Genomic DNA, 57,671 nt, shown 5'->3' on the forward strand with positions numbered 1-57,671 from the left:
AGGGAGTATTTAGCCTTGGGAGATGGTCCTCCCGGATTCCGACGGAATTTCTCGTGTTCCGCCGTACTCAGGATCCTCCTTGGGGAGAAACGACTTTCACCTACGGGACTTTCACCCTCTTTGGTGGATGTTTCCACATCCTTCGATTAGTCGTTTCTGCTCCCGTTCTGGAGTCCTACAACCCCAACAAGCATGCTCGTTGGTTTGGGCTCTTCCCGTTTCGCTCGCCGCTACTCAGGGAATCGATTTTTCTTTCTCTTCCTGCAGGTACTTAGATGTTTCAGTTCTCTGCGTCTTCCTCGAATAGCTTATGTATTCCACTATTCGTAACATCCTATAACAGATGTTGGGTTCCCCCATTCGGAAATCTCCGGCTCATTGCTTACTTACAGCTCCCCGAAGCATATCGGTGTTTGTCCCGTCCTTCATCGGCTCCTAGTGCCAAGGCATCCACCGTGCGCCCTTGTTCACTTAACCTCTTTGACCTTTCGGTCTTGGGTGACCTCTTCTAGCGATAGAAGCGTCCTTCCCTTTTTCATTCAGCACATTCCTGTGCTCAACGCGGTGTCTCGGTTTTTGATTGTTTCTTCAATATCCAGTTTTCAATGAACAACCGATGATCTCTTTCAATCATCTATGGAGCCTAGCGGGATCGAACCGCTGACCTCCTGCGTGCAAAGCAGGCGCTCTCCCATCTGAGCTAAGGCCCCACATACCACATAGTAAACTTCTCAAAACTAAACAAAGCAAACTGACCTCTGTGTTTCCGTTATTCGTCCTTAGAAAGGAGGTGATCCAGCCGCACCTTCCGATACGGCTACCTTGTTACGACTTCACCCCAATCATCTGTCCCACCTTAGGCGGCTGGCTCCCTAAGGTTACCTCACCGACTTCGGGTGTTACAAACTCTCGTGGTGTGACGGGCGGTGTGTACAAGGCCCGGGAACGTATTCACCGCGGCGTGCTGATCCGCGATTACTAGCGATTCCGGCTTCATGTAGGCGAGTTGCAGCCTACAATCCGAACTGAGAGAAGCTTTATGAGATTTGCTTAACCTCGCGGTCTTGCGTCTCTCTGTACTTCCCATTGTAGCACGTGTGTAGCCCAGGTCATAAGGGGCATGCTGACTTGACGTCATCCCCACCTTCCTCCGGTTTGTCACCGGCAGTCTCGCTAGAGTGCCCAACTAAATGATGGCAATTAACAATAAGGGTTGCGCTCGTTGCGGGACTTAACCCAACATCTCACGACACGAGCTGACGACAGCCATGCACCACCTGTCTCTTTGCTCCCGAAGGAGAAACCTTATCTCTAAGGCGTTCAAAGGATGTCAAGACCTGGTAAGGTTCTTCGCGTTGCTTCGAATTAAACCACATGCTCCACCGCTTGTGCGGGCCCCCGTCAATTCCTTTGAGTTTCAACCTTGCGGTCGTACTCCCCAGGCGGAGTGCTTAATGCGTTTGCTGCAGCACTGAAGGGCGGAAACCCTCCAACACTTAGCACTCATCGTTTACGGCGTGGACTACCAGGGTATCTAATCCTGTTTGCTCCCCACGCTTTCGAGCCTCAGCGTCAGTTACAGACCAGAGAGCCGCCTTCGCCACTGGTGTTCCTCCATATATCTACGCATTTCACCGCTACACATGGAATTCCACTCTCCTCTTCTGCACTCAAGTCTTCCAGTTTCCAATGACCCTCCCCGGTTGAGCCGGGGGCTTTCACATCAGACTTAAAAAACCGCCTGCGCTCGCTTTACGCCCAATAAATCCGGACAACGCTTGCCACCTACGTATTACCGCGGCTGCTGGCACGTAGTTAGCCGTGGCTTTCTGGTTAGATACCGTCACGAGGAAAACAGTTACTCTTTCCCCTATTCTTCTCTAACAACAGAGTTTTACGATCCGAAAACCTTCTTCACTCACGCGGCGTTGCTCGGTCAGACTTTCGTCCATTGCCGAAGATTCCCTACTGCTGCCTCCCGTAGGAGTCTGGGCCGTGTCTCAGTCCCAGTGTGGCCGATCACCCTCTCAGGTCGGCTATGCATCGTTGCCTTGGTGAGCCTTTACCCCACCAACTAGCTAATGCACCGCGGGCCCATCCATCAGTGACACCCGAAAGCGCCTTTTAACTCCTCTTCATGCGAAAAAAAGTCTTATACGGTATTAGCACCTGTTTCCAAATGTTATCCCCTTCTGATGGGCAGGTTGCCCACGTGTTACTCACCCGTCCGCCACTCTTCTTTCCTCTTAAGCAAGCTTAATCAGAAGAAGCGTTCGACTTGCATGTATTAGGCACGCCGCCAGCGTTCGTCCTGAGCCAGGATCAAACTCTCGTATTATCCTTTGCCTTTCGGCTTTCTTGCTCATTTGTTTGCTAGCTTTCGCTTTGCTTGTTGTTTTGTCTCTTATTTCTCATAAGAGGCCCTTACACATTGGTTCGTTTGCTTTGTTCAGTTTTCAAAGGTCTACCATTACCTTACAGCAACTCTTATATCTTATCACGTTTTCGCTCGGTTGTCAACTCTTTTTTAAAAGTTTTTTCAACCTCGCTTACCGTCTTGTTTGACAGCAACTTCATCATCTTACCAGCTTTCTTGTTATTTGTCAACAACTTTTTTCGTTGTTTTTTTAACTTTAACTTTTTGTAAGATTTGTCATATTGACGACTTTGTCATATTATCATATTTATTACTCATTCGTCAAGAAAACTTTTTTATTTTCTTAATTTTTTTGTTCAAATTGTTTTTTATTAAGATTTCTTAGAACAGATAATAATATACCAACTATTTGATAAAATTGCAATAAAAAACTGACTAAAATTTTACTTTTTAATCAGTTTTTTGTTAATTTTTTTGTTATTTATTCATTTTATTTCAATTTAATCCTATTTTTATAGGAAAGACTGCATAATTCATAATAAATTTCTCATTGATTTTTTTTGGATTCATCATTGTTCTCTTCTTTTATAAAAATTGGAATAAAGATATGAAAAACCGTTCCTTGATTTATTACGCTCTCTACTTCAATTCTACCTTTATAGTTTTCTACTATTTTTTTTGCAATTGATAAGCCTAGGCCATTTCCTCCCTTATTTCTTGCTCTTGCTTTATCTACTCGATAAAATCGATTAAATATTTTTTCCAGATCTACTTTCGGTATGCCTTCACCAAAGTCCTGAATAGCGACTTCAAAGTTATCTCTAGTTCTTGAGATAGAAATATGGACTTCTTTGCGGGTAGTAGAGTATTTTACAGCATTGTCCAAAAGAACAATTAATAACTGCTCTAAATGGTTTCTATAAATATTTAGCATAACTTCTTCTGCTAGATCATCATCTAATGTAATCGTAAATTCCGGATAAATTAATTTAAAGTTATTAAAAACTTGATAGATGACTTGTTTAGCATTTATAGTATTAGAAGCATATTGAATATCTACCTGTTCAACTCGAGATAGATCTAGCATTTCCTGAACCAGACTTTTCATTCGTGTAATCTCTTGTAGACTAGCTGTTAGTGATTCATCTAATATTTTTGGATCTTCTTTTCCCCAACGATTCAATAGACTTAAGTGTCCTTCAATAATAGCAACTGGCGTTCTCAACTCATGCGAAACATCTTCTACAAACTGCTCTTGTTGTTCAATATAACGACGCATTCTATCCAACATTTCATTAAAGATTTCTGCCAAATCTGAGAGTTCATCATTTGATTGTAATTTTGGTACATGAACATCCGATTGAGGATCTTTTCTAATAGTATCCATTGTATTTTTTAATAATTTTAATGGTTTCAAAAAATAGAAAGGTAAGATAAATCCTAGAATACTACTTAGTATCAATGAAATAACTTCCAATATCAGCAAGGTAACTAATAAACGACTTCTCATATCGTAAAAAGAAGATAGTTCATAGAAAGCTTGAACATAACCAATTCGCTTATTTTTATTTTTAGAATAAATTGGATGAGTAATCAAAAATCCTGTTTTTTGGTCAATCGTTTGGATTTTTGGTTTTGTATTTTTAGTGTTTAACAATGTCGTATAGCCGGGTTGAGTTTTAAATAAAAGTTTTTTTTCGTTACTATAGATGGTTAGGAATAAAGGCTTTGCGCCTAGTTCTGCAATAAAACTATCTAATTCATCAAGTGAACCTTCTATTTCAATTTTCTTATTATCTAGATCATTTATCGTAGACATCGGTGTTTTTAGTTGGTTCATTGTTGTTGTGACGGTTAAATCTTCCGTTATATTAGATAAACGATCGGTAACTCCCTTAATAATATATTCTAAATTTGTGCGTTCTTTTTTTACTATTAAGTTTACAGAAGTTTTATATGTAATAAAGGCAAAAGAGGTAAAAACAATGAATATAAAGAAAGAACTTGCAAGTGCCCACTTGATTGCCAAAGATGAGCCTTGTAGTTCTTTTTTTATTTTTTTTCTTAATTGATTAGCACTCAAGAGCGCATCACATAACCTGTTCCACGCACTGTTTGAATATAACTTTCTTCTCTAGGAAGATCAATTTTATTTCTTAAATAACGGATATAAACATCAACAACATTTGTTTCGACCTCTGTTTCATATCCCCATACTTTATTTAACAAAACATCACGTGCTAAAACAACGTTGACATTTTTCATTAATGCTAGTAATAATTCATATTCACGTTTTGTTAATTCAATTATTTCAGATTCCCTACGAACAATTCGATTTTCTTTTTCAATTGTTAAATCACGGTAAGTGATTGTCGTTTGTTTGGTAATATTCTTATTGCCTTCAATATCAATTCGACGTAATAAAGCTCTAAGACGTGCCAGTAACTCTTCAATAGCAAAGGGTTTTACAATATAGTCATCTGCTCCATGATCCAGTCCAGAAACACGATCGATAACCGAATCTCTTGCTGTCATCATAATAATCGGTGTATTTTTTACTTGGCGAATTCGACGACAGACTTCCAGTCCATTCAACTCTGGTAACATTAAATCTAGAAGAATCGCATTCCAGTTATTATTCAAAGCTGCTTCTAGCCCTGTACGTCCGTTATAATGAACTTCAGCAGTATATCCTTCGTGTTCCAATTCTAATTCAACAAAGCGAGCTAAATTTTTTTCATCCTCAATAATTAGAATATTACTCATTAGTTTTGTTGTTCCTTCCTTTCAATCAATCAATTTAACCATAGATTAAAATTCAATTTTCAACCTATTTTCCCTATGGTTATTAAAAATCTGCTATTTTATTCTTCATGGTACCAACTATAATGATAGATACCTTCTCTGTCTATCCGTTCATACGTATGTGCACCAAAATAATCTCTTTGTGCCTGAATTAAATTAGCAGGTAATCGTTCTGAACGATAAGAATCATAGTAAGCAATCGCTGAAGAAAAAGTTGGAGTAGGTATGCCTGCTTGAACAGCAATAGACACAACATCACGTAAAGCTGCTTGATATTTTTGTGTAATAGATAGAAAATAGTCATCGAGCAATAGATTATCAATTTTTGGATTTTTATCATAAGCTCCAGTAATTTTTTGTAAAAATTGTGCACGAATAATACAACCCGCACGCCAAATTTTTGCAATATCACCAAATGGTAATTGCCAATTATATTCATCAGAAGCGGCTTTTAATTGAGAAAAACCTTGAGCATAACTCATAATCTTACAGAAATATAACGCTTGACGAATCTTTTCAATTAACTCTTCTTTATTTCCTTGATAAGTGAATTGAGAAGTATTTAACAATAATTTACTTGCTTTAACACGTTCCTCTTTGTAGGCAGAAATGAAGCGCGCAAAAACAGATTCTGTAATTAAAGATAACGGTACACCTAAATCTAAAGCACTTTGACTTGTCCATTTTCCGGTTCCTTTATTACCAGCTGCATCTAAAATTTCATCGACAATTGGTGCACCGCTACCTAGATCATCTTTACGTGTCAAAATATCTGCAGTAATCTCAATTAAATAACTATTCAACTCGCCTTCATTCCATTTGCTGAAAATCTCAGCCATCTCATCAACAGTTAAGCCCAATAGATGTTTCATTAAATCATAGGCCTCTGCAATCAATTGCATATCTCCATATTCAATGCCATTATGTACCATTTTTACATAATGACCAGCACCATTTGGACCAATATATGTAACACATGGTTGTCCATCTTCTGCCTTTGCAGCTATTTTTTCTAAAATAGGAGCAACCAATTCATAGGCATCTTTTTGTCCGCCCGGCATAATGGAAGGTCCTTTCAGAGCACCCTTTTCACCACCAGAAATTCCTGTTCCAATAAAATTAATGCCTGAGTTCGCCAATTCTTCATTACGACGCATGGTATCTTTAAAGAAAGTATTTCCACCATCGATTAAAATATCTCCCTTATCCAAATAAGGAAGTAAGGCTTGAATTGTTTCATCTGTTGCTTTTCCTGCTTGAACCATCAATAAAATACGACGTGGACGTTCAATTGTTTCTGTGAATTCTTGAATGGTATAAGTTGCCTTAAAGTTTTTACCAGGATGTTCTTCAACAACTCTTGTTGTTTTTGCACTTGTTCGATTATAAAGGGCTACAGAATAGCCTCGACTTTCAATATTTAATGCTAGATTTTTTCCCATGACGGCCATGCCAATTACACCAAATTGCTGTTTTGTCATTTTTATATCCTCCTAGTAGATTCAACCAAAAATTTATTAAAATTTACACAATCTATTTCATTATAACGTAGAATTAAGTAGATGGAAACTAAATAGTTTGACAATTGTGTTAATTTCTATTTGTTTCTATTTGACAAATAAAAAAATCCTTTAGGCTCCATGGTTAGCCTAAAGGATTTTAACATACAAAATGATTTCTATGCTTCTTTTGCAGTTACATTTTTACCATCATAGTAACCACATGAGGGGCATACATGATGACTTTTTTTCAATTCACCACAATTTGAACATGCATTCAATCCATTAATTGTTAATTTGTAATGTGTACGACGTTTAGCTTTTTTAGCTTTTGATGTTCTTCTAGCTGGTACGGCCATTATATTCCACCTCCTTGTAAAATTCTGTGTAAAATTTACACGATATATTCTAATCTTAATTTTTGTTCTCTTCATCTGTAGTAGATGTACTAAAAAATTCAGATAACTTATTAAGACGAGGATCTACTTTATTTGTTTCTTGCTTATTTTGCCAGTATTGTTCTTCTGAAATGACTTCCCAGTCTTCTCCTTTTGGCATTTCCTGTTTTTCTTTTTCTTCCTTTGTTAAAACTTGTACAGGAATAGCGAGTAAGAGATTATCCTCAACAGATTCATTTAAGTTAATCATTGACTTTTCCAAACTCAAAACTTCTGCTTTAATAGTTTGGTCTTCTTCTTTAATAAACTGTTCCTCTGTCATAAAAATTTCATTAACATTTAGAGTAACTGGTAATTCAACTGGTTTTAACGATCTTGATGAAGGAAGCGTAATAGTCACTTCAGCAGTATAATTTAAAATATATTCTGTTGGATTGACAGTTAACATCCCAGAAACCTTTGCTGGACAGACATCTAAAATAGAAGAATCACGTGTCATTAATGATTGTTTTAAGTCCAAAACTTCTTCAAAACAAAGTGGTTGTCCTCTATGTTTTTCCAATTCTAATAAAGACCATTTCACAGATATCTCACCCCTAAGTTAAACAACAAGAATTATTATACAAAGGATTAAATATTTTGTCAATTGTATTTTCTGATAGATGTATTTTATTTCAAAATAAAAGTATTGATTTTTAGACATTTGTTAGAATAAAAAGGTAGCATACATGAAAATATGCTACCTTTTTCTGTTAAGGATCAATAACTATTAAACAATTCAATTCATTAAATAGCAGTTGTTGCTCCCTTATAAACAATACCACGTCTTGGATCAATGGTAATTAATTCATTATCCTTGATTAAGGTTGCTGCATCTTTTGCTCCAACAATGACAGGAATATCTTTTGCAATAGCTACGACTGCCGCATGAGAAGTTAATCCACCCTCTTCAACAACTAATGCTGCAGCTTTATCAATTGCAGGCATATAATCTTTATCTGTTGTCTTAACAACTAAAACAGAACCATCTGTCATTTTAGTTGTTGCTTCCTCAGCAGTATTTGCTATAACGGCTTTAGCAATTGTTGTTTCTTCACCGATACCTTGTCCTTGTACTAATTTTGAACCGATCATTTGAATCTTCATTAAATTTGTTGTTCCTTTTTCACCAACTGGAACACCGGCAGTAATAATAATTAAATCTCCTTCAGAAGCATAATTTTCTTCTACAGCAATCTTAGAAGCTAAGTTAAACATTTCATCTGTATTACCAGGTTTTTCAGCCACAGTTGCATAAACTCCCCAAGATAAGGCTAAGCTCCTTGCTTTTTGCTCAGAGAATGTAATTGCTACAATATAGGCTTTTGGTCGATACTTAGAAATCATACGTGCTGTATGACCAGATTCAGTTGCAGCAACAATTGTTTGTATGCCCAAATTACGTGCTGTATGGCCAACAGATTGTCCGATAGCTTCTGTCATATCTGTTTTACTATATAGTTTTAACACAAAAGCGTCTTGGTCAATTAGCGCTTCTTCCGTGCGTTCAGCAATTTTTGTCATTGTTTGAACCGCTTCTAATGGATAATCTCCAGCAGCAGTTTCACCAGAAAGCATTACTGCATCTGTCCCATCATAAATAGCATTAGCAACATCAGTCGCCTCAGCACGTGTTGGACGTGGATTTCTTTGCATTGAATCCAACATTTGTGTAGCTGTAATAACTGGTTTTCCTAATGCGTTACATTTTTTGATTAATTCTTTTTGGACAATTGGTACATTTTCTGTTGGAATTTCGACACCCATATCGCCACGAGCAACCATTAAACCATCAGAAACTTTCAAAATTTCATCGATATTATCAATACCTTCTTGATTTTCAATCTTTGGAATTATTTGAATATGTGTTGCATTTTCTTCTTCCAAAATTTTAGTAATTTCTAAAACATCTTGAGCACGACGAACGAAACTTGCAGCAATAAAGTCAATGCCTTGTTGAATACCAAAACGGATATCTGCAGAATCTTTTTCAGTAATGCCAGGAAGTTTTACAGAGACGCCAGGTACATTTACACCCTTTTTATTTTTCAGAACGCCTTCGTTTTTTACTTCTGTCACAATTTCGTTTGCTTGCTTGTCAATATCTGTTACTTCTAAATCAATTAAGCCATCATCTAGTAAAATATGTGAACCTACATGAACATCTTCAATTAATCCTGGATAGGTAACAGAGAATTTTTCTGTTGTTCCTAAAACTTCTTTCATTGCAATGCGAACGATATTGCCAGTTTTAAGCGTAATTGCTCCATCCTTCATATCGTTCGTACGAATTTCTGGTCCTTTAGTATCTAAAAGTAGCGCGACACGTTTACCAGTAATTTTAATTGCTTCACGGATATTTTTAATACGATTTCCATGTTCTTCGAAATCTCCATGTGAAAAGTTTAAACGACAAACATTCATTCCCGCATTGATAAGATTCACCAACATGTCTACAGATTCACTAGCTGGTCCAATGGTACATACAATTTTTGTTTTTTTCATTACTAAGATACCCCGATTCTATTTTTATTTATAAAAGTTAAATTGTAATCCTAGTTAAGTGATTAAAAAGATATTTGCTGATTTAATCCATATAAGGACATATCTGGATCATGGTGCTTGTTTTTAAGTGTATCAATAATGTCTGATGAAACCATCTTATTGTCGACAACACCAACACATAGACCGCCTCTTCCTTGTTCAAGAAGCTCAACCGCATATGCGCCAAATTTGCTGGCTAGAACACGATCGCGAGCACTTGGAGAACCACCACGAACCATATGACCTAAAATGGAAACTCTTGTGTGAAAATCACCAAAGTCAGAAAGTTTTTCTGCAAATTCATGTCCGCCCATTACGCCTTCTGCTAGGATAATTAAACAATGCTTCTTACCACGATCTCGTCCTTCTTGAATACGTTTTGCTACAGAAGCCATATCAAAGTTATGTTCAGGAATAACAATTTCGTCTGCACCGCCAGCAACACCAGACCATAAAGCAATGTCTCCTGCATTCCTTCCCATCACCTCAATAACAAATGTGCGTACATGAGAAGTTGCAGTATCGCGAATTCTATCAATCGATTCAAGAACCGTATTAATAGCTGTATCAAACCCAATTGTAAAATCTGTACCTGGAATATCGTTATCGATTGTTCCTGGAATCCCAATTGCTGGAAACCCGCGTTTTGTCAAAGCAAGTGCTCCCTGATAGGAACCATCACCGCCTACAACGACCAATCCTTCAATACCAAATTTTTTTAATTGCTCAATTCCCTTTAATTGCCCTTCTTCAGTTGCAAATTCTGGGTAACGAGCAGAGTATAAAAAGGTGCCTCCTCGTTGAATCTTGTCACCAACATCAGAAACATCTAAACGACGAATATCACCAGCAACTAATCCTGCATACCCATAATTGATTCCGTAAACTTCTATTTTGTCATAGATTCCTTTTCGGACAACTGCCCGAATTGCAGCATTCATTCCTGGTGCATCGCCACCGCTGGTTAAAATACCAATGCGTTTCATCGTCTTTTCACCTCAAATTGTATACTAAATTGTGAAAATAATTACTTGTTTGTATTTATTTTCACTTGTTATTTGCTACGGAATATATTTTACCATTAAAATAAGAAAATGTCTTGATTTGTGAAAAAAAATGAAAAAATTAAGATCAAGTTTAAAAAAATCATTTAAAAATAACATTATTTACACCGAGTAATGAAAAGAGGGCTTTCTTTGTTTCTGGAGATTCATCAATTTGATTTTCTTTATTCATCATAATCGTCTGGCCATTAGCTTCAAAATAAATGATAATAGGTATTTGACCAGAATGTTGTTGAATAATTGTTTGAATCTGCCTAAAGGTTTCTTCTGTATCTTGTTCATTTGTTATTTTCAGAAAACAAGTAGTCAATGCAGCAAATTGTTTTTCAAGTTTTGCTGCTTCTTCTAATTTATTCACAATGATTTGCAATTCTTGATTGTAAGAACTTCTTTCCACTTTTCCTTCTATATAATAAACTTTTCCTTTTTCAATATTTTGTCTTAATTGCCTATAAATTTTTGGAAAGAGTGTGAGAGAGATTTCGCCTGTCATATCACTTCCTTCAATAAAAGCCATTTGCTCCCCTCTTTTTGTTCGAATATTTCTTACATCTTTTATATAAATAAGCAATTGCGTTTTTTGGTTTTCTAAAATATCATTAATAAATTGAATGGATTTTCTTAAATAGAGTTGGGAAAATTGTTCTGTAGGATGTCCAGATAGATAGATGCCTAAATAAGATTCTTCTAATTCTAAACGTTCTTCCAGCGTATAGTCTTCTATTTCTTCCTCTTTTATTTTTAAAGTATGAAATAATTCTATATTGCCATCACTGAACAAGACACTCTGAATTCTTTCAGCCAAATCATTTGCTATTTTTTTTCTATTTGATGCTATTTCATCAAAAACACCTGTGACGACTAATGGCCGCAATACCTCTGCTTTTAACCATTTCCTGTCAATTCGAAATAAAAATTCATCAAAAGAAGTGAAGACACCATTTTTTTGACGTTCTTCTACTATATTTTGAATCAACTCTCTTCGGATGCCTTTAATAGCATTTAATCCGAATACGATTTCCTTTTGATTCTGTAAAGAAAAATTTGCATAGCTTTTATTGATAGAAGGAGGTAAAATCTTCACCTTATTTTTTTTGGCCTCACCAATATATTCTTTCATTTTAATTGGATTATGACTGACTGAGTACAATAGAGCTGTAAAAAACGCATCTGGAAAATGTACTTTTAAATATGCCATTTGAACTCCAATAAAAGAATAAGCAAATGCATGTGAACGATTAAAGCCATAATTAGCAAATTGTTCTATATAATTATAAACATCATTTGCCAATTGCTTTGTATATCCTTGTCTGATAGATCCCTGAACAAAGTGTTCACGTTCCTTATCAAGCATTTCTTTTTTCTTTTTACTAATCGCTCGTCTTAAAATATCTGCTTGTCCTAAGCTAAACCCAGCCATCGTTGAAGCAATCTGGATAATTTGTTCTTGATAAACGATAATCCCGTAAGTATTTTTTAGAATTAGCTCTAATGATGGATCTAAATAATGAATAGGTTCCTGTCCTTTCTTTCGTCGAACAAATAATTCAATATTTTGCATGGGTCCTGGTCTATATAAGGCGTTGATCGCTGCAATCTCTTCAATACTTGATGGTTGTATTTTTTTAAGGACATTCCGAATTCCAGCCGATTCAAACTGAAAAATGCCACTTGTTTCTCCCTCTTGAAAAAGTTTCAATGTTTTTCTATCATCAAGTGGAATTTGATTTAATTGAATTGTTTTGTGATAAACACGTTTTATAATGGTTATTATGTTACTTATAATTGAAAGATTTTTTAAACCTAAGAAGTCCATCTTTAATAAACCAATTTTTTCCACATCCGTCATTGTATATTGTGTCAGTAAGACTCCATTTGATCCCATTTGAAGTGGGATCAATTTTAGTAGGTTTTGATCACTAATAATGATTCCAGCTGCATGCGTCGAAACATGTCTAGGCAATCCTTCTAGCTGTTTAGCAGTTTGAAATAATAGTTGATTTATTTTATTTTTATGTATCAGTGTCGTTAATTTCTCAGATTCCTTATAAGCACGGTCTAATGTCATTTTTAAAGTATTTGGAACGGCAGCTGTCCAATAGGCTGCTTCCTTTGGTGAAAAGCCAAAAACACGGGCAACGTCTTTTAATACCATTTTGGCTGCCATTGTACCAAATGTAGCAATTTGAACCATATGGTGACGGCCATATTTTTTATTGATATATTGAAGTACTTCTTCACGTTGATTGTCAGGAAGGTCTATGTCAATATCTGGCATTGAATACCTTTCTGGATTTAAAAAACGTTCAAATAACAAGTGGTACTTGATTGGATCCACCTCTGTAATTGAAAGCACATAGGCAACGAGAGAGCCGGCGGCTGAGCCTCGTCCAGCACCTGTAATAATTCCCCTTTTATGTGCAAAAGAGAGAACATCCCAAATAATTAAAAAGTAATCATCAAAATTTAGCTGGTGAATAATTGATAATTCTTTTTTTAAGCGCTCTTTATATTCTTCTGTTACCAGATCGATCCGCTGAGAAATTTTTTCCCAACAAATTTCTTCAAGCAACATTTTAGCATTTTTATCAGTAGAAATTGGATAATGCGGCAATAATTGTTGATGTAAAGGTAGTTCTACCGAACACGTCCGAGCTATTTTTTCAGCATTTAGAATTGCTTCTTCAGCTTGTAAGATAAGAAATTCTTCTCTTGCAACATCTTCTTTTCTTAAATAGTCATCCCCATTTTTTGGATATTGATAATTTTTAAGATCTAACTGCTTATTTGTCTTTATACAAGTTAGCGTTTCAAGAGCAAAGGCATCTTCTGCATGCAAGTAACTTACTTTTTGAATGGCCGCTAGTGACAATTTGTGTTGTTGATAAAAACCAAAAAGTTCTCTGTGTGTGTTCACATTATGACTAAGTGAAATACCCATAAATAAAGAAGCTGGCTCAAACAAACTGACTAATAATTGAAGAGATTGTTCGGCCTTTTGCTCATTAAATTGATCAAGCATTAATTTGATCTCTCCATTTTCAACCGGAACAATGCCAAACAAATTCGAAAAAAGAGCTTTATTTTTTTCTATAGATTGAAAAGATTCTTCCTCTGTCATTTTTATACTAGAAAGCTGCATTAAATTCTGATATCCTATGTAATCTTTAGCAAACAATAAAATTTCTGCCGTTTGGTTTAATGCAGGTATATTGTATTCAAGTGTTAATCCGAAAATTGGTTTTATCTTTGCTTGTTGACACTGTTCAAAAAATTCAATAGAGCCATGAAGAACATTTTTATCTGTAATCGCTAAAGCTTGATAGTTTAGTTTTTTTGCTCTTTGAACAAGTTCAGGAATTCGAATAGTACTTGATAACAATGAATAAGAAGTAATTGTTTGTAATTGTGGAAAAAACATTATATTCTCCTTTATAATCAGTAAATAAATGTGATTTTTTCTGCCTCAATTCTTTACATTTATAAAAAATGTGCTACACTTAATAGCTAGAAAAGAGGTGCTAATATGCGATATATTATTGTTCTTTTTTGGTCATTTATATTAGGACAAGTAGCCTGTTACATTGGTGGTGCACTTAGTAAACAAAGCTATGATTTTATGTGGTCAACAATTATTTCCTTAACAGCAGGCATTATTATTATATTGATTGGACACTTTGCCTTACCCAAGAAAAAAGCTGATTTGCCATCTATCTAAAAAAAAGACCCGTTACTCTTTTATATTGTAACTGGGTTTTTTTCTTTTTCAACGATTAAAATCGTTTGTTTAAAACTTTTCTAAAATTAAACAGAGAAAGACAGATATTGCTAAAGGTAAAACAAGCTGTAACAATAAATACCATGCGATAACCAAAGCTATGTGCAACGGTTGAACCTACGAGTGGCCCGAGTACTTGACCAAAATTACTACACATTTGATTATAACTATATATCCTACTTATTCCTTCTGTAGGTGTTATTTTATTAATGAGTGTATTGATTGAAGGCATAAGCGCTCCAGTTGCAAACCCTAAGAGAAAACGTAAAATTCCAAGCTGAAGTGGTGATTGAGCAAACGACATTGGTATATAACAAATAATAGATAGCAACAGTCCGACTAATAGAATTTTTTGGTTTCCAATCTTATCTCCAAGTCTTCCCAAAATTGGCGAAGAAATAACAGCGGAAATTCCAGCTGATGATACAATCAATCCACTGATAAATAAAATATTTGAATGATCATGACTTAAAGAACGAATATATAATGTTAAAATTGGATTTATACTATTTACATCCATTTGTAAAATCAAAGTCGTTAAAAACAACCCAATAAGTATTGAAAAATATTGCATTTTTGAAAAAATTTCTTTTGTAGAAATGATATCTTCTTTTTCCACTGGTTGAAATTGTTCTTGAACAAATAAAATCGTCAATAAAGCTGTTACTAATAAAATTCCTCCGGTAATAAGAAAAACATTCTTCATTCCAAACCACTGAGCTAATGCTCCACCAATAGATGGTCCAATTAAAGTACCAGCGATTGCTCCAGTAGAAAGTGTTCCAAGCGCCCAACCACTTCTTTCCTTTGGTGCTTGTGATGCAATCATAGCTGTTGCATTTGGAATATACCCAGCTAATACACCATTGAAAAAGCGCAAAATCAATAACCAATAGACATTGGGAACAAATGCCAAGGCGCCCATTGTGATAGTCATTCCAGATGCTGCACGAATCATCATGATTTTTCTGCCTTTTCGATCTGCTAAATTTCCCCAAATAGGAGCAACAATTGCTGAAGCAAAAGCAGTTATTGAAATTGCTAGGCCTGAAAATAGCTCAACCTGATTTTTTGATGTACCTAATTGTTCAATATAAACCGGGATAAACGGCATCACTAAATTCATACTTGCTCCTGTAAAAAAGCAGCCTATCCAAGTAATAATTAAATTTCTTTTCCAATTAATCTTCATTTATGCACCTCACTACGACTTTTTCATTATATAACTATACTCTAAAAATAGTCTTCTTACAAAGCATAATTAAATAAGTAATCATTTTTTTGTTAGCCACCTTATTCTAGCTGGTTGACATGTATGATAGATCAATTTATCAAATATAAAAATTAAATGAATAAACATACAGTATTAGGAGTATATTGATATATTTGAATGTTTTAGAGACCAATGAGTGATTCAATAATCTTTAATCTATTTCCTGTATTTTTTGATAAATATAACTTTTCATTACACCAGTTAAAAAGTTTTATTCCTTATTTCTAATTTATATTAACAACATAATTGAATAGATAACTATATAATTACCTATTCAATAAACGATCTACACAAATATAAATTTAACTTTTTTATTAACGAATGAATCACTAACTGTAATAAAATTAACCAATTTATTTAAAAAATTATTTTTGTTATAGTTGATATGTATTTATCTATGCTAACTAAAAAATACATCTATCTAAAATAAATTCAAATGAAAAGATTAATTAACAAATTATATACATTTATCTTAAGCTATTGTTATGTAGACATTAAAATAATAGAGTACAAGGAAACATCCCAGTACTCTATTATATTGATTTAACTCATAATATTTAGTAACCAAAAACTTAAATTTACTCAATTTATTGATTATATGATTGCCAAAACAATAAAGTTCAGTATAAATAAAGCATCGATAATCCATAAAATGGGTGAAATTTCTTTTGCTTTTCTTTTTACGATTTTGACAATGGCATAGAAGATAAAACCAGCGGCAATACCATAAGAGATACTATAACATAATCCCATAAAAATGGATGCAAAAAAGGCTGGTACTGCTTCTTCTAGATTTGTCCATTCAATATTCGTAAATGCAGAAAGCATCATTACACCCACTAAAATTAAGGCTGGTGAAGTTGCCTGAGGTGGAACAATAGCAATTAGTGGTGAAAATAAACTGCTTAAAGCAAATAAAATAGCGACCACTACTGATATTAAGCCTGTTCGTCCACCTGCCCCAATACCAGCTGCACTTTCTACATAGGTCGTTACATTTGATGTTCCAAAAATGGCACCAATTACTGTTGCTATTGCATCTGAAAATAAAGCTCGGTGCATTTTTGGTGGGAAATTATCGCCATCTTCTAACGCCTGTTTATCTTTTGATGAAAAAATACCTGTTTGACGACTAGTTCCAATAAATGTTCCAATGGTATCAAACGTATCAGATAAGCTAAATGCAATAATCGTCATCAAAACTTGAGGAATTTTGATAGCATTATTAAATAAAGACTGCATACCATTTGGACCAAATGCTGCACCAAAGGTGGTTTTTAATTCATGAAAAGAGCTATTTAAAGAATTTGCTTGCCAATCAATATGCGATAAATCGACAACGCCTAGGGGAATAGCGATAATTGTTGTCACAACAATACCAATTAAAATTGCTCCCTGAACATTTGAAATAACTAAAACGGTTGTTAAGACTAGTCCAATAATCGCCAAAATAATTGCCGGATTATTAAAATTTCCTAGTGCGGGAACAATACTATCACTATTTACCATTCCACTTGAAGATGGTTTCGCCTGAACGGTAAATTCCAATAATTTGGCATTTTTAATTCCCGCATAAGCAACAAATATCCCAATCCCTCCACCAATAGCATGCTGCATACTTTCAGGTATGGCTTGTATAATTAATTTTCGAATTTTAGTCGCTGTAATCAAAATATTGAGCAACCCACAAATAAATACCATGGCCAATGCTTGTTCCCAGCGATAGCCCATTCCAAATACGACTGTAAATGTAAAGAAAGCATTCAATCCCATGCCGGGTGCTTGTGCATAAGGAACATTTGCAAATAAACCCATAACCAATGTTCCAACAATTGAAGCAATAATCGTAGCTAAAAAGACGGCTTGAAATGGCATGCCTGTTTTAGATAAAACAGAAGGATTTACAAACAAAATATAACTCATAGCAAAAAAAGTGGTAACACCGGCCATTAACTCGGTTGAAATTGTTGTATTATTTTCTTTTAGTTTGAAAAACTTCTGTAGCAAATTATTTCTCTCCTTTAATTTGTTTTCTTAAATCATCTTATATAATAAATAGATGATTAACGGTAATTTATGAAGAATACTTTTAAAGTATAAGAAAAAACAGAAGAAAAGGCAATAAAAAAATTAACTTTTAAGATAAAAGCAAGGTCAATGTTCGTGTTTTTATTTTTAATTTCTTTAGTTGTTGAAGAAAAATGACATCAAAAATAAATCTATTCATAAAAATTGAAATAAGTAAGCCTAAAAAAACTGTCATAACAGCTTTTTTGGCGATAAGCTAGGTATATAGACAGTTTTTTTCTTTTATTTTTTTCATGTGAATTTTTTTTACTAATAATCTATCGGCAGACGTTGAATGGGTGCTCTGCTTACCAATAATTTCTGCACAGATAATATGTTGTTTTTGTTTTTGCTTTAATTGATAGATAACTTTTCCCTTGTTATTCAGTTCGTTAAGAATTGGTGTATATTCATAAGTACTTTCTGTTGATTTCTTGGATAAAAACCCTAAAGTCGTTAACTGATCATCAAGTTTTTTTGCTGGAATGATTGTACCTAGTTGAATAATCTGACAAATCTGGTTATGGAGATCTTCTAATTGTTCATATTCACCATACTCTGTTGTATGTTGTTTCTCCCTATCAAGCAAATTTTCATATTGTTCTACAGCTAACATGACTCCAGAAATAGTACCTTGATGATTATAAATATAAACACCGCTTTCCTTCTTTTGTGATAAAGTAAAAATTTCGGTTGGTGTTTTTCTTACGCGATCAATTGAGGATCTTAATTTTTTTTGCTCGTTCATTATTTTCTTCCTTTCAGGAATGATTATAGCATAAATCTTTCTAAATCAACGAGCAATTTTTTATCCTGAGGATTTTTTTACTTTAATAAAACCGATTCAGTAGCTAGTATTCCTTTTTCACCAATATCTTTTCTGTAAAACATGTTATCTTCGTCTAATCTTAATGCATTTAAGCAACCATATACATTTTCACTAGCTTCTTTTAATGTATCCCCTGATGATTCAATTAAAAATAATCGCCCACCCGCAGTTACCAATGTTCCGTCAGTTTCATCAACACCTGCATAATAAATCTGTTGATTTTCTTTTAACCGAATTTCTGATATTGTTTCTTCTTTTTTATATTCACCTGGATAGTCTTTTGCTGCTACTACAACACCTAAATTATAACCAGTCGTTTGCCATTGAATAATGGGTTGTTTATTTTTTAACAAATCATCAATATTTTGTGCCAAATCACTTTGTAAGCGTGGAAGAAGTACTTGAGTCTCTGGATCACCAAAGCGAGCATTAAATTCAATGACCTTTATATCCTTTTTACCAATTAATAAACCAGCATAAAGAATACCGACAAAAGGACATTTTTCTTCAGCCATTGCTTTCGCCGTTGGTATTAATATTGTTTTAACTGCTTCATCAATTTGTTTGGAAGAAAACTGCTGAACGGGTGAATAAGCACCCATTCCACCTGTATTTGGACCCTTGTCTTTATCAAATGCCCGCTTATGATCTTGGACAATTGGCATTGGAAAGACTTCCGTTCCTCTGATAAAAGTGAGTAGTGATACCTCCTCACCTTGTAAAAATTCCTCAATAATTATTCTTTTCATTGCTTGCTTTTCTTTTTCATTTTTTGCTAGCATGGCTTTGATGTTTTGTTCAGCCTGCTGATAAGTTTCAGCAATAATAACGCCTTTCCATGCAGCTAAGCCCTCTTTTTTAATAACAATGGGTAGAGATTGTTTTTTCGTATACTCTAGTGCTGGTTCAACTTCTGTAAATATTTGATAATCAGCCGTTGGAATATTGTATTTATTCATTAGCTGCTTCGCATATATTTTTGAACCTTCAATCATTGCCGCTTGTTTTCTAGGACCAAAAATTAATAGCCCAGCTTGCTCAAATGCATCAACAATACCAGCTAATAGCGGTACTTCAGGTCCAACAATTGTCCAACTAATCATTTCTTCTTTTGCAAAAGCGATTAAACTTGCAAAATCTGTTTCTTCTATATTTACTAATTGGATGCCCTCTTTTTTCATTCCAACATTTCCTTTTGCACAAAATACTTGTTCTACCAATGGACTTGCAAGAAGTTTTAGAGCAATTGCATGTTCACGTTCCCCGCTGCCTATCACTAATAATTTCAATGTTAAACTCCCTTATTTTTTATTAATGTTTAAAATGTCTAGTACCTGTAAAGACCATGGCAATATTATACTGATTAGCCATTTCGATTGAAGCTTGGTCTTTAATACTGCCACCCGGCTGAATAACCGCTTTTATTTTTTGTTCTCCAGCATATTGAACGCTATCAGCCATTGGGAAAAAAGCATCACTTGCTAAAACGATGTCTTCTGCTCTTTCTGCCTGTTCAATGGCTAGTTTTACCGAACAAATTCGATTCATCTGTCCTGCACCAATGCCTAATGTTTGCTTCGTATTGCCAACGACAATTGCATTACTTTTTACATGCTTAACTACTTTCCAGTTGAATTGTAATGCATACCATTCTTCCTTGGTCGGTTGTCGATTAGTGACAACTTGCCACTGATCGATAGTATCAATTAATTGATCCCTCTCTTGAATAAGAAGTCCACCTAAAACGGATACAATCTCTTTTTCTTTTTTTATCGTTTTTTGAAAATTAATCGTTAACAAACGAAGATTTTTTTCTTGCTTAATAGTTGATAGGCCTCTTCTGAGAATGCAGGTGCAATAATAATTTCTAAAAACAATTGATGCATTTTTTTAGCTAATTCAATTTCAATAGGTCGATTACAAGCAACAATGCCACCAAAAATTGACACTGGATCTGCTTCATAAGCATAATCATAAGCTTCCTGAATGGTGTCTCCAATGCCAATACCACATGGATTCATGTGTTTAATCACAGCCACTGTTGGTTCATCGAATTCTTGTAGTACTCGCAAGGCAGCATCTGCATCTTTAATATTATTATAGGATAATTTTTTCCCATGTAGTTGTTTAGCATGAGCAATTGAATAAGGTACTGGTAAACTGGATTGATAAAAGTTTGCGCTTTGATGATTATTTTCACCGTAACGTAAATTTTCTTTTAGTTCATAAGAAAGAAGTGGACTAGCATTTTCTTTCATGTCAAATTGCTCTGTTAAATAGGTAGCGATTAAGGTATCATAAGTAGCTGTATGCTGGAAGGCTTTTGCCGCTAATTGTTGTCTAGTAGTCAGCTTGGTTTGACCCGCCTCTTTTATTTCTTCCAAAATTTTAGGATAATCTGATGGGTCGACAATAACTGTGACGTCTTGATAATTTTTTGCTGCGCTTCGTAGCATACTTGGACCACCAATATCAATATTTTCAATGGCTTCTGCCAAGTCTGCTTGTTTTAAAATAGTTTCCTTGAAAGGATAAAGATTGACACAAACAAAATCGATGGGATGAATCTGGTAGTCATCTAACGAAGCGAGATGTTCTGGAAGATCTCTTCGCGCTAACAGAGCACCATGGATCTTAGGATGTAAGGTTTTTAAACGACCATATAATATTTCAGGAAAATTTGTAACTTCTTCAATCGCTATGGTTTGTATTTTTGCTGCATCTAATTGTTTCTTTGTTCCTCCTGTTGCAATGATTTCAATTCCTTGATAGCTTAATTCCTTGGCAAATGGAATAATAGCTTCTTTATTCGAAACACTTATTAACGCTCGCTTTTTTCGCATCTTTTGTTTTTTTCCTTTCTGCCTTTGTGAATATATCAGCCAAAACTTTTGGGTATAATTGATGCTCTAATTGATGAATCTTTTTCTCTAAACTTTCTAAAGTATCCTCTTTTGAAATAGGCATTATTTCTTGAGCAATAATTGTCCCAGTATCCATTCCTTGATCAACATAATGAATAGTGATTCCTGTTTGAGCAACACCCGCTTGATAGGCCTCTTCAATGGCGTGCATTCCCTTAAAATTTGGTAATAATGATGGATGAATATTAATAATTCTTTCTGTATAGTATTTTAAAAGGGTTGTGCCAATTAAACGCATATATCCAGCTAAAATGATCCATTCTACCTGATGTTTTTTTAATAATTTTAATAGTTCCATTTCATATTCTTCCTTAGTAGTAAATGATTTTTGAGAAAAACAATAAGCAAGAATTGACTGTTTCAGTGCTCTTTTTATCACAAAAGCTTGAGGTTGATCACAAAATAAAAATTCGATAGAAATAGGTAGCTTTTTTTCTTTTATCACGTCTAAAATTGCTTGAAAATTACTCCCATTTCCAGAAGCAAATATAGCTATTTTCATTTAGTTGCTCCTTGAATAAGAATTGACTGCTGCTTTTTATTTTTAATAACCACTTCTCCAATTAGATAATTCGGTTCATGTAACATTTTTAATAATGATTGAACTTCGGTTAAATCATTTGGTTAAATAGCAAATACCATACCAATTCCCATGTTAAAAATTTCATAGCACTCTTTTTCTGAAAGTGAACCAACTTGCTTTAAACATTGAAAAATAGGCAGTAAAGGCCAACTTTGTGTGTGGATGACTGCCATGACTTCCTTTGGCAGCATTCTAGGAATATTTTCAATGAATCCACCACCAGTAATATGTGCAGCTCCCTTTATTAATTCTTTTTGAATTAATGGCATTAACGCTTTTACATAGATTTTTGTAGGTGTCAGCAATATTTTTTCCAACGATTGATCGGTATATTCTGATAAAGACTGGTGCAAGGAAAACTGCTGTGAGTTTACTATTTTGCGGACAAGTGAATATCCATTTGAGTGAATACCTGTTGATGGTAATCCGATAAGAAGATCACCGGATTTTATGTTTTCGCCTGTAATTAATTGTTTTTTCTCAGCAATTCCTACAGCAAAACCAGCTAGATCATAATCATTTTCACTGTACATTCCTGGCATTTCTGCTGTTTCTCCACCAATTAATGCCATTTCAGATTGCAAGCAGCCTTCAGCAATTCCTGAAACAATTTTTTCAATTTTGGCTGGATTATTTTTTCCAATTGCAATGTAATCCAAAAAATATAGCGGTTTTGCTCCTTGCACCAAGATATCATTTACACACATGGCTACGCAATCAATGCCAATGGTCTGGTGTTGATTCATCTGATTTGCTATCATTAATTTAGTACCCACACAATCAGTTCCAGAAACTAAAACAGGTTCTTTGAAGTTATATTGACTTAAATCAAAACATCCACCAAATTCTCCTAACGTTTGGAGAATATTAGGTTGCTTTGTTTTTTCCATATATTTTTTGATTCGATCGACAGCTTCATATCCTGCATGGACATCTACACCTGCCTCTGTATAAGCATTTTTCATTTTACTTTTCCTTTCAGCTATTCTTAATTTCATTATAAAGAAATAGAAAGAGCAGTTAAAAATTCATTTTCATAATCATAAAGTGGCGTTGGATAATCCCCATTAAAGTAAGCCATACATAGTCCATTATAAGGTTCATTTTTATAAGGAAGATCAATTGCCTGAATTAAGCCTGTTTCACTGAGAAAAGCTAATGAATCAGCATTAATCAACTGACGGATTTCCTCAACCGAATGGTTGGAAGCAATTAATTCTTCTTTAGTTTGAATATCAATACCATAAAAACAGAGATATTTTATTGGTGGTGAAGCAATTCGAACATGGACTTCCTTGGCACCCGCTTCTTTTAAAAGACGAACAATTCGGCGACTTGTCGTTCCTCTAACAATTGAATCGTCTACAATAATAACTCTTTTTTCACTAACAACACTACAAACTGCTGACAGTTTCATTTTGACACCTTGTTCTCTTAATTTTTGGGTAGGTTGGATAAAGGTACGAGCAATATATTGATTTTTAACTAGACCTAATTCATAAGGAATTCCGCTTGTTTCAGCATACCCACTAGCAGCCGATAATGACGAATTTGGAACACCAATGACCATGTCAGCTTCTACTGGTGCTTCAATCGCTAAACGTCTACCCGTATTTTTTCTAGCGGTATGAACATTTACACCAGCAATGGTTGAGTCAGGACGTGCAAAATAGATAAACTCCATTGAACAGATTGAATGCTTGGTATTTTTTGTAAAAAAATCGGAATAGCAACCATTATCATCAATGATAATAATTTCTCCGGGTTGAACGTCTCGAACAAAGGTAGCTCCTACTCCTTCTAAGGCACAAGTTTCACTAGAAATAATATAGGCACCATTTTTCATTTGTCCGACTACTAAAGGACGAAAGGCATTGGCATCTAAGGCGGCAATCATATTCTTTTCTGTAATCATTAGATAAGCAAAACCACCTTTGACTTGATTTAAACTCGCTTTCAAGCGTTCAATAAAGGTTGGCTGTTTATTCTTTCTAATGAGATGCATTAATATTTCAGTATCTGAAGTGGATTGAAAAATAGTTCCAGAACGCTCTAACTGCTTTTTCAATGTAGTTGCATTTGTCAGATTACCATTATGAGCTAGACCAAATGAACCATCACAAAAGTTAAATAAAAAGGGTTGAATATTTTCAATGGTTCTATTTCCAGCAGTTGCATAGCGAACATGCCCGATAGCACTTGTTCCTGTTAGTTTTTTTAATGCATCCTCTTCTTTAAATACATCAGCAAGCAATCCAAGATCACGATGTCCCAATAATTTTCCTTGATCATTTGAAATAATGCCAGCGCCTTCCTGTCCACGATGTTGTAGACAATGCAAACCGAAGTAAACGATTTGACTGGCTTGTTCATGACCCCATATACCAAATATCCCACATTCTTCGTTTAAACTTCTTACTTCAGCAGACATGGTAAGGCATCCTCCCAGCTTTTTTTAGCAATCTGAAGATCTAAACAGATTTGATGATCAACTGTATTAAGTACTAAATTCTTTGTTTGAGTAACTGAACCAATACATATACCATGCTCTTTTATCAATTGTTCAAATACTTGTTGTTTTTCAGGTGAGATAGAGAGGATAAAACGAGATTGTGTTTCAGAAAATAGCCAGCTAGAAGGAAAATCAAGAGTCACATTAATGCCTAAGTCATTTTCAAAACAGGCTTCAGCTAAAGCCACTCCAACACCTCCCTCTGAACAATCATGCGCACTAACAACCATCCCAGCTTGAATAGCCGCTAAAACTAATTCTTGATGCTGTTTTTCGGTAGCTAAATCAAAATCCATCAATCTTCCTTCGGCTATTTGATTTAATTGCATTTTTTGCAATTCACTTCCATTAAAATCTGGTTTCGTCTCACCAATTAAATAAATAAGATCATCAGCCTTCTTGAAAAATTGTGTAGTAACATCTGCCATTTTTTCAACTTGTCCTACCATACCAATAATTGAAGTCGGATAAATTGCCTGCTCATTTGTTTCGTTATATAAAGAAACATTACCGGATACAGCTGGAATACCTAATTGATTACAAGCTTTAGCAATGCCAGCTACAGATTCATTTAATTCCCAAAGAACCTCTTCTTTCTCTGGTGAACCATAATTTAAACAATCTGTAATTGCCAATGGTCGTCCCCCACTTGCAACAATATTTCGAGCGGCTTCTGCTACAGCTATTTGCCCACCAATTTTAGGATTCAAATAAAGATAACGACTATTACAATCGGTCGTCAAAGCTAATGCCTTTTCTGTGCCACGAATCCGCAAAACAGCTGCATCACTACCTGGTAGGATGACTGTATTTGTTAAGACTTGTGAATCATACGTTTCATAAACACAGCGTTTTGAAGCAATTGTTGGTTGTTGAAGTAAATGAAGCAGTGTGGTTGCTGGGTCTTTTATCATAGGTTGAAAGTCTTTTCCTAAAGAAAAATGTTGTATTCGATCAAACTTAATGTGTGTTTTATGATGGATCGGTGGCTGGGTCAGTGCAGTTACTGGAACATTAGCAACTTCCTTCCCTTGATGATTGATTCGATAACGTCGGTCATCTGTTACTATGCCAATTGCTACAGCATCAAGATTGTATTTTTTGAATATATTTTCAACCTTTTGTTCATGCCCTTTTTTAATACAAAGTAACATGCGTTCTTGGGATTCTGATAACATCATCTCGTAAGGTGTCATGCCATCTTCTCTTTGAGGAAGATGGTCTAAGTGAATCAGCATGCCCATATCAGCTTTATCTGCCATTTCACTACTTGATGAGATTAAACCAGCTGCACTCATATCTTGTATGCCAATTAAACTATCCGCATGTTTTGAAGTTAATTCTAAGCAGGCATCTAGCAAAAGTTTTTCCATAAATGGATCGCCCACTTGAACAGCTGAACGCTGTTGATTTTCTTCTTGAACAAATTCTTCAGAAGCAAAGGTGGCTCCATGGATACCATCACGTCCAGTCTTGGCACCAACATACATAATAATATTACCAACTCCTTTTGCTTGACCCGTTTGAATATCTTTATGATGAATTAATCCCACACACATGGCATTAACTAATGGATTATCTTCATAGCAAGTATCAAATGCAATTTCGCCTCCAACCGTAGGAATGCCAACACAATTTCCATAATTGCTAATTCCTGAAACAATTTCCGTCATTAAATATTTTGTCTTTGAATGATCTAATTCACCAAATCGTAAAGAATCCAATAAAGCAATGGGTTTAGCTTCCATACTAAAAATATCACGAATAATCCCACCAACGCCTGTTGCAGCTCCTTCAAAAGGTTCAATTGCAGACGGATGATTATGGCTCTCTATTTTAAATACTACTGCCAAATTATCACCAATATCTACAATACCTGCTCCCTCGCCAGACCCTTGTAATACACGTTGTCCACTTGTCGGTAATTGTTTTAAAATAGATTTGGAATGCCTATATGAGCAGTGCTCGCTCCACATCACCGAAAAAAGTCCAAGTTCAGTGTAATTTGGTAATCGATTGAGAATTTGATCACAAATTATTTTATACTCTATTTCTGTTAATCCTAAATTTAAATATATTTTTTGCTCTTTAATTTTCATTGGTGTTGGTTCTTTTTCAACCATTAACATAGATTCATCACTGCCTTTTGATGAGATTGAATAAGCGAATAAAATAACTTACAGCCATCCTTAGAACCAAGACACATTTCCATCGCTCTTTCTGGATGAGGCATCATACCTAAAACGTTTCCGTATTTATTTGTTATTCCTGCAATATTTCCAAGACTACCATTAGGATTTTCTCCCTCATAGGAAAAAACAATTTGATTATTTTCATGCAATTGTTCTAGTGTCAATGGATCACAATAATAATTTCCTTCGCCATGGGCAATCGGTAAATGAATGATTTCATTTTTTTGGTAGTTTTTAGTAAATATTGTTTGATTATTTTCTATCTTGATTGATGAAACTTTACAAACAAACTGCAATGAATTATTTTTAATCAAAACTCCTGGTAATAGCCCAATCTCTGTCAATATTTGAAATCCGTTACAAATACCAATAACAGGCTTTCCTTCATTTGCAAAACGAACAACTTTAGTCATAACTGATGAAAAATGAGCAATAGCACCACAACGTAGATAATCGCCGTAAGAAAATCCTCCAGGTAACAATACTGCATAAAAATCAGCTAAACAATGTGTATCATGATGAACAAAGGCTGCCTCTTGCCCTAAAACATTTTTAATCGCCCAAAATAGATCTTCATTACAATTAGAACCAGGAAATACAATGATAGCAAATCGCATTAGTAGACTTCCTCCATTATTTTGTATTGATAGGTTTCTATCTGAATGTTTGCTAATAATCGATCACAAATTTCTTCAATCACCGTTTCAATTGGTTGATTATCTTCCTCAATTGTTAACTCAAAATATTTTCCTATACGCACTTCCTTGACTGTTTCGTAGTCCATACGATACAGTGCATTTTTCACAGCTTCTCCTTGTGGATCAAATACAGATGGTTTATAGGTAACATAGATTTCGACCTGTTTTGCCATAAATTTTTTCTCCTTTATTGATAAATTTTCTGTAAACGCTGTAAAACTTGTTGATAAACAGGAAGGACATTGCCCTTATCTTTACGATAAAGATCCTTATCCAAACGTTCATTTGTTTGTTTATCCAATAGACGACAAGTATCTGGTGAAATTTCGTCCGCTAAAAGAATCTTGCCATCCTTATCTCTTCCGAATTCTAATTTAAAATCAATCAGCCGAATAGATAACTGATCAAAAAGTTTAAGCAGTAGTTGATTGATAGTTAAAGCCATTTGCTTGATCTGATTTATTTCATTTTTTTGTTGCAATATTAAGTAATTGAATATGATTGTCATTAATCATAGAATCTCCTAATTTATCTTTTTTATAATAAAATTCTAAAACTGGGAAAGTGAGTTCACTTCCTTCTTCTATGCCTAAACGTTCTGATAGACTTCCAGCTGCATAATTTCGCACAACGACCTCTAATAAAATGATTTCTACTTTTTTCACCAATTGTTCCTGCCTATTGATTTGTTTAATAAAATGATTAGGTACTTCAAATTGATTTAAATAATTAAAAATTAATGAAGATATTTGATTGTTTAATTGTCCTTTTCCGATCATTTTATCTTTTTTCAATCCATTCAATGCAGTGATTTGATCTAAATAAACCACTCTCAATATATCCGTATCGTTCGTATAATATATCTTTTTAGCTTTTCCAATATAGATTAATTCATTTTTTTTTATTTAAATCGCCTCTATTATGTACATTTTTTATTAAAAATAATATATAATTCGTGTTTATCTATTTACAGTTTAGCAATTTTTATTTTATCAGTCAACAAAAAAGTTAATTATATTTATTGATATACACAATAAAGTTCGTGTTTTATCAAATAATTCATACAGTTGTCTCTTTTTTAAAATGTATAAATATTTACAAATATTACAGTACATGGTATTCTATTAGTGTATATTTATTGAAATTTATTTAGGAGGAACAAATAAATGCATCTTGATTATCTCACCGACGCTAAAAATTTTTTAGCTGGTTTAACAAAAGATGAACAAGCTGTACTTTACAACGACCTACTCGCCTTACAAGAAGTTCATCAAACAAATGAGCATCGTTGTTATTATACATTGAGGAATGTGAAAGGGATTGCAAAAAAATATTCAAAACGACGTACGCGTTCTTTTTCTTATCAAAATGCCCATAGTGATGAATTATTAATCTATCAAACACACGAACAGCATTTCTTAAAGAATACTTACCATATTCAAATATTTTTCAATAAGCAGAAATATCCTTACGATTTCATTGTTCAACTATTAGTTTTACTAAAACAAACAATTACAGAATCTATGGTTTCTTATCCATCACCAACCTCAATATAAAAAATACTGTAAAATTCTTCCATGCGAATTTTACAGTATTTTTTTATTTATTTATAATCCAACACGTTTAAAGATTTTATCTACATTTTTTAAGTGATACTGATAATCAAAGGCGTCATCGATCGCTTCTTTTGATAAAATTGCCGTGATTTTCTCATCTTCTTGAAGAAGTGATTTAAAGTCAGTTTGATGATCCCAAGCATAAGCTGTCTTTGGTTGAACTAAATCATAAGCTTCTTCTCTTGATAGACCCTTATCAATCAGTTTTAACAATACACGCTGACTATAAATCAAGCCAAATGTGGCTTCCATGTTTCTTTTCATATTCTCAGGAAAGACAGTTAAATTTTCTACAATTGTACCGAAACGTTGCAACATATAATCAAGTAAAATGGTTGTGTCAGGAATAATAATTCGCTCAGCCGATGAATGTGAAATATCACGTTCATGCCATAAAGCAACATTTTCGTAGGCCGTTACCATATGTCCGCGAATAACACGTGCCAATCCAGCCATATTTTCAGAACCGATAGGATTTCTTTTATGAGGCATAGCAGAAGAACCTTTTTGGCCTTTAGCAAAAAACTCTTCTACTTCTCTTGTTTCTGATTTTTGCAATCCACGAATTTCTGTAGCAAATTTTTCAATACTCATGGCAACCAATGCCATTGAAGCAAAGTATTCGGCGTGTAAATCCCTTGGCAGAACTTGTGTAGAAATTTCTTGAGGTCGAATTCCCAGTTGATTACATATATATTCCTCAACAAACAAAGGAATATTAGCAAAAGTACCCACAGCTCCACTAATTTTACCAGCTTCAACACCCTTAGCAGCATGTTCAAAACGTTCAATATTTCGATTCATTTCTGAATACCACATAGCAAGTTTTAATCCAAAGGTAGTCGGTTCTGCATGAACACCATGGGTTCTTCCCATCATCACTGTATATTTATATTTTTCAGCCTTTTCACCAATAATTGCGGTTAGTCGTTTTAAATCTTCACGTAAGATGTCATTTGCTTGTTTTAATAGATAACCATATGCTGTATCTACAACATCTGTACTTGTCAATCCATAATGAATCCATTTGCGCTCTTCCCCTAAGCTTTCAGAAACTGCTCGGGTAAATGCGACTACATCATGATGGGTTATTTGCTCAATTTCTGAAATTCTTTCACTAGTAAATGAAGCATTTTTTCGAATTTTTTTAACATCTTCTTTGGATATCTCTCCCAACTCTGCCCATGCCTCATTCGCCAAAATTTCTACTTCAAGCCAAGCTTTATAACGATTGGTATCTGTCCAAATATTTCCCATTTCTGCTCTTGTATAGCGATCAATCATTTAAAAACTCCTTTAATTCCAAATAGTTGTATTAGAAATCTCTTCTAAGGTGGTTTCAATGGAATCTGTTAATATGGTAATATGTCCCATTTTTCTCTTTGGTTTTGTTTCTTTTTTGCCATAGTAATGGAATTGCCATTGAGGTTTTTCTTTAATCAGATTTAGTGTACCATAAATTTCATCACCCAAAATATTTACCATAACTGCCTTAGAAAGAAGATCAACTTTTGGCATTGCCCAAGAACATATGCCACGTACATGGGTGTCAAACTGACTAAAAGAACAAGCCTCAATCGTATAATGACCTGAATTATGTGGACGTGGTGCTAATTCATTAACATAAATTCCGCCACTTTTCATTAAAAACATCTCGATAGCCAAAGTGCCTGCTAAGTTTACTGCTTCTGCAATGACCCTAGCAATGCGCTCTGCTTCTTCAATCACCTCATCTGCAATCCTAGCAGGAGCAATTGTTTCGTATAAAATATTATTTTTATGAATATTTTCAACGACTGGGAAGGTTGTATAATTTTTCTGTCCATCACCAGATATTAAAATTGAAATTTCTTTTTCATAGGGAATCAAAGCTTCTAACACACAAGCCCCCTGCCTTAACAATTCCATTGCTGGCACAAGATCGCTAGGATTGTGTAAAATATACTGACCATGACCGTCATATCCGCCATGTGTTGTTTTCAATATACAAGGATAACCAATACCATCAATCGCATCCTGAATATCTGTTGGACTAACAATCGTAGCATAAGGAGCAATAATAATATTATTATCTTCTAAAAATGATTTTTCGAGTAAACGATCTTGTGTAATGGCTAGTAGGTCGGTTCCTTGAGGAATACTTACTAAATCCTCAATTTCAGTGAGTGCTTCCACGCTGACATTTTCAAATTCATAGGTCACAATTTGTGTATATTGTGCCAGTTCTTTTAATGCATCAATATCATTGTAATCTGCTAATAATTGCCAATCAGCTACCTGTGAGGCTGGGCAATCTGCTGCTGGATCTAAAACTCCTACATAAAAACCTAATTTTTTTGCACTTAAGGCAATCATCTTACCAAGTTGACCGCCACCGACAATTCCAATTACCTGACCAGGTAACAGTGGTTTATTCAAGATTATCACTACTTTCCATTACAGTTTCTCTAAGAAGTTGACGTTCATCAATTAACTTCTTAGCTAATTTTACATCATTTATAGAAAGTATTTCAACTGCTAGCAATCCAGCATTTAAAGCACCAGACTTACCAATGGCAGTAGTAGCTACGGGAACACCGCCAGGCATTTGAACAATGGATAGTAATGAATCTATACCATTTAAACTTTCCGATTGAATAGGCACACCGATAACCGGCAATGTTGTCTTAGCTGCCACCATTCCAGGCAGGTGTGCTGCCCCACCAGCTCCAGCAACAATGACTTTTATACCTTGTTCTTGTGCTTTTTCTGCAAATTCAAACATTTCATCTGGCATTCTATGAGCAGAAATGACTTGTTTCTCATAAGAAACTGCAAATTTTTCTAAGACTTCACATGTATATTTCATAGTTTCCCAATCAGAAGTACTTCCCATAATAACAGAAACAACTGGCAACATTTTCATTTCCTTTCTTTTCCATTTCTTTCATTCTATCAAGTAAAGAAAATACTGTCAAAACAAAATTCGAATAATAATAAATCATATAAGATAATCGTTCGTATTATTTTAAAAGGATACAAGCAGTTTTTCTATAAATAAACGTATTACTACATAGCAAGGCTCTCTCTATTAAATAATAAATTCATTGTAAAAACAATGGTAATTCCAATATTTAAATAAAAGTATAACTGTTTAAAAATGATGAAAACTTTATAAAAATTCTTTTATAAAGTTTTCATCAAAATAATTTTATTTTATTTTTTATTAATTGTTCTTTCATTGTAGTCAGATTTTAAAGATAAAGGTATTTATTTAATGAAATTTTTAAAATTATTTATCATTAGTTTTCAAATTCAGCTTAGTTTATATTTTTACTCACTGGTAATTCTTGATTGTTTTCATTGTTAATCCCATTGAATAATAAATTAAGACAAACAGCTAAAATACTACTGACCACAATACCATTGCCGGCAAACATTCTAACTGTTTCAGGTAAATGATTAAACAATGCAGGAGTAATATTAAATCCTAATCCACAACCAATTGAAATAGCAATAATTAATAAATTTTTATCATTTTCATAATTGATTTTTGATAACATTTTCATTCCCTGAACAGCTACCATCCCAAACATCACTAACATTCCGCCTCCAAGTACAGATTCAGGAATAATTTGTGCAATAGCACCTACCTTTGGTAGTAACCCTAATAAAATTAGGAAGAAAGCTGAAAAATAAATTGGTTTTCTTGTTTTAATTCCTGAAAGTTGAACTAAACCTACATTTTGTGAGAATCCTGTATAAGGAAATGTATTAAATATTCCACCTAAAATAACAGCTAATCCTTCAGCACGATATCCTTTTTTTAATTCTGTTTCACTAATGGTTTTTCCTGTTAAATCACCCAATGCAAAATAGACACCAGTTGATTCAATCATACTAATAATAGAAATAACGATCATTAATACAGTATACCAGAGATCAAATGTTGGATGTCCAAAGTAGAACGGTTGAGGAAAATGAAACCAACTTGCTTGTGAAACCGGTGAAATATCCACTTTACCAAGAAGCCAAGCCAAGATGGTTCCACCAAGTAATCCAATTAAAACGCCGATGGAACGCATAAATCCTCTTCCAAAAATTTGAATACAAATAATCAATGCCACTGTCACAAAAGCCAAAAATAGGTAAATCGGATCACCAAAATTTTTAGCACCTAAAGAAGTACCTCCAATTTTTTCTATTGCCGCCGGAATTAGGGTTAATCCAATCACTGTAATCACAATGCCAGTCACCAAAGGAGGAAAAAGTTTTTTTATTTTTGAGAAGAAACCAGAGATCAATACTACAAAGATTCCAGAAATAATAATTGACCCATAAACTGCCCCAATTCCCTTTTCATGACCAATCATTCCCAAGGGTGCAACAGCCTGAATGGCACAGCCCAGTATAACTGGCAGTCCAATACCAAAAAAACGATTTATCGTTAATTGTAATAAGGTAGCAACGCCACACATAAAAATATCAATCGAAATTAAATAAGTCATTTGCTTCGGACTAAAATTTAATTCTGTACCAATTAATAGCGGAACAGCTACAGCACCAGCATACATGGCTAGTAAATGCTGTAATCCCAAGATAGCTGCTTTGCCGTTTTTAATTTTTGGTGTCTGCTCAGCTTTTTCCATTTACTATGCGTCTCCCTTTAAAAATTCAATTTTATCATCTTTCAATGAAGCAATTCTAGCTAATGAAACAACTTGAATTCCTAGTTCTTCTAACGATTTACGTCCTTGTTGAAAAGACTTTTCAATAACAATTCCTACTCCCTGAACAGATGCACCAGCCTGATAGCAGAGTTCAATTAATCCCTTTGCCGCCTGCCCATTCGCCAAAAAATCATCAATAATCACTACGTTGTCTTGCTTAGTTAAGAATTTTTTAGAAATAGCAATCTGACTTGTTACTTGCTTAGTGAATGAATAAACAGATGCAGTTAATAATTCTTCATCCATGGTTAAACTTTTTGCCTTTCTTGCAAATATCATTGGGACCTTTAGCTGTTGTGCTGTATATAAAGCGGGTGCCACTCCAGAAGTTTCTAAGGTAACTACCTTTGTTATATTTTTATTCATAAAAACTTCTGCAAAGCGATTTCCAATCGCTTGCATTAGCATTGGATCTACCTGATGTGTGATAAAACTGTCTACCTTTAGTACACCATCACTCGCTATTTTTCCATCTTTTTCGATTCGTTTCATCAATTCTTCCATCAATTTTCTCCTTTTCCTAATTATATAAATCATTCACTAGTTTTTTACATATTTTGTAAAATTCTCAAAATAAAAAACTCTTTTTCGCATAAGCAAAAAAGAGTTCGTTAAAGACACTTCTTTACTTATAGACCAACATTTCCGGTGCTGGGTAGAAACGGTCAACCTTATTATGACCATATATAAGTACATTTGTTTTTCTTTACTCTAGTATAAAAAACAGAAACTTTCAATAAAAACTTTATCTCTATTAAAAATTCATTAGTCATTTAGAATAAAGATAGTATTAGTGATTCAATTAATTAGTTGGTTCATTTTAATTCTTTTTTATCAATCTATGTTTCTTTACAACGAATCATTTATCATTGTTTTTATGTATCCAGCTAAGAAGAGAAAGGTCATTTGTTTCATTGATGATCATATTTATCTAAATGGTAAGTTTCAACTACATTAATTATTTTTTCAGCATAATCTGGATCTGTAGCATATCCTGATTTTTGAAGTGCATATGCCGCTTCTTTATAATTTTTAGCTAATAAAACATGCTTATAAAGTCGAGGATTCCAACTAACACCATTTACAAATAGATGAACATGATCATTCATTGATTCTTCCCAACTCTTATATACTCGAAAGTCTCCTTGGATAGTGATCCAAACATCATTCACATACTCTTGGGTTTCTAAAGTTACCTTTTTTTGTTCACCATAAGCTTTGATTCCAAATAGATTATTATAATTCATGGCTAATTCACTTTGTCCAAAATTGGATTCTAAAATTGCCTGTCCAATGATAATACTAGGCAAAACACCATACGACAATTGTATTTCTTTTGCATGTGGACTGATTTTGTTAACAAATTCAGCTTTAGTAATTTTTACTTGTTGGGCAGATGTATCATTTTTTTTCTCATTCATTCCAGATAACATAGTAATCGAAAAAATAAAAATACCAACCATAAATACACCAATAAATAGTAATAACAAAGGAAATTTAGCTTTATTCGATTTTCTTTTTGTATATTTTCTAGCAGTCATAAATTACCTACTTTGTGGCAATATATTATGAATATTTCAAAATATATCACTAATACTAATTCATCTAATTTGATGATTATAACAATATTTTAATGGATAGACAACCCTTAATTGAAAGAAACCTAAACAATTATTCAATTAAACGAAATAGATGATTCTAGCTATTTACTTAAAACTGCCAATTAATAGTCATTCCCCGCTACATAGGTTTCTGTCAATTTCTCATTTACCCAATCAAGCAATTGAATATTTGTTCCGCCTTCTAGCTGTGGTTGTAAAATAGAAGGGAGTTTAAACGTTACTATATCATCAAATCCCCATACATCGTATGAAATAGTTACCTTTAAATCAATAAAAGATTGGATTTTTTTTCTTTATCTTCTTTTAATGTTATTAATTCGGCTACAGCACTCCCTGATTGCAACCATTTTTTTGCAATTGTTGTTTTCAACCATTTATAATCAGACAAAGCCGTATTTCTTTTCTCAGGAAATAAAATAGTTTGTCTTAATATCTTTTGTACCAGCATCCATTCATAATCCGTGAAAATATTTTTAACTTTCTGCATTGCTTCATTTGATAGTTTTCCTTGGCCTTTTTTCCAACAATCCCATTCTTTTTTGGTTAATTGCAAATATTCTTGATAAAAATTTTCTTCATTTTCATACTGTTCAATAATTGCGTCAATAATAATGTCGATATAGGTTTGATGCATAATAATTCCTCCATTTTTGCTAAATTTTATGAAAAATTAATCCATGCAGTATTCTTCATTTTTTAGTATAATAGAATTAAGCATTTGTTTAAACTAATTTAGTTAATTTTGGAGGGATTTTTTAATGTTGCATCGTTGGGGAATTGTTGGATTAGGTGGGATTGCCACTAGTTTTGCTACCTACTTTGATCAAAAGAATAGCGAAATTGCTGCAGTTGCTTCAAGGAAATTAGATAAGGCTCAAGCTTTTGCCAATGAATTTTCTATTCCTTGTGCTTATGGCTCTTATGAAGAATTGTTACATGATGATACGATCACAATCATTTATATTGCTGTACCAAATAAACAACATATCGAATATATTTTACAAGCTTTGAACGCCGGCAAACATGTTCTATGTGAAAAAGCCATTACAACAACTCAAAAAGAATTAGAAGAAGCCATGGCTTTAGCAAAAAAGAAAAATTTGGTCTTAGCTGAAGCAATGACTCTTTTTAATATGCCATTATATATAGAGTTAAGAAAACAAATAAATGCGAATCGGTTTGGTCGTTTAAAAATGATTCAAGCACCCTTTGGCAGTTATAAGGAACCTGATCCAACCAATCGATTTTTCAATCCCAACCTAGCTGGAGGTGCCTTGTTAGATATTGGTACTTATGCCGTTTCCTTTGCGCGTTGGTTTTTAGCTTCGCAACCAGAGGTGGTTGCAACGACTATGTTGCCTTTTTCAACTGGCGTTGACGAACAGTCAGCAACGATTTTACAAGATAAGGAAAAAGAGATTGCAGTTATCTCACTTAGTTTTCAAGCAAAAATGCCTAAGCAAGGTATTCTTTCATTTGAAAATGCGTATATTACTATTGATAATTACCCACGAGCAAATCAAGCAAATGTTTATTTTAATGATGGCACTACAGAAACAATTATTACCGGCAATCAAACAGAGGCAATGAATTATGAAATTAACAACATGGTGAAAATGGTTGATGGAAAATTACCTAATCAGTCTTTATTTTTTACACATGAAGTGATCAGCATCCTTGATCAAATGCAAAATATCTGGCAATCAGTAAATAATTAATTTGTATTATTTAAAAACCTAACTTAATAGGGTTATTTCAATGATTCTAACTTCATGAGAATAATTTTCCTTTTCACCTTTTTTATTTAATTTTAGGATGAATAATTCTTGCTATTTTATTGAAACAATTGGATTAGAGGAGAAAAATATTTTATGTCGATAGGACCCTTTCGTTTAGGTATGCGTACCTTAAAATCTGCTTTATCTGTTATGCTATGTGTCTTGTTATTTCATTTTTTAGGTCGTGGCTCTCCTATGATTGCGAGTTTGTCTGCTGTTTTTTCTTTAAGACAGGATTTAACAACGACCTTATCATTTAGTCGTTTTCGCATTATTGGTAATACCATTGGTGGAACGTTAGCACTGATTTTTGTTATATTAACAAAAAATTATTTTACAAATACTTTTTTATCCGAATTACTGCTGTTACCCTTGCTTATTATATTGGTTATTGTTATTTCTGATAGTATTAATAATAATTCTGGTATTATTGCTGCGGTTTCAACATTTTTGATTATTTCATTAAGTATTCCACAAGCAGACTCCATTCATTATACTATCGAACGAATTTTTGATACATTTATTGGTACTTTTATCGCAATTGGTCTTAATTTTATCCTAAAACCCAAACCAATTGAAAAGGAAAAAGAGATCGAGGAAGACATAAAAAAATTAACTGAAAAAGAAAAAGAACTACAACAATTACGTATGTCTGTTAAAAAACGAATGGAAGAAGAGAAAAATAAGAATCAATCAAGTACCTGATAAACAAAAACATTTTTTCATTGATTCAATTGGATGTAAGGTAGAAAAATAAACTATAAAAACCTAATGGTAGATTTCAATAGTATTGAAATCTACTATTAGTTTTATTAAATGCAAGTTTAACTAATGATTATGCAGCAATTGTTCATAGACATCTATATATTGTTGACTTGCTTTTTCCCAACTGAAATCTTTTGCCATACCTGTTTGCATGATCTGCTTCCAAAGTAGTGGGTTTTTTTGATAGGTATCTAAAGCTGATTGAATCGTTTTCTTTAATTCTTGTGTTGTAAATTCTTCAAACCCAAAACCAGTTCCTATGCCGTTTTTTTCATTAGTAGAAATAACTGTATCTTTTAATCCACCTGTTTCATGTACCAAGGGAATAGTCCCATAGCGCATGGAAATCATTTGTGATAATCCACAAGGTTCAAAAGCTGAAGGCATTAAAAAAAGATCCGCACCCGCATAAATTTGTTGTGCCAAAGCATTATCAAATGTAATGTATGCCTGAATCACTTGCGGATAATTTTTACTTGCTTCCTGAAAAGCTTTTTCACACCTTGGATCGCCTGTTCCTAAAACAACTAGTTGAATTTCTTCATTTACCAATTCTGATAGGACATCTGCCAATAAATTCATGCCCTTTTGCTTGGTTAAGCGACTTACAATACCCATGAGCATTTTTTCTTTATCAACAGGTAAATGGCATTTTTTCTGTAGATCTGCTTTATTTATATATTTTTTATTGATTGTTTCAGCAGAATAATGTTGAACCAAATCTGGTGCATGTTTTTGATCATATTCCGTATCGTCAATGCCGTTCAGTATGCCTGTTAAATCGATCTTTCTTTTTTGTAATAGTTTATCTAGCCCATTTCCCCCCGCCGTTGTTTGGATTTCTTTAGCATAAGTGGGACTTACAGTTGTAATATGATCGGCATATAAAATTCCTGTTTTTAAAAAATTTAATGTCTGACTAAATTCGTTTGCATTTTCACCTAGTGAAGAATGGGTAATTTGAAACCAATTTTGTAAATTCTCCGGATTAAATTCTCCTTGAAATTCAATATTATGAATCGTTAGCATACTTTTAATAACTGCATATTCTTTTTTATGTTTGCCATAAGTCTTCAATAATAAGGGTAAAACAGCTGTATGATAATCATTAACATGTATGATTTCTGGGTAATTATTCAAGGTATCCATCATCTGCAAAATTGCACATGAGAAAAATGCAAAACGTTCGCCATCATCTTCATAACCATAAATATTTTTACGCTCAAAATAATCCTCATTTTTTAAAAAATAGTAAGTTACTTGATTCTTTTTCAAGGAATAAGGCGTACAAACGCGTTTTTTCCCATTAAAATCAAATTGAAAACGAATTAATTTTTTGCACTTTTTTTGATACATCTCTGGCAAAAATGGAAAATAGGGTAAAACAACCGAAACAGTTGTCTTTTTTTCTGCTAGTGCATTTGGTAAAGCTCCTATCACATCACCAAGTCCACCAGTTTTAAAAAAAGGCGCACATTCTGCCGCTGCAAATAATACATTCATCGCTTATCCTCCAATAACATCTTCTGTTACTACACTATTTTTAGCAATCACTACTGGTTTGTTTGCTGTTCCTTTAATTGTTATACCTGGTTTTACGACAACATTTTTATCTAAAATTGCATATGCTACCTTTGCATTTTCATAAATTGTGGCATTAGACATAACCACAGAGTGAGCAATATAGGCATCTTGACGAATTCTTGTTCTTCGTGAAATCATACAATGATCAATCGTTCCTTCAATCATACATCCAGTGGCACATTGACTATCCTTTACAGTAGATGTTGATGCATAATAGGTGGGCGATTCATTTCTAACTTTTGTATAAATTCTTTGATAATCATATACCAAATTATCGAATTTATTTGTTACTAACATGTCCATGTTTGCTTGATAATAGGAAGAGATATCATGTATATTACTTAGATACCCTGTATATTCATAAGCATAACAATCTGTTGTATCTAGGTGATTACGTAAAAATTCTTGAATACTTACTGGTCCATTCATTGTTTGAGCTTCTTTTAATTGTTGAATTAACCATTGTGTACCAACAATAAATATATCCATGCACAAAGCAATTTTTTCTTGTTTTTCTTCTAATGCTGGAACTGCTGTAGACACATCACCATACGTACCAATTCGTAAAGATAAATCCATTTTATCTGTGTCTTTACGTAAAACTTCCTTATAAACAACAGTCATTGACTTTCCAGCTTTTAAATGACCCCTTAAAACACTTCTTAAGTTAACTGTACATAGAGGTTTGCTCCCCATAAATACCGTATAGGAAGATTCAGATTTTTCTAAATAATCAATAATCTCTGCAAAATAGGGTAAGCCATCTGCTTTTTGTTTTAAAAAATCTTGATAAAAATAAATGAAAAAACGATTTTGGAGAGAATCTAGATTCCACTCCTTGCCGCCACCAATATGATCAAAAACAGAACGAGTTTCTCCCTCATTAAAAACCATAAAAATATTATTAATATTGGCATTTACAATACTTGATAATGGAAAGTCAATCAATCGATATTTACAATCAAAAGGCAGTGTATCAAGTGGACGATGTTCTGTTAATGGCAGCAAATCATCAAATTTTAAGACATTTCCAAAAATGGCACACATTTTATTAATCCTCATGGGTCTTCACTCCTATCACTTCTGAATTCCCAACCACAGCAATTTTGTTTTTCTCTGAGATCACTGTATCATCACCGACAACGGCATGTTCACCAACAATAGCATTTTGAATTATAACGTTTTTACCAATTGTTGCTCCCGGCATAATGACACTATCTTTAATCACTGCTCTACTTCTTATCTTAACTCCTGTTGAAAGCACGCTTCCAGTAACCTTTCCTTCTACAAAACAACCGTCTGAAACAATTGAATTTCTAACCTCAGCTGTTTGCCCAACAAAATGTGGGGGAAAGATCATATTTTTAGAATAAATACGCCAATCTTGATCCTGCATTCTTAATTTATTATCTGGTTGAATAAATTCCATGTTTGCTTTCCAGAGTGATCCTACTGTTCCAACATCTTTCCAATAACCCTTAAATCGGTAAGCATATACTAATTCATTTTCTTCAATATATAAGGGAATGACATGGTGGCCAAAATCAACCATTTGTCCATCTTTATCATAGCTTTTCAATAAAATATTTCGTAATTTACCCCAATCAAATATATATATTCCCATTGATGCCAAGTTATTCTTTGCATGCTTAGGTTTCTCATCAAATTCAACGATTCGATCATTTTCATCTGTATTCATAATACCAAAACGTGAGGTTTCATCTAAGGGAACTTCAATAACAGCTACCGTTAAAGCTGCTTGATGTTTTATATGTTCATCCAACATTACTTCATAATTCATTTTATAAATATGATCACCAGACAAAATTAATACATATTGTGGATCCATTTGATCAATATACGAAATATTTTGATAAATCGCATGAGCAGTACCTTCAAACCATTTTTCTCCTGTTGTACTTGAATAAGGTTGCAAAATCGTTAATCCAGAATTAATGCCATCTAATCCCCAACTTGCTCCATTACCAATATGATTGTTAAGCGCTAGAGGTTGGTATTGAGTAACCACTCCTACATCATTAATACCAGAATTAACACAATTACTTAATGTAAAATCGATGATTCTATAACGTCCTCCAAAAGGAACGGCTGGTTTTGCGATATTTTTAGTCAGTTTTCCTAGCCGGGTCCCTTGTCCACCAGCTAAAATCATTGCAAGCATCTCAGTTTTCATTTTATGGATACCGAAAAAATCGATATCTTCCTCCTCTCGTTTGTTATTTCTTATTAAAAATAACATAAAGTTAACTTATTTTTTATTATAGGTTTCCATATTTTTATTTGTGAGCGAAATCTTTACTTTTATCTTACCTTATTTTTCTAACAATCTCGAAAGATATGATAGAAGAAAGGAAAATTCACCTGTTTATTATCAAATACATAATTCATCAACGATCATCTTTCATAACAATCTTAGATGTAAAATAAAAATTTAGTTAAAACAATCAATTTTCATATATTTACAAAATTGATAGCAAACATAAATAAATAGTTAAAAATATTTTTAAAAATACAAAAAAGGTATGAAATAAAAATTTCATACCTTTTTTTATAATTAATATAGTTGTATTTTTACTAAATGCTTAATCTTCTATATCTATAACTTCTAAGTTTAATTCTACTAATTGTTCATTAGAGACAAGACTCGGTGCATTTGTCATAGGGTCAGCTGCTTTGCTATTTTTTGGAAAAGCAATTACTTCACGAATATTCTCTTCTCCAGCGAGCAACATAACAAAACGATCTAATCCAAGTGCAATGCCACCATGTGGTGGAAAGCCATAGGTTAATGCTTCTAAAAGATAACCAAATTGCTCTTCGGCAACCTCATTTGTAAACCCTAAAGCTTCAAACATTTTTTCTTGTAGTTCACGTTGATAGATACGTAGCGATCCGCCACCTAATTCATAACCATTCAATACAATATCATAGGCTTCTGCATAAACCTTTTCTGGATCGTTTAATAACCATTGGATATCTTGAGCTTGTGGTTGAGTAAATGGGTGATGAGCAGCAATATAGCGATCCTGTTCTTCACTATATTCAAATAATGGCCAATCAACAACCCATAAAAAATTAAACGCAGATTCATCAATCATTTCTAGTTCTCTACCAAAACGAGAACGCATAGCACCAAGTGTGGCTGCAACTACGTTAGGTGTATCGGCTACAAATATCAGTAGATCACCTGTTTGTGCTGACATTTTTTGAATCAATTCATCAGAAACATCCATTAAGAATTTAGCAATAGGGCCTTTTAGACCGTCTTCTTCGACTTTTACCCAGGCTAATCCTTTCGCACCATATTGTTCAGCATCATGAGCCAGATGATCTAGATCTTTTCGTGAATATTTGCTAGCTGCCCCCTTAGCATTTAATGCTTTTACCTGACCACCATTTTCTAATACCGATTTAAAGACTTTAAAATCAATTTTCTGAGCAATATCTATAATATCAATTAATTCCATGCCAAAACGAGTATCAGGTTTATCACTACCAAAACGTGCCATTGCTTCATCATAACTAATTCTTGGGAAAGGCAAGGTCACTTCTATTCCTTTTGTTTCCTTCATTACCCTTTCGATCATTTCTTCTGTCATCGTTTGAATTTCTTCAGCTGTTAAAAAGGTGGTTTCAATATCAACCTGAGTAAATTCAGGTTGACGGTCTCCTCTTAAATCTTCATCTCTAAAGCAACGCACCAATTGATAATACCGATCAAAGCCGGCTCCCATTAATAATTGCTTAAAAATTTGTGGTGATTGTGGCAATGCATAAAAATGACCAGCATGAATTCGGGAAGGAACCAAATAATCTCTGGCCCCCTCAGGTGAAGATTTTGCTAAGTAAGGCGTTTCAATATCAATAAAGGCATTGTCATCTAAATAATTTCGAATAGCCTTTGTCACTTGATGACGTAATTTAATGTTCTTTGTCATTTTAGGACGTCTTAAATCTAGATAACGATATTTTAAACGTAGCTCATCGTTCACCTTTTCATTATCATCAATTAAAATAGGCGTTGTTATTGCCTCATTTAAAATAGTAACCGAAGTAGCAACCACTTCTACCTTGTCTGTTTTCATTTTTGGATTAATGGCATTTGCTTCACGATAAACTACTTTTCCTGTAATTTCAATAACATATTCACTACGGCACTTATTCGCAATTTCAAAAGCAGTTGTTGAAAATTTAGGATTAAAAACAACCTGAATAATTCCTTCACGATCTCTTAGATCAATGAAAATCAATCCACCAAGATCTCGACGTTTCTGTACCCATCCTTTTAAAATAATTTCCTTGTCTAAATATTTTTCCGTTACATCACCACAATAAATTGTTCTTTTCATTGATTTTCCCCTCAATTTCATCAAATTATTCCGCCAGCATTCTACTGTAAATAGCTGAAAAGTCATCGTAAACTTCATCGAATGAAAAAGTCTGTTCTTTATGATCTTTTAACGATCTAATCTTAACATTGCGTTCCAATAATTCTTCACTACCAATCGTTAAAACAAGTTGAGCTTTTAGTTTATCTGCTGTTTTAAACTGTGCTTTTGGTTTGCGATTCATAAAATCTCGATCTGCAGAAAAGCCAAAATTTCGAATAGCTTGTACTAATTTTAAAGATTCCAAATTAGCTTCTTCACCAATACCAACAACATAGACATCTAAATAATCAGCCGATGGAATTGTCAACTGTTCTGCTTCCATAGTCAAAAGTAGGCGTTCAACTCCCATGGCAAAACCAAAGCCAGAAGTAGCTGGACCACCGAGTTCTTCGACTAACCCATCATAACGGCCACCTGCACAAATTGACGCTTGTGCACCCATTCCAGGTGCTTCGCTCATAATTTCAAAAATTGTATTTGTATAATAATCTAATCCACGTACCATATTACTATCAATCTCATAGGTAATGTTTAAGGCATTCAGCATATTGATGACTGTATCAAAATGGACTTTAGACTTCTCACTTAAATAATCTAGAATGGAAGGGGCTTCAGAAACAACAAACTGATCCTTCTTATCTTTACTATCTAATACTCTAAGCGGATTATTATAGAGTCTTCGCCTAGAATCCTCACTTAGTTCATCGATCCTTGGCTCAAGATAGTCAATGAGGGCTTGTCGATAATTGGTTCGTGTTTCCTTATCTCCTAAGGAATTGATAACTAATTTAATTTGTTTAATCCCTAGTTGATTGAAATAATCTAATGCCATAGCCATTCCCTCAACATCAATCGCTGGATTTTCACTACCAAAGGTTTCTATACCAATTTGGTGAAATTGACGGAGTCTTCCCGCTTGTGGTCGTTCATAGCGAAACATTGGTCCCATATAATAAGTTTTATAAGGTTTTGCATATTCAGGTCCAAATAGTTTATTTTCAACAAATGAACGCACGATTGGCGCTGTGCCTTCAGGTCTTAAGGTAATATGGCGATCGCCTTTATCATAAAAATCATACATTTCTTTTGATACAATATCTGTTGTATCGCCAACACTTCTAGCAATAACTTCGTAATTTTCAAAAATAGGTGTTCTAATTTCCTTATATTGATAATCTTTAAAAAGCAAACGAGCAGTTTCTTCAATAAATTGCCATTTTTCTGACATTGAGGGTAATAAGTCATTTGTTCCTTTTGGTCTTTGATATTTCATATTGATTTCCTTTCTTGATAAAGTCTGCCTTCCTTTTTACTCTATTTATTGAATAGGTAAATGATGGATGATTAAAATACCTATAAATAAAAAATTCGCCCTTGTCTTTATTTACAAGGGCGAATAACTACTTATCCACGGTACCACCTAATTTGAAAGAATAAAATATTCTTTCTTCTTAGCGATTAACGCACGCAACGAAATGATTTTTAGTCATTCATCTCCAGAGTGTCTTCAATTTTAATCATAATAGAATAACTTTCAGCCTAGGTTATTCTCTCTCACTTATTTGATGATTAAAATCTACTTTTTCTTTCAACAATTTTTCATATTATCTACAAACTACTAAAGAACCTAGCAAAAGTCAAGTTAAAGTTAAATAAAAAGCAAGAATTACTTTAACAAAGATAAATCATTAATGTACTGGTGATTTACTAGTCTATTATTGCTATCTCTAATTTATAAATAGTTTGGTAGCTTGTATCACTTAAAAGAACATATATAATAAAAACATAATTTTATTCATAGCGTAAAGCAGTAATTGGATCTAAACGTGCTGCTCGATTTGCTGGGAAAGTCCCTGCTAAAAAGGCAATCAACATAATAATTCCCATAATCATCAACATAGCAGGCAATGAGAACTGTACTAGCGTAAATCCAGTTAATTCCTTTAAGAAATTATCGGCTGCTAGTTTATTTATAATAGCTCCTGCACCGATAGCTCCAAGAACACCTACAAGAGAACCCCATAAACCAATCCAAACAGCTTCAATACTGAACATTAGAAATACTTTTGCTCTGCCCATTCCCATGGCTTTCATCAACCCAATTTCACGTGTTCTTTCTTGAACTGACATATAGAGTGTATTGATAATTCCAAAGCTTGCAGCTAGTAAAGCAATGGCACCAAAAATAGTTAATACACTAGTAATTGTATTCACCACATTACGAATAGTTCCAATTTGGTCATCAACCGTCATTGCCGTATATCCTTTATCTGATAATTTGTTTTTCAGATCATTTATTTCTTTGTCGGAAAGATTACTTTTCATTGTTGCATAGCTACTTGAGAATTTCCCTTTCAAATTTTTAGGTAGTCCAGTCTCGTTAATTTCAATGATCTTATTTGTTAGGGAAGAATTGATAATGGATTGTCCTGCTTGAATCAAACTCGTATTTCGAATTCCGACAATTGTCGCCTCAATAATCTTTTCTTGTCCGGTAGCTGTAATCGGAACACCAATTTTAACCTTTTTGTTTAAGGCATTCTTGGTAGAAGAAAAGCCTAAAGATTTCACATATTCAGGAGCCAAATTGATTTCATAATCTTTTCCATTTGTTTTTAATGCTCTTCCAGCCTCAAGATCAATCTTAACAATACTAGAAGGCATTGCTGAAAAGATATATTTCTTATTTTTTGCTCCTTGAATATAATTTGTATTTACCATTTGAAATGGTTTAGCTTTTTTGATATTTTTAACTGACTGAATCTTCTTAAGGTCTTTTGATGTGAGTTGCTCATTCTGCATGGCTGAACCATTCTTCTGATCTGGTTTATATTCTTTTGGTTCATTTTTTAGATTCGCTGTTGTATTTACTTTTGGCATAATAATTAACTCATTTTTACCACCCACATCTCGAAGCTGCTTATTAATATAATCATTTACACCAATATTTACACCAATGGTCATTGAAATAGTAAAGGCTCCAATAAAAATGGCAATAATCGTTAGGATCGTTCTTCCCTTATTTCGCCAAAGATTCGCACTGGCTGTTTTTATAATATCAATAACCTTCATTATGCTTTACCTCCAACAACTAAACCATCTTTAATATGAATTTGTCGATCACACCGATCTGCCAATTCTTGATCATGCGTTACAATAATTAAAGTATTTCCTTTTTTCTTATTCAAATCGAATAAAAGTTGTTCGATTTTTTCACTTGTAGTGGAATCTAAATTACCTGTCGGCTCATCTGCAAAAATAATCGCTGGTTGATTCACAATTGCTCTTGCAATACAGACACGTTGTTTTTGCCCCCCGATAGATCATTTGCTTTATTTTTTGCTTTTCCTGCTAATTCAACTGACTCTAACGCAGACATCGCCATTTCTTTACGTTTCTTACTAGAAATACCAGCAATCTTTAAAGGAAGAACTACGTTCTCTAATACTGTGTCTTTAGGATTCATGAAAAATTGTTGAAAAATAAAACCAAATGTTCTATTTCGAATTTTATTTAGCTCTTTTGCGTTTTTATTTTTTATATCTTGTCCAAATAAATAAATTTCTCCACTTGTTGGTTGGTCTAATAATGCTAAAATATGCATCAAGGTAGACTTCCCTGAACCACTTTTACCGATAATTGCTACCGATTCGCCTTGATGAATGGAAAAATTGATTCCCTTTAATGCTTCAAAGGTTGTTTGCCCAGTTCCATAGTTTTTTCGAATATCTTTTATTTTTAATACTTCTTCTGCCATAACCATGCTCCTTTATTAACAATGATAAATAAGAGAATTCATTATTTTTTGCTCAATAACTAACTAGAAAAGAAAAATATTCAAGAGTTGCTAAAATAATTCCAATATAAAATAAATAATTGCTTAATTGAATAATAATAATCTAGTTATGTTATTAATACTACTGCTAAATAAAATAAATTCAAGTCATAATGGAAAATTAGTTTAAAACTTAATTATTACAAATAATAATAAACATATTTTTAGAAATAGGAACAATTACTAAACTAATGAGAAGAATTCTCTCATTAGTTTGGTAATCTTGAGATTTTTCTTTTCTGTTTTTTTATTTTAAACTTATTTATAAAAATAAAGGAGGAATTACCACTATGGCAATGATTAAAATTGGTCATTCAGAAGTCATGTCTACACCATTAGGATTGGGTACAAATGCAGTGGGTGGACATAACCTTTTTCCAAATCTAGATGAAGAGGAAGGAAAAAAGGTTTTTCAAACTGCATTGGACAATCAAATTAATTTATTAGATACCGCTTTTTCTTATGGTATGGGACGCTCTGAGGAGTTAATTGGTGAAGTTATTCAGTCATATAATCGCGAAAAAATTGTCATTGCAACGAAGGCAGCACAAGATCCAAAAGCAGACGGAAAAATTAATAACTCTCCCACCTTTCTTACCCAGGCAGTGGATCATGCTTTGAAACGTTTAAAGACTGATTATATTGATATTTTCTATATTCATTTTCCAGATAAAACTACACCCAAAGTAGAAGCTATTGATGCCTTACAAAGATTAAAAGAAAATGGCAAAATACGTGCAATTGGGTTATCAAATTTCAACCTAGCTCAAATAAAAGAAGCAAATCAAGAAGGCCATGTAGATATTATTGAGAATCAGTACAATCTTCTTCATCGTGATGCTGAAAAAGATATCATGCCTTATCTAAAAGAAAATCAAATGTCATTTATTCCATATTTTCCATTGGCTTCTGGACTTTTAACAGGGAAGTACACAGAGATAGTTACTTTTCCAAAAAACGATTTGCGTAGTAAAAATCCTGATTTTCAAGGAGCACGCTTTAGAGCAATTATCACAACTGTCAATCAATTAAAAAAACTTGCAGACGAGCATCAAGCAACCATTGCAGAAATTGTACTTGCTTGGTATATTAAAAATCCAGCAATAAGTGTTGTTATTCCTGGAGCCAAGAAAGTAAAACAAGTTCTTGCCAATGTAAAATCTCTAACAGTTCAACTTTCTAATGAAGAATACCAATTTATTGATTCATTATTTCAAGCCTAGATAATCAATTCATACAATATTTAGATAGAAAACAAACAAGGAATTCAAAGATATAAAAATTAAACTTTTATCAATGAATTCCTTGTTTTTTCTAAACTAGTTATAATTTTAAAAAATATTATTTTTATAAAAATAGATCCTTAATTTTTTTCTTTCGTGTCAATAACTATTGTAATTGGTCCATCATTGACAAGTGTAACCTGCATGTCTTGCCCAAATTTCCCAGTAGCTACCTGAATGCCAAGATCGGCTAATTGTTGATTAAACGTATTATACAATAAAAGTGCCTTGTCCGGATTTGCTGCTGAAACAAAGCTTGGGCGTTTACCTTTTTTGGTATTTGCATATAAGGTAAATTGAGAAACACTTAAAATACTTCCATTTATCTCATGAATATCTAAATTTAATTTACCATGCTTATCTTCAAATATACGTAGTTGACTAATTTTCTTTACAAGATAGGCAACATCATCTAACGTATCTTCTTCATGGATACCAACCAAAATTAATAATCCTTTATCAATTTTTCCTACAATGGTATCATCAATGGTTACATTTGCTTTATTTACTCTTTGAATAACAACTTTCATTTTGTCGCCTTTCTCTCTATCGATTAATTCTTCTCACGCTATAAACATCTGGAACAGTTTTTATCTTATCCACGATTTTATGTAAGTGAGAAAGACTGTTTATTTTGATCGTAATATGAATCATAGTCATTTTATTTTTTGTTGGTCTTGCTTCAATGCTGACCAAATTTTTCGTAACTGAATTAATAATTTGCAAAACATCATTTAATAATCCTAAGCGATTAAAACCAATGATTTCAAGATTAGCATCATATTCATGTGTTTTATTTGTATTTTCAACATCTTCCCACTCCACTTCAATCATTCGTTTAGCAATTTTTTCTTGATTTTGAACATTTGGACAGTCTAAACGATGGACAGAAACACCTCTTCCCTTTGTAATATATCCAATGATTTTATCACCTGGCACTGGATTACAGCAATGACTAATACGTACTAGTAAATTATCGATTCCCTGAATAACAATGCCATCTTCATGATGAATTTTTAATGTTTCATTTTCCTTTTTTAATGGCTGATTAATTAGCTCTTCTGCTTCCTGCTTTTGACGTTCTTTTTCTTGTTCCTTTCTCTCTTTTTCAGTTAAACGATTACCAACAATACGTGCACTTATTTCACCATATCCAATCGCTGCAAACAAATCATCCTCAGAATGCAAGTTCATCTTCTCAAGCAGTTCATTCATTTTATCTTTTGCTAAATATTCTTTTGTATTAAATCCATTATCAGATAGGTATTTAGCTAAAGCTTCTTGTCCTTTAACGACATTTTCTTCACGATCCTGGACTTTGAAAAAGCGTTTAATCCGATTTTTTGCTTTACTCGTTTTAACTAATTTAAGCCAATCACGACTAGGTCCAAATGAATTAGCAGAAGTTAGTACTTCGATAATATCACCATTTTTTAGTGGATAATCCAGCTGAACTATTTTGCCATTTACCTTGGCACCTGTTGTTTTATTTCCAATTTCCGTATGAATATTATAAGCAAAGTCCAGAGGTCCTGATCCCTTGGGCAATTCAGAAACTTCCCCATTTGGTGTAAAAACATACACCTTATCACTAAAAATATCTCCCTTAACGCTTTCCATAAATTCAGAAGCATTGTAACTTTCATCTTGTAATTCAACAATTTCTCTAAACCAGTCCAGTTGTTTAGATAGATCATTGGATTTTAACCTATCCGCTTTGCCTTCCTTATATGCCCAATGAGCAGCTACCCCAAATTCAGCAATTTTATGCATTTCACGTGTTCGAATTTGAATTTCTATCGGATTGCCCATTGGTCCAATGACCGTTGTATGAATTGATTGATACATGTTGGTTTTTGGCATGGCAATGTAATCTTTAAAACGACCAGGCATAGGCATCCACTTAGTATGAATAGCGCCTAGTACTGCATAACAATCCTTGATTGAATCAATGATGACCCGAATCGCTAAGAGATCATAAATTTCATTAAATTGTTTTTTTTGATCTTTCATTTTTCGATAAATAGAATAAATATGCTTAGGTCGACCATAAATTTCAGCAGAAATCCCCAATTCATTTGTCACATAACAAATTTCATCTACTGCTTGTGCAATGTAGGATTCTCTTTCTATTCGTTTACTTTGCATCAGATGAACAATACGATAATATTGATTAGGATTAATATAGCGTAATGCGGTATCTTCTAATTCCCATTTCACTCGACTAATTCCTAATCTATGTGCCAATGGTGCATAGATTTCTAATGTTTCCTTTGCAATTCGTCTTTGTTTATCTTCTCTTAAATATTTTAATGTTCGCATATTATGCAATCGATCAGCCAATTTTACCAGAATAACTCGCAAGTCTTGTGCCATAGCCAGTAACATTTTACGATGATTTTCAGCTAGCTGTTCTTCATGTGATTTGTATTTAATTTTACCTAATTTGGTTACACCATCAACCAACACAGCAATACTTTCACCAAATTCATCTTTCAAATCATCCAAAGTAATCTCTGTATCTTCAACTACATCATGTAAAAAACCAGTTGCAACTGTATACGGATCCATATGTAAGTCTGCTAGAATACCGGCAACTTGAATTGGATGAATAATATAGGGTTCTCCTGATTTTCTTATTTGTCCCTCATGTGCTTGACTAGCATAATCTAACGCCTTTTTTACCAAAGCAACATGCTCAGATCCCATGTATTCTGAAACAATTTGCATTACTTGTGTCCCTGTCATTATTACTTCTTTTGGCATCTACTCAACTCCCTTTATAGGAAAAACTATATTCTTACTGTATATATAAAATCTATCAATATCTCCCTTGCATAATCAAAAAGAAAAGCACTACTTAAAATAGCAGTACTTCTAACATAATCATTATACCTATTTTTTGATAAATTTTCAATTCTTCACAAAAACCTAACATCTTTGAGAAAATTTATCAATCTAAATCGTTAATCCACTAAGTTACAAGCAAGCAATTCTTGTTGGTAACTTAGTGCACTTAAAAAATAAAGTGGAGCTGTTTCTGCCCTCAAAATTCTTGGTCCTAAGCCACATAAAGTTGCACCAGCTTGTTTAAATATCGTAATTTCCTTAGGAGAAAAACCACCTTCAGGTCCAAAAATTGCTAAAATTTTATTTTTTTTATTCTTATCCAAACTTGTAAAACTTTTTACAAGCGAGTGGGTATCTCCTTGTTTGGCAGATTCCTCATAAGCAACAATAACTTGATCGTAATTTTGAAAAAGTGCAACTAATTCTTTTCCTGTCTTTAATAATTTAACAGAAGGCAACCATTGTCTATGGGATTGTTCTGCAGCTTCTAATGCTATTTTATTTAACCGTTTTGTTTTTGCTACTCTTTTTTTTCTTCCCATTTAATGATCGAATTTTCAGATGGAAAACCTAAAAATTGATGAGTTCCTAATTCTGTTCCTTTTTGAATAATCCATTCTAATTTATCGCCTTTAGGATAACTACAAGCAACAGTAACAGCAATGGGCAACTCTTTTTGCATTATTTCCTTTTCTAATTCCCTGAACAAGACAGTTGAACTAGTAATTTCAATAATTTCAGCTAATATTGCAATATTGTTATTAAATACCAAATAGCATTTTGCTGACGGGACCATTCGCATGACATGAACAATATGATGATAATGTTCACCGGCTACCTGATATACTTCTATTGGTTGGTAGTCTTCTTCTAAAAAATAGCGTTGCATATTATTCTTCCTCCACTTTTTTTAAAACAAATGCATACCAATCATTTTGCTGTAAAATTTGATCAATAACAAATTCTGTTTCACGAATTTCTGCTAAAATCATTTCTTTTTTATCTTCAATAATACCAGAAATAATCAATGTTCCATTTGTTTTCAGCAAATTCCATGCATCTTTTAACATCAGAACAATAATATCAGCCAAAATATTAGCAACAATCATCTCTGCCTGAATAGAAATATCTGTTAATAAATTATTGGTCGTTATCTCGATGTCTTTTTCCAGATGATTTAATTGAATATTCTCTTTTGCAGCCGTGACAGCTACCTCATCTAAATCATAAGCATAGATTTTTTTGGCACCTAAATATTTCCCTGCAATACTTAAAACGCCAGAACCGGTTCCCACATCGATTAAAGTCTCACCACCACGTAAATGTGCTTCCATTGCCTGTAAAGTTAATTGGGTTGTTGGATGTGTCCCTGTTCCAAATGCCATTCCTGGATCCAGACGGATAATTTGTTCATTCTCTGACTGAATATGATAATTTTCCCAACTCGGTACAATAGTTAAAAAACGCGTTATCCGAACAGGATGATAATATTTTTTCCAAGCAGTAGCCCAATCCTCTTCTAAGACTTCACTAATAGTGAGCTGATTTTTACCAATAGCCAATCCAAAGGAAGGAAGTTTAGCAATACTTTCTTTAATGAGCGGCAAAATTTCTGGAAGAAAAGTTGTTTCTGGAAAATAGGCCATAACCAGTGCACCCTCTTCAATTGAAGTCACTTGTGCCTTGTCAATTAATTCTCCATAATTATCTTTTTGGAAATTCTCTATATCAAGCACGTCTTCAATCGCAACACCGCTCGCACCAACTTCCATCATAATATTTGAAATAGCTTCAACTGCCTCACTTGCTGTTTCCACCTTTATTTCTGCCCATTTCATATTATTTTCCTCCTCAATAACTTGGATAAGGTAAATAGCTAATTTCTTGTTCCTTTGCACTACATTCAGTTTCAATACGTTGAAATTTTTGTTCAGACCAATTCAATTCAAATACTTCAACTGTTTCATCAGCCAAAAAGTCCATTAAATCACTTTCTCCATCTAACAATACTTCTTTCAAATAAAGAACAACAGCCTCAATCGTTGCTTTTTTTATCCCTTTTTTTCCTTCATAGGGAATAGTAGTTAAATAATCATTTGGATCAAACTTTGTTTTCTCTGGATGATAAAAAAGTAAAGCATCTTCAAATTCGATGATTGCCTCATCGGAAGAAACTCCTTCCTTATCATCAATCAGTTCCTACTGAATTTTCAGCGAATAAAGTAAATTCAAGTACAATTGCATGGTTTTTCGTATCCCACTCAATAGTAGTGTCATAATCTTCCAATTGGGTGGTTAGTTGTTGTTCCAAATATGTCAATATTGTTTCTTTTTTCATCTGTTTCATTTCCACCTTGCCAGCCAAAATTTTGTGTATCTATGTCACATTTTTTTTGTTTAGAAATATATGGATTGCCACTAACAATATATCGAAGTGGCATTGTTGTCCAGGCACCCTTATTAGGAATCCCAATTCTAGGTAATGCAACAATTTTTTTAGGATAATTTCTTTTTTCTGGTACAATTTTAAGTTTACTTTCAAAAATAGATTGTCCACACAAATTTTTAGTAATTCCTAATGCAGCTACTAGTTTTCCAGGCCCATTCGTAAGTTCTTTTCCCCTTTGGCCCTTACGATTCATTTCCATTTGTTCTAGTCTACTAATCGGTTGAATTGCTCGGATCATTACGCCTTGTGGCATTCCTACCTCACGTGTAATCATATTAAGAATTAAATGCGTATGCATTGTATATAAGTAAATTGTTCCCGGTTTTTCGTACATTGTTTTAAGTCTTGGTGTTTTTCTCAAACCAAAACTATGTGCTGCCATATCTTCCGGTCCTAAATAAGCTTCGACATCTACAATATAACCACCTAAAATCCCAGAAGCTGTTTCATGTTCTAAGTACATGCCTAGTAAAAATTGCGCAATTTCTTCTGTCGATTTTTTCTTAAAAATCTCGCGTATCCTATTCATTTCATCATTCCTATCATACATGAAATCTAATTTATTATCTATCTAAATTTGATAAAAGGCAAAAAGCGAATGCATGTTCTTTATGGTATAATAGATTCAAAGAAATGTAAAGGAGGCCAAAACATGCAACAACCCTTGGCTTATCGAATGCGTCCAAAACAACTTAGTGATGTTGTTGGTCAAAAACAACTCGTTGATAAGGATAAAATCATTTATCGAATGGTAAAAACAAAAATGCTTACTTCTATGATTTTATATGGTCCTCCAGGAACCGGAAAAACGAGCATTGCTAGTGCTATTGCCGGTTCAACAAATTATGCATTTCGAATGCTTAATGCAGCTACAGATACAAAAAAAGATTTGCAGATCGTTGTTGATGAAGCAAAAATGAGTGGAACTGTCATCTTATTACTAGATGAAGTTCATCGTCTAGACAAAACTAAACAAGATTTTCTTTTACCACATTTGGAAAGTGGTAAAATCATTTTAATTGGTGCAACAACTGAAAATCCCTATATTTCTATTAATCCAGCTATTCGAAGTCGCCTACAAATCTTTGAATTAAAGCCATTAACCGAACAAGATATTAAGCAAGCTATAATCAATGCTTTAAAAAATACAGAACAAGGACTTGGTGAATATCCAGTCGTCCTAGAAGATGAAGCATTCGTTCATCTTTCAAGAAGTACGAACGGTGATTTAAGAAGTGCATTGAATGGATTAGAATTAGCCGTTAAATCCACTGAAAAAAATGAAGAACAAAAAATAGTAATTACTCTACCTATTATTGAAGAATGCATACAAAAAAAGGCACTCTCTCATGATAAAGATGGCGATGCTCATTATGATGTGATTTCTGCGTTTCAAAAATCTATTCGTGGCAGTGATGTAGATGCAGCGCTTCACTATTTAGGTAGGTTGATTGAAGCAGGAGATCTTCCAATTATTTGTCGTCGATTAATGGTAACCGCTTATGAAGATATTGGACTTGGTAATCCATCAGCTGCAGCGAGAGCTGTAACTGCTGTACAAGCCGCTGAAAAATTAGGCTTACCAGAAGCAAGAATTCCCTTGGCAAACTCGGTAATTGATCTTTGTCTTTCACCAAAATCTAATTCAAGTATAACAGCTATCGATAACGCATTAACGGATATTCGAAAAGGAAAGTCTGGAGAGGTTCCCATTCATTTAAAAGATGCCCACTATTCTGGGGCAAAAAAACTAGGCAGAGGTACAAATTATAAATACCCACATCATTATAAGAACGCTTGGATTAATCAACAATATTTGCCTGATGCCTTAAAAAATGTCCATTATTATAGACCAATTAATACTGGTAGATATGAACAAGCATTACAACAACAATATAATCAGATTAAACAGTGGCAATCTGAAGAACTTTAAATTATATAGGTATGATTATTGCCGATTTGTTTTTAATGTGCTATGATAAAATCATCAAATCTGTGATGTGCGTATTGTCTTTTTCTGTGTTGACCGAACATTTTATTGATACTTTGGGATCTGACTTGTACCAAAGCCGGTAACATGCCTTTTCACTTGGTAGTTCGAAGCTGAGGTCGTTGAGCCCACCTGCTAATTTGCGGGATCAATACAACAAGACGAACAACGGCACCGACGGATTTGTGTTTTTAGAGGAAATATTTCATTTTGTCTTTTAAAATAAATAAGAATAACATTTCAATTTATCATTTAAATAAAGAAATAGGTGAAGACAAATAAAATTACTACTATTTGTTTTCACCTATTTTTAATGGAGGAAAAAAATGATTCGCCTTTTATTAATTTTAATTATTCTTCTGTTAGGGTTTATTGGTTTTTGTCTCTTAAGAAAAACAGAAATCTTTCTAGCTCTACTAAAAAAGAATGCTACAGATGAGACCCAAAAAACTTTCTATCTATTTGGTTACAGTTATCTATTTATGGCTGCTATTGGTATTATTATTTTAATAACGAATCAACTTATTTTTTCATTATTTTATATTTGCATTCTTTTAATAATTTCAACAGTTTTCAGTATGTATATCGCTAGGAAAATTCTTTAATCGAATTTTCTTTTTTATTTTCTTTTTTTAAAATTTTATTTTACAATTAGATTATTAATTAAATATTGAGTTTTTGAAAGGAAGTGTTTTTTTATATGTTACAAGAGTATAAAAAAATTATGGTAGCAATTGATGGATCTAATGAAGCGAGATTAGCTTTTTTAAAAGCAGTTAATGTTGCTAAACGTAACAAAGCACAATTATTACTAGTTCACATTATCGACATACGCACCTATGTAAATGTTTCTTCTTTTGATGCCCCTTTTAGTGGTGTTGATACGCTTATGGATGAACAAGAGAAAAATACGGCGGAACAAATCTTAGGTGATTATGAAAATGAAGCAAAGCAACAAGGCTGTACAAATATCTTTAAAATTATCGAATATGGTTCACCAAAACTCATGATTGCTCGTGAATTACCTCAAAAATATGAAGTTGATTTGATTATGCTAGGTGCAACAGGATTAAATGCAATTGAACGCTTGTTTATTGGCTCAGTGTCAGAAGCAGTTACCCGAAATGCTCCCTGCGATGTTCTTATAGTACATACCGATTTAGAAAATAAGGCATCTTCAAAGGATAAACCAACCA

The 57,671-nt window shown here is 33.5% G+C and carries 42 protein-coding genes, 1 tRNA gene, 2 rRNA genes, 1 other RNA gene, 7 pseudogenes and 1 riboswitch (2 of these 54 cut by a window edge); of the genes and pseudogenes, 9 read left to right on the forward strand and 44 right to left on the reverse strand.

What is annotated here, in order from left to right:
• From MPTP_RS06020 to dnaE, 11 genes are all read right to left on the reverse strand, one after another.
• Window positions 1-477 (reverse strand): 23S ribosomal RNA (locus MPTP_RS06020) (it extends 2,428 nt beyond the left edge of the window).
• 160 nt (window positions 478-637) lie between these two features.
• Window positions 638-710 (reverse strand) — tRNA-Ala (locus MPTP_RS06025).
• Window positions 711-783: 73 nt separating this feature from the next.
• Window positions 784-2,338 (reverse strand): 16S ribosomal RNA (locus tag MPTP_RS06030).
• Together the 16S and 23S rRNA genes with 1 tRNA gene alongside form the textbook arrangement of a ribosomal RNA operon.
• Before the next feature lie 586 nt (window positions 2,339-2,924).
• Window positions 2,925-4,460 (reverse strand): HAMP domain-containing sensor histidine kinase, encoded by a 1,536-nt coding sequence (locus tag MPTP_RS06035; protein ID WP_013774201.1) that lies wholly within the window; start codon window positions 4,458-4,460, stop codon window positions 2,925-2,927.
• Window positions 4,457-5,143 carry a response regulator transcription factor gene (locus tag MPTP_RS06040; RefSeq protein ID WP_013774202.1) on the reverse strand — a complete coding sequence of 229 codons (687 nt, stop codon included), beginning with the start codon at window positions 5,141-5,143 and terminating at the stop codon, window positions 4,457-4,459. Before MPTP_RS06040 ends, MPTP_RS06035 begins: the two co-directional genes overlap by 4 nt.
• Window positions 5,144-5,241: 98 nt before the next feature.
• Window positions 5,242-6,663 carry an NADP-dependent phosphogluconate dehydrogenase gene (gndA, locus tag MPTP_RS06045; RefSeq protein WP_013774203.1) on the reverse strand — a complete coding sequence of 474 codons (1,422 nt, stop codon included), beginning with the start codon at window positions 6,661-6,663 and terminating at the stop codon, window positions 5,242-5,244.
• 197 nt (window positions 6,664-6,860) lie between these two features.
• Window positions 6,861-7,040, reverse strand: coding sequence for a 50S ribosomal protein L32 (gene rpmF / locus MPTP_RS06050; RefSeq protein WP_013774204.1), 180 nt, complete (start codon window positions 7,038-7,040; stop codon window positions 6,861-6,863).
• Window positions 7,041-7,095: 55 nt separating this feature from the next.
• Entirely contained in the window at window positions 7,096-7,662 is a 567-nt protein-coding gene (locus MPTP_RS06055; protein ID WP_013774205.1) for a YceD family protein, read from the reverse strand.
• A gap of 203 nt (window positions 7,663-7,865) precedes the next feature.
• Complete coding sequence (gene pyk / locus MPTP_RS06060) at window positions 7,866-9,623, reverse strand: pyruvate kinase (protein WP_013774206.1); 1,758 nt, start codon at window positions 9,621-9,623, stop codon at window positions 7,866-7,868.
• Between the two features lie 62 nt (window positions 9,624-9,685).
• Window positions 9,686-10,648: a 6-phosphofructokinase gene (pfkA, locus tag MPTP_RS06065; RefSeq protein WP_013774207.1), complete on the reverse strand. Its 963-nt coding sequence runs from the start codon at window positions 10,646-10,648 to the stop codon at window positions 9,686-9,688.
• 160 nt (window positions 10,649-10,808) lie between these two features.
• Entirely contained in the window at window positions 10,809-14,147 is a 3,339-nt protein-coding gene (gene dnaE / locus MPTP_RS06070; RefSeq protein WP_013774208.1) for a DNA polymerase III subunit alpha, read from the reverse strand.
• Between the two features lie 105 nt (window positions 14,148-14,252).
• Here dnaE and MPTP_RS06075 point away from each other — a divergent pair, with 105 nt between their 5' ends.
• Window positions 14,253-14,444: a YjzD family protein gene (locus MPTP_RS06075; protein ID WP_013774209.1), complete on the forward strand. Its 192-nt coding sequence runs from the start codon at window positions 14,253-14,255 to the stop codon at window positions 14,442-14,444.
• 55 nt (window positions 14,445-14,499) lie between these two features.
• On the opposite strand, the gene MPTP_RS06080 is transcribed toward MPTP_RS06075, so the two are convergent.
• The 12 genes and pseudogenes from MPTP_RS06080 to purC all read right to left on the reverse strand — a co-directional run bounded on the left by MPTP_RS06080 (window position 14,500) and on the right by purC (window position 28,487).
• Window positions 14,500-15,696, reverse strand: a complete 1,197-nt coding sequence (locus MPTP_RS06080; RefSeq protein WP_013774210.1) for a multidrug efflux MFS transporter — start codon at window positions 15,694-15,696, stop codon at window positions 14,500-14,502.
• Window positions 15,697-16,371: 675 nt separating this feature from the next.
• The gene (locus tag MPTP_RS06085) at window positions 16,372-17,727 is read right to left on the reverse strand and encodes an NCS2 family permease (RefSeq protein WP_099046198.1); all 1,356 of its coding nucleotides are present in this window, start codon (window positions 17,725-17,727) and stop codon (window positions 16,372-16,374) included.
• A gap of 334 nt (window positions 17,728-18,061) precedes the next feature.
• Entirely contained in the window at window positions 18,062-18,592 is a 531-nt protein-coding gene (locus MPTP_RS06090) for a hypothetical protein (protein ID WP_013774213.1), read from the reverse strand.
• A 77-nt stretch (window positions 18,593-18,669) separates the two neighbouring features.
• Window positions 18,670-19,962, reverse strand: coding sequence for a phosphoribosylamine--glycine ligase (gene purD, locus MPTP_RS06095; protein ID WP_013774214.1), 1,293 nt, complete (start codon window positions 19,960-19,962; stop codon window positions 18,670-18,672).
• Between the two features lie 22 nt (window positions 19,963-19,984).
• Window positions 19,985-21,516 (reverse strand): annotated as a pseudogene (gene purH, locus MPTP_RS06100) (bifunctional phosphoribosylaminoimidazolecarboxamide formyltransferase/IMP cyclohydrolase).
• The gene (purN, locus tag MPTP_RS06105) at window positions 21,479-22,099 is read right to left on the reverse strand and encodes a phosphoribosylglycinamide formyltransferase (protein WP_013774217.1); all 621 of its coding nucleotides are present in this window, start codon (window positions 22,097-22,099) and stop codon (window positions 21,479-21,481) included. The pseudogene purH and the gene purN overlap by 38 nt, the downstream one beginning before the upstream one ends.
• Window positions 22,096-23,145 (reverse strand): annotated as a pseudogene (gene purM / locus MPTP_RS06110) (phosphoribosylformylglycinamidine cyclo-ligase). Before purM ends, purN begins: the two are co-directional and overlap by 4 nt.
• A 32-nt stretch (window positions 23,146-23,177) precedes the next feature.
• The gene (purF, locus tag MPTP_RS06115) at window positions 23,178-24,611 is read right to left on the reverse strand and encodes an amidophosphoribosyltransferase (protein WP_013774219.1); all 1,434 of its coding nucleotides are present in this window, start codon (window positions 24,609-24,611) and stop codon (window positions 23,178-23,180) included.
• On the reverse strand, window positions 24,596-26,821 hold the full coding sequence (purL, locus tag MPTP_RS06120) for a phosphoribosylformylglycinamidine synthase subunit PurL (RefSeq protein ID WP_013774220.1): 2,226 nt from the start codon (window positions 26,819-26,821) through the stop codon (window positions 24,596-24,598). The genes purF and purL overlap by 16 nt, the downstream gene beginning before the upstream one ends.
• Window positions 26,815-27,501 carry a phosphoribosylformylglycinamidine synthase subunit PurQ gene (purQ, locus tag MPTP_RS06125; RefSeq protein ID WP_013774221.1) on the reverse strand — a complete coding sequence of 229 codons (687 nt, stop codon included), beginning with the start codon at window positions 27,499-27,501 and terminating at the stop codon, window positions 26,815-26,817. The genes purL and purQ overlap by 7 nt, the downstream gene beginning before the upstream one ends.
• Complete coding sequence (gene purS / locus MPTP_RS06130; RefSeq protein WP_013774222.1) at window positions 27,501-27,755, reverse strand: phosphoribosylformylglycinamidine synthase subunit PurS; 255 nt, start codon at window positions 27,753-27,755, stop codon at window positions 27,501-27,503. Before purS ends, purQ begins: the two co-directional genes overlap by 1 nt.
• 14 nt (window positions 27,756-27,769) lie before the next feature.
• Window positions 27,770-28,487, reverse strand: a pseudogene (gene purC / locus MPTP_RS06135) (phosphoribosylaminoimidazolesuccinocarboxamide synthase).
• A 261-nt stretch (window positions 28,488-28,748) separates the two neighbouring features.
• Between purC and MPTP_RS06140 the strand changes: the two are divergent.
• Window positions 28,749-29,138: a hypothetical protein gene (locus tag MPTP_RS06140; RefSeq protein WP_013774225.1), complete on the forward strand. Its 390-nt coding sequence runs from the start codon at window positions 28,749-28,751 to the stop codon at window positions 29,136-29,138.
• Between the two features lie 51 nt (window positions 29,139-29,189).
• Here MPTP_RS06140 and purB read toward each other — a convergent pair whose 3' ends face one another.
• The 7 genes and pseudogenes from purB to MPTP_RS06175 all read right to left on the reverse strand — a co-directional run bounded on the left by purB (window position 29,190) and on the right by MPTP_RS06175 (window position 36,163).
• Window positions 29,190-30,482, reverse strand: coding sequence for an adenylosuccinate lyase (gene purB / locus MPTP_RS06145; protein ID WP_013774226.1), 1,293 nt, complete (start codon window positions 30,480-30,482; stop codon window positions 29,190-29,192).
• Window positions 30,483-30,494: 12 nt separating this feature from the next.
• Window positions 30,495-31,616, reverse strand: coding sequence for a 5-(carboxyamino)imidazole ribonucleotide synthase (purK, locus tag MPTP_RS06150; RefSeq protein ID WP_013774227.1), 1,122 nt, complete (start codon window positions 31,614-31,616; stop codon window positions 30,495-30,497).
• Window positions 31,609-32,097: a 5-(carboxyamino)imidazole ribonucleotide mutase gene (gene purE, locus MPTP_RS06155; protein WP_013774228.1), complete on the reverse strand. Its 489-nt coding sequence runs from the start codon at window positions 32,095-32,097 to the stop codon at window positions 31,609-31,611. Before purE ends, purK begins: the two co-directional genes overlap by 8 nt.
• Window positions 32,098-32,497: 400 nt before the next feature.
• Window positions 32,498-33,826, reverse strand: coding sequence for a nucleobase:cation symporter-2 family protein (locus MPTP_RS06160; protein WP_013774229.1), 1,329 nt, complete (start codon window positions 33,824-33,826; stop codon window positions 32,498-32,500).
• A gap of 3 nt (window positions 33,827-33,829) precedes the next feature.
• Window positions 33,830-34,411: a xanthine phosphoribosyltransferase gene (locus tag MPTP_RS06165; RefSeq protein WP_013774230.1), complete on the reverse strand. Its 582-nt coding sequence runs from the start codon at window positions 34,409-34,411 to the stop codon at window positions 33,830-33,832.
• 108 nt (window positions 34,412-34,519) lie between these two features.
• A riboswitch (purine riboswitch) is annotated at window positions 34,520-34,617 on the reverse strand.
• Window positions 34,618-34,818: 201 nt separating this feature from the next.
• Window positions 34,819-35,448 (reverse strand): glycoside hydrolase family 73 protein, encoded by a 630-nt coding sequence (locus MPTP_RS06170; RefSeq protein ID WP_013774231.1) that lies wholly within the window; start codon window positions 35,446-35,448, stop codon window positions 34,819-34,821.
• A 182-nt stretch (window positions 35,449-35,630) separates the two neighbouring features.
• Window positions 35,631-36,163 (reverse strand): annotated as a pseudogene (locus MPTP_RS06175) (hypothetical protein).
• A 124-nt stretch (window positions 36,164-36,287) separates the two neighbouring features.
• Between MPTP_RS06175 and MPTP_RS06180 the strand changes: the two are divergent.
• On the forward strand, window positions 36,288-37,247 hold the full coding sequence (locus tag MPTP_RS06180) for a Gfo/Idh/MocA family protein (protein ID WP_013774233.1): 960 nt from the start codon (window positions 36,288-36,290) through the stop codon (window positions 37,245-37,247).
• A gap of 153 nt (window positions 37,248-37,400) precedes the next feature.
• Window positions 37,401-38,012, forward strand: coding sequence for an FUSC family protein (locus MPTP_RS06185; protein WP_013774234.1), 612 nt, complete (start codon window positions 37,401-37,403; stop codon window positions 38,010-38,012).
• A 123-nt stretch (window positions 38,013-38,135) separates the two neighbouring features.
• On the opposite strand, the gene glgA is transcribed toward MPTP_RS06185, so the two are convergent.
• From glgA to MPTP_RS06220, 8 genes and pseudogenes are all read right to left on the reverse strand, one after another.
• Complete coding sequence (gene glgA / locus MPTP_RS06190) at window positions 38,136-39,575, reverse strand: glycogen synthase GlgA (protein ID WP_013774235.1); 1,440 nt, start codon at window positions 39,573-39,575, stop codon at window positions 38,136-38,138.
• A gap of 3 nt (window positions 39,576-39,578) precedes the next feature.
• The gene (glgD, locus tag MPTP_RS06195; RefSeq protein ID WP_041363486.1) at window positions 39,579-40,718 is read right to left on the reverse strand and encodes a glucose-1-phosphate adenylyltransferase subunit GlgD; all 1,140 of its coding nucleotides are present in this window, start codon (window positions 40,716-40,718) and stop codon (window positions 39,579-39,581) included.
• A complete protein-coding gene (locus MPTP_RS06200; RefSeq protein WP_013774237.1) occupies window positions 40,708-41,850 on the reverse strand; it encodes a glucose-1-phosphate adenylyltransferase in 1,143 nt (380 codons plus the stop codon). Before MPTP_RS06200 ends, glgD begins: the two co-directional genes overlap by 11 nt.
• 409 nt (window positions 41,851-42,259) lie before the next feature.
• Window positions 42,260-44,026 carry an aspartate--tRNA ligase gene (gene aspS, locus MPTP_RS06205; RefSeq protein WP_013774238.1) on the reverse strand — a complete coding sequence of 589 codons (1,767 nt, stop codon included), beginning with the start codon at window positions 44,024-44,026 and terminating at the stop codon, window positions 42,260-42,262.
• A 25-nt stretch (window positions 44,027-44,051) separates the two neighbouring features.
• Entirely contained in the window at window positions 44,052-45,341 is a 1,290-nt protein-coding gene (gene hisS / locus MPTP_RS06210) for a histidine--tRNA ligase (protein WP_013774239.1), read from the reverse strand.
• A gap of 518 nt (window positions 45,342-45,859) precedes the next feature.
• Window positions 45,860-47,140 carry an ABC transporter permease gene (locus tag MPTP_RS06215; RefSeq protein WP_013774240.1) on the reverse strand — a complete coding sequence of 427 codons (1,281 nt, stop codon included), beginning with the start codon at window positions 47,138-47,140 and terminating at the stop codon, window positions 45,860-45,862.
• Entirely contained in the window at window positions 47,140-47,346 is a 207-nt protein-coding gene (locus tag MPTP_RS10375; RefSeq protein ID WP_414738832.1) for a hypothetical protein, read from the reverse strand. Before MPTP_RS10375 ends, MPTP_RS06215 begins: the two co-directional genes overlap by 1 nt.
• A 21-nt stretch (window positions 47,347-47,367) precedes the next feature.
• A pseudogene (locus MPTP_RS06220) lies at window positions 47,368-47,831 on the reverse strand (ABC transporter ATP-binding protein); the annotation flags it as partial.
• Between the two features lie 362 nt (window positions 47,832-48,193).
• Here MPTP_RS06220 and MPTP_RS06225 point away from each other — a divergent pair.
• Entirely contained in the window at window positions 48,194-49,126 is a 933-nt protein-coding gene (locus tag MPTP_RS06225) for an aldo/keto reductase (RefSeq protein ID WP_013774241.1), read from the forward strand.
• Between the two features lie 140 nt (window positions 49,127-49,266).
• Here MPTP_RS06225 and dtd read toward each other — a convergent pair whose 3' ends face one another.
• The 6 genes and pseudogenes from dtd to MPTP_RS06255 all read right to left on the reverse strand — a co-directional run bounded on the left by dtd (window position 49,267) and on the right by MPTP_RS06255 (window position 55,014).
• Complete coding sequence (gene dtd, locus MPTP_RS06230) at window positions 49,267-49,716, reverse strand: D-aminoacyl-tRNA deacylase (RefSeq protein WP_013774242.1); 450 nt, start codon at window positions 49,714-49,716, stop codon at window positions 49,267-49,269.
• 16 nt (window positions 49,717-49,732) lie between these two features.
• Window positions 49,733-51,952, reverse strand: coding sequence for a RelA/SpoT family protein (locus tag MPTP_RS06235; protein WP_013774243.1), 2,220 nt, complete (start codon window positions 51,950-51,952; stop codon window positions 49,733-49,735).
• A 200-nt stretch (window positions 51,953-52,152) separates the two neighbouring features.
• A pseudogene (locus tag MPTP_RS06240) lies at window positions 52,153-52,925 on the reverse strand (16S rRNA (uracil(1498)-N(3))-methyltransferase).
• A 1-nt stretch (window position 52,926) separates the two neighbouring features.
• On the reverse strand, window positions 52,927-53,874 hold the full coding sequence (prmA, locus tag MPTP_RS06245; protein ID WP_013774246.1) for a 50S ribosomal protein L11 methyltransferase: 948 nt from the start codon (window positions 53,872-53,874) through the stop codon (window positions 52,927-52,929).
• A 13-nt stretch (window positions 53,875-53,887) separates the two neighbouring features.
• Window positions 53,888-54,374 (reverse strand): annotated as a pseudogene (locus tag MPTP_RS06250) (DUF3013 family protein).
• Window positions 54,310-55,014 carry a DNA-3-methyladenine glycosylase gene (locus MPTP_RS06255; RefSeq protein ID WP_013774248.1) on the reverse strand — a complete coding sequence of 235 codons (705 nt, stop codon included), beginning with the start codon at window positions 55,012-55,014 and terminating at the stop codon, window positions 54,310-54,312. The pseudogene MPTP_RS06250 and the gene MPTP_RS06255 overlap by 65 nt, the downstream one beginning before the upstream one ends.
• A gap of 123 nt (window positions 55,015-55,137) precedes the next feature.
• On the opposite strand from MPTP_RS06255, the gene MPTP_RS06260 reads away from it, so the two are divergent.
• The 4 genes from MPTP_RS06260 to MPTP_RS06270 form a co-directional block, all read left to right on the forward strand.
• Window positions 55,138-56,418: a replication-associated recombination protein A gene (locus tag MPTP_RS06260; RefSeq protein WP_013774249.1), complete on the forward strand. Its 1,281-nt coding sequence runs from the start codon at window positions 55,138-55,140 to the stop codon at window positions 56,416-56,418.
• A 54-nt stretch (window positions 56,419-56,472) separates the two neighbouring features.
• Window positions 56,473-56,663: non-coding RNA, 6S RNA (gene ssrS / locus MPTP_RS09275), on the forward strand.
• 138 nt (window positions 56,664-56,801) lie between these two features.
• A complete protein-coding gene (locus MPTP_RS06265; RefSeq protein ID WP_013774250.1) occupies window positions 56,802-57,080 on the forward strand; it encodes a hypothetical protein in 279 nt (92 codons plus the stop codon).
• A 95-nt stretch (window positions 57,081-57,175) separates the two neighbouring features.
• A protein-coding gene (locus MPTP_RS06270; protein ID WP_013774251.1) for a universal stress protein crosses the window boundary here: on the forward strand, window positions 57,176-57,671 show its 5' portion. It continues 5 nt past the right edge of the window; 496 of the gene's 501 nt are visible here — the first part of the coding sequence; its start codon is at window positions 57,176-57,178; the stop codon falls past the right edge of the window.

The organism is Melissococcus plutonius ATCC 35311 (genome assembly GCF_000270185.1).
GTDB classification, from domain to species: Bacteria; Bacillota; Bacilli; order Lactobacillales; family Enterococcaceae; genus Melissococcus; species Melissococcus plutonius.

Excerpts from the sequence above, each read along its gene's own strand:
- MPTP_RS06040 (WP_013774202.1), bottom strand. The coding sequence starts at position 5,143 with ATGAGTAATATTCTAATTATTGAGGATGAAAAAAATTTAGCTCGCTTT.
- gndA (WP_013774203.1), bottom strand. The coding sequence starts at position 6,663 with ATGACAAAACAGCAATTTGGTGTAATTGGCATGGCCGTCATGGGAAAA.
- rpmF (WP_013774204.1), bottom strand. The coding sequence starts at position 7,040 with ATGGCCGTACCAGCTAGAAGAACATCAAAAGCTAAAAAAGCTAAACGT.
- pyk (WP_013774206.1), bottom strand. The coding sequence starts at position 9,623 with ATGAAAAAAACAAAAATTGTATGTACCATTGGACCAGCTAGTGAATCT.
- pfkA (WP_013774207.1), bottom strand. The coding sequence starts at position 10,648 with ATGAAACGCATTGGTATTTTAACCAGCGGTGGCGATGCACCAGGAATG.
- dnaE (WP_013774208.1), bottom strand. The coding sequence starts at position 14,147 with ATGTTTTTTCCACAATTACAAACAATTACTTCTTATTCATTGTTATCA.
- MPTP_RS06075 (WP_013774209.1), top strand. The coding sequence starts at position 14,253 with ATGCGATATATTATTGTTCTTTTTTGGTCATTTATATTAGGACAAGTA.
- MPTP_RS06080 (WP_013774210.1), bottom strand. The coding sequence starts at position 15,696 with ATGAAGATTAATTGGAAAAGAAATTTAATTATTACTTGGATAGGCTGC.
- MPTP_RS06085 (WP_099046198.1), bottom strand. The coding sequence starts at position 17,727 with ATGGCCGGTGTTACCACTTTTTTTGCTATGAGTTATATTTTGTTTGTA.
- MPTP_RS06090 (WP_013774213.1), bottom strand. The coding sequence starts at position 18,592 with ATGAACGAGCAAAAAAAATTAAGATCCTCAATTGATCGCGTAAGAAAA.
- purN (WP_013774217.1), bottom strand. The coding sequence starts at position 22,099 with ATGAAAATAGCTATATTTGCTTCTGGAAATGGGAGTAATTTTCAAGCA.
- purF (WP_013774219.1), bottom strand. The coding sequence starts at position 24,611 with ATGTCTGCTGAAGTAAGAAGTTTAAACGAAGAATGTGGGATATTTGGT.
- purL (WP_013774220.1), bottom strand. The coding sequence starts at position 26,821 with ATGTTAATGGTTGAAAAAGAACCAACACCAATGAAAATTAAAGAGCAA.
- purQ (WP_013774221.1), bottom strand. The coding sequence starts at position 27,501 with ATGCGATTTGCTATCATTGTATTTCCTGGTTCTAATTGTAATGAAGAT.
- purS (WP_013774222.1), bottom strand. The coding sequence starts at position 27,755 with ATGGCAAAACAGGTCGAAATCTATGTTACCTATAAACCATCTGTATTT.
- MPTP_RS06140 (WP_013774225.1), top strand. The coding sequence starts at position 28,749 with ATGCATCTTGATTATCTCACCGACGCTAAAAATTTTTTAGCTGGTTTA.
- purB (WP_013774226.1), bottom strand. The coding sequence starts at position 30,482 with ATGATTGATCGCTATACAAGAGCAGAAATGGGAAATATTTGGACAGAT.
- purE (WP_013774228.1), bottom strand. The coding sequence starts at position 32,097 with ATGTTGCCAGTTGTTTCTGTTATTATGGGAAGTACTTCTGATTGGGAA.
- MPTP_RS06160 (WP_013774229.1), bottom strand. The coding sequence starts at position 33,826 with ATGGAAAAAGCTGAGCAGACACCAAAAATTAAAAACGGCAAAGCAGCT.
- MPTP_RS06165 (WP_013774230.1), bottom strand. The coding sequence starts at position 34,411 with ATGGAAGAATTGATGAAACGAATCGAAAAAGATGGAAAAATAGCGAGT.
- MPTP_RS06170 (WP_013774231.1), bottom strand. The coding sequence starts at position 35,448 with ATGACTGCTAGAAAATATACAAAAAGAAAATCGAATAAAGCTAAATTT.
- MPTP_RS06180 (WP_013774233.1), top strand. The coding sequence starts at position 36,288 with ATGTTGCATCGTTGGGGAATTGTTGGATTAGGTGGGATTGCCACTAGT.
- MPTP_RS06185 (WP_013774234.1), top strand. The coding sequence starts at position 37,401 with ATGTCGATAGGACCCTTTCGTTTAGGTATGCGTACCTTAAAATCTGCT.
- glgA (WP_013774235.1), bottom strand. The coding sequence starts at position 39,575 with ATGAATGTATTATTTGCAGCGGCAGAATGTGCGCCTTTTTTTAAAACT.
- glgD (WP_041363486.1), bottom strand. The coding sequence starts at position 40,718 with ATGAGGATTAATAAAATGTGTGCCATTTTTGGAAATGTCTTAAAATTT.
- MPTP_RS06200 (WP_013774237.1), bottom strand. The coding sequence starts at position 41,850 with ATGAAAACTGAGATGCTTGCAATGATTTTAGCTGGTGGACAAGGGACC.
- aspS (WP_013774238.1), bottom strand. The coding sequence starts at position 44,026 with ATGAAAAGAACAATTTATTGTGGTGATGTAACGGAAAAATATTTAGAC.
- hisS (WP_013774239.1), bottom strand. The coding sequence starts at position 45,341 with ATGAAATATCAAAGACCAAAAGGAACAAATGACTTATTACCCTCAATG.
- MPTP_RS06215 (WP_013774240.1), bottom strand. The coding sequence starts at position 47,140 with ATGAAGGTTATTGATATTATAAAAACAGCCAGTGCGAATCTTTGGCGA.
- MPTP_RS06225 (WP_013774241.1), top strand. The coding sequence starts at position 48,194 with ATGGCAATGATTAAAATTGGTCATTCAGAAGTCATGTCTACACCATTA.
- dtd (WP_013774242.1), bottom strand. The coding sequence starts at position 49,716 with ATGAAAGTTGTTATTCAAAGAGTAAATAAAGCAAATGTAACCATTGAT.
- MPTP_RS06235 (WP_013774243.1), bottom strand. The coding sequence starts at position 51,952 with ATGCCAAAAGAAGTAATAATGACAGGGACACAAGTAATGCAAATTGTT.
- prmA (WP_013774246.1), bottom strand. The coding sequence starts at position 53,874 with ATGAAATGGGCAGAAATAAAGGTGGAAACAGCAAGTGAGGCAGTTGAA.
- MPTP_RS06255 (WP_013774248.1), bottom strand. The coding sequence starts at position 55,014 with ATGAATAGGATACGCGAGATTTTTAAGAAAAAATCGACAGAAGAAATT.
- MPTP_RS06260 (WP_013774249.1), top strand. The coding sequence starts at position 55,138 with ATGCAACAACCCTTGGCTTATCGAATGCGTCCAAAACAACTTAGTGAT.
- MPTP_RS06265 (WP_013774250.1), top strand. The coding sequence starts at position 56,802 with ATGATTCGCCTTTTATTAATTTTAATTATTCTTCTGTTAGGGTTTATT.